Below are 57,671 nucleotides of genomic sequence, written 5' to 3' on the forward strand. Positions count from 1 at the left end.
CGCCAGCTTGATATCGTACTGACGGCCCGGCTGCAGCGGCTTCTCGTGCATCCAGACGACATCCGCTTCCAGTGCATTGGAGAGCGGCAGTTCAGCATCCGCCGCCACCAGCCAGTCGCCACGCGAGATGTCGATCTCATCGTCGAGCGTCAGGGTGATGGCCTGACCCGGGTAGGCGATCTCGAGATCACCATCGAAGGTGACGATGCGTTCGATGGTCGAGGTCTTGCCGGACGGCAGCACCTTGACGCTGTCTCCCGGACGCACGACACCGGCCGCCAGGGTGCCGCAGTAACCGCGGAAATCGAGGTTGGGACGATTGACGTACTGCACCGGGAAGCGCAGATCGCTGAGGTTCTGGTCGTGGGTCAGCTCGACGGTTTCCAGCACCTCCAGAAGTGACGGGCCCGCTTCGCCATCGACGGTGTACCAGTCCAGTGCCGGGCTGCGATTGACGACGTTGTCGCCCTTGAGCGCGGACATCGGCACGAAGCGGATGTCCGGCGCGTTCAGCTTGTTGGCGAATTCCTGATACTCGGCGACGATCTCGTTGAAGCGCGTCTCGGAGTAATCGACCAAGTCCATCTTGTTGACCGCGATCACCAGGTGTTGGATGCCCAGCAGGTCGGCGATGAAGCTGTGACGACGGGTCTGGGTCTGCACGCCGTAGCGCGCGTCGATCAGGATGATCGCCAGACTCGCGGACGAGGCGCCGGTGGCCATGTTGCGGGTGTACTGCTCATGCCCCGGCGTGTCGGCGATGATGAACTTGCGCTTGTCGGTCGAGAAGAAGCGATAGGCGACATCGATGGTGATGCCCTGCTCACGCTCGGACTGCAGGCCATCGACCAGCAGAGCCAGATCGACCTCGTCACCGGTGGTGCCGCTGGTCTTGGAGGCCTGGGTGATGGAGGCCAGTTGATCTTCATAGATCAGCTTGGAATCGAACAGCAGACGACCGATCAGGGTCGACTTGCCATCATCGACGCTACCGCAGGTGATGAAGCGCAGCAGGTCCTTGCGCTCGTGTTCTTGCAGGTAGGCTTCGATATCCGCGGAAATCTTGTCTGACGCGTGGGACACACTCTTCTCCTTGCCGCTGTCATGGGCCTGATGAGGTGGCGAGCCAGTGTCGCGAGCCAGTGTCTCGTGAGGCTGCGAGCCAACTCATCAGGCGAATTGTTCGTTCGGGTCATCAAGCGCCGCGTGGCGGCGCCTGCAGGCAATGTGCCAGGACGATCCTAGAAATAACCTTCGCGCTTCTTCTTCTCCATCGAGCCTGCCTGGTCGTGATCGATGGCACGCCCGGAGCGCTCGCTGGTACGCGTCAGCAGCATTTCCTGGATGATTTCCGGCAGGGTCGCGGCGGTGGATTCCACGGCGCCGGTCAGCGGGTAGCAACCCAGGGTACGGAAGCGCACGGACTTCATTTCCGGCACTTCGCCTCCCTTGAGCGGCAGACGGTCGTCGTCGACCATGATGTCGAGGCCGTCACGCTTCACCACCGGACGCACGGCGGAGTAGTACAGCGGCACGATCTTGATGGATTCAAGATAGATGTACTGCCAGATGTCCAGCTCGGTCCAGTTGGAGAGCGGGAAGACGCGGATGGACTCACCCTTGTTGATCTTGGAGTTGTAGATGTTCCACAGCTCCGGACGCTGGTTCTTGGGGTCCCAGCGATGGTACTGGTCACGGAAGGAGTAGACGCGCTCCTTGGCCCGCGAGGCTTCCTCGTCACGACGCGCGCCACCGAAGGCAGCATCGAAGCCGTGCTTGTCGAGTGCCTGCTTGAGACCGGCGGTCTTCATGATGTCGGTGTACTTGGCACTGCCGTGATCGAACGGGTTGATGCCCGCCGCGACGCCTTCCTGGTTGATGTGCTCGATCAACTCCATGCCGACTTCCGCGGCCATCTCGTCGCGAAACTTGATCATTTCCTGGAATTTCCAGGTGGTGTTGACGTGCATCAGCGGGAACGGCGGGACGCCCGGCGCAAAGGCCTTGCGCGCCAGGTGCAGCATGACGGCGGAATCCTTGCCGATGGAGTACAGCATGACCGGATTGGCAAATTCCGCTGCCACTTCACGGATGATGTGAATGGATTCGGCCTCAAGCTGCTTGAGGTGGGTCTGACGTTCGGGGGTAAGCATCGCGTGCGGCAACCTCGTGAGCGTTGGGACACGCCCCGAGAGGCGGCCCGTGAAGTCAGTGGCGCGCTCTGTCAGCGACAGATGGATGCCCCGAGGGAGCACGCCGAATGGTTACACGGTACTCGCCCCGCCTTGATAACGTCAAAGAATCAGAAACTATCTTTTAAGACCAAAAAGGCATACCTGATACCTGTGGGCCTTGCACCCCGCTGATGACACCGAGGGCATTCACGCTGACGCCCAGAACATTCATGCTGACGCTGTGGCAGCGCCAGCACATGGAGACGAGCTTGCCCGCCCTTCCTTGCGAGCCTGGCTAGAGCGTGACCCGCTCCACCCAGGTCTCGAGATGCTCGCCATCGAGATCCACCACGCGCAGGCCGGGGCGCGCCGCCTCATCCACGGCGAAATCATGGCTGAGCGGAGCGAACTGATCGGAGGTGGAGGGAACGCCATAGACGGCCACACTGCCCTGCCCACACGGCATGAGTTGCGTGAAGGCCTGATGGATATGCCCACACAGTACGGCCCGCACCTGCGGGTACGGGCGCAACGTTTCCCACAGCGCATCGCGGTCGGCAAGGCCCAGCGCATCCATCCAGTCCGAGCCGATCGGCAGCGGATGATGATGCATGGCCAGCAGGATCGGACGTGGGTCCAGCTCGACGGACAGCGCCAGTGACTGCGCAAGCTCGCTCAACTGCTCCTCGCCAAGCTCTCCCCCGGCCTGCCCGGTGACGCGCGAATCCAGACACAGCAGTCGCCAGTCGCCCAGATCCAGCTCGTGATGGAAGGGACGCAGCTCCTGCATGAATTCAGGGTGATCGTGGTTGCCCGCGAACCAGAACCAGGGACAGCCAAGGCCATCGAACAGCTCTGCCGCCATGCGATAGGAGGCAGGGCTCTCATCCTGGCTGACATCACCGGTCACCAGCAGGATATCGGGGCGCAGGCGCGAGGCATGCGCCATCACCGCCTCCAGCTGACGCCAGGGGAAGCCCAGCCGTGAACGCGCATCAGGGTCGGCGCGCAGATGGCAATCACTTATCTGAATCAGTCGCATCGGTCTCTCGAGCAGCAGGAAAATGAACAGAACCGCGACGGCCGGGCCATCGCGGTTCTGTCAATCAAGACGGGAAATCCATCGGGTGTCAGCGCCTGTGCGCCATGCCAGCCTTGAGCGTCACGGCAATTCCGGTACATCCGCCTGCCCGAAGGCGCGGGCATGGGTCAGCCATTCGCCGAGAAAGCGATTGAGCTGAAGCTTTTCGTCCGGCTGGTGCATGCGCGGATTCGGGTAACGATTGCGCCCTGAGAAGTGACGCTGGCGCTGAAAGTCGGTGACCTCCGCCATGCGCACGTCGTGGTACAGGTGCACGCTCATGCGCGGCGAATCGATGATGTGGTCCAGCACGCCGGTCTGGGCGACCGTGACCATGGTGGTATAGGGCGCGCATTCGACCACCTCGAGCAGCAGCGTGCCGAAGTGGCCCTGATTGCCCGCCAGCGGGAAGGCGAAGCTGTCACCGGCCTCGGCCTTGCCGAGGATGCGCGTGAGGCGCAGATAATTGGACCCGCACTCGGCATGGAGTGCTTTTAGGTCAGCCACATAGGCTTTCTTGACCTGCATGGGCGATCTCCTTGCGAATCTCAGAACATTGGCATGTTGTCTGTCAAAGCACGCCCGCTATCGTGCGTGGCAAGATGCGGGCGACGTGCGATAAATCAAGCGCTGCGCCAGCGCTCAGGCTGTCGGCGTTCGGCTATCAACTCTCGGCTACCGACTCTCGCTTCCAGCTCTCGGGACTGAAGCTGAGACGAAAACCGAGACCGATACGGACACTGGCGCAGACAGTGATCATTGCTGGCTGCCGGTTTTCAGCAAGCCTCTAGAATAGCAGCTCTGACGCGCAGGTTGAGGAAGCCTGCGTGAGACACGGGGGATTGCCAAGCTTCGCCTTCACTGCCTCAGGCATGCATGACGCGCAACGAGGCACGTTCACGCAGCAGCCATTGCATGGCCATGATGGCCATCGCATTGCCCAACCGCCCTTGTTCCAGCAGCGTGAGGGCCGCCTGGAAATCGAGCACATGCACGCGGATGTCTTCATTCTCCTCGGCCAGACCATGCACGCCGCCCAGCCCACTGCTGTCACACAGACCGATGAACAGCGTGACCTCCTCGGTGCAGGCGCCGGGGCTCGGGTAGTAGCGGTACAGTTCGATCAGGTCGGTCAGCTCACATCCGGCCTCCTCGACCGCCTCACGGCGCGCGACCTCATGAGCCTGTTCGTCCTTGTCCACCAGCCCCGCAATCGGCTCCAGGCTCCAGGGCGTGCGTGCGTCTTCCAGCATGCCGGCACGAATCTGCTCGACGAAGACCACGCGGTCGTTGACCGGGTCGTAGGGCAATACGCCTACCGCATCGTGACGGACATGCACCTCGCGATGGATCACATCGCTCCAGCCACCGTTGAAACGCTGGTGGCGGAATTCGCGCTGCTCGAGGCGAAAGAAGCCGTCCTGCAACACCCTGGCCTCGACCAGTTCGACATCATCATGTGCGAAGGCCTGTTGCCCTGCGACGTGCTCTTGTTGCTCGCTCATGCATCCTCCTTGGCTGAGCAGGCATTATCCTGTCCTGCCGCGAGACTGGCCAGCCCGTCACCTGCAAACTTGCATGCCGCGCCGTACCGAGTCAGTCATCAGCGCCATTCAAGGCGCTATCTGAAGGCACCTGGACGACTTCTCATCCACAGAGCGATAAACGACACGGCCCGAGCGGAATTTCCGCTCGGGCCGTGGGGCTCAAGGACTCAGTAATTCAGGGAATCGAGAATTCATTCGAGGCTGTTAGAACAGCGCCTGACGCCAGCGCTGCCGTTCACTTGCAGGGCTCACTGATGGTCGCTCCAGCCAGTCTCCGCTTCTGACAGCCATGCAAGCGATACGGGCGGCGGAGACTCACTGCAGGCGCTTGATCAGCGCGGCGATCTCTTTCTGCAATTCCTGATCGGCCAGCTCACGGTTGGGACGCGGCGGCCCGTCCTGTGCGAGACGCGCATGTTTGAGCGCTTCCTCATCACGGCCTTCGGAGGCCAGATAATCGGCGTAATAATAATTGGTATCCATGCCCGTCGGGTTGACCTCAAGCCCCTTGCGCAGCACTTCTCCCGCCTTCTCATCATCCCCGAAGCCCACCGGCCAGCCGGGCGCCTTGTCATAGAGCGCGCCAAGCGTCACATAGGCGGAGGCATTGTCGCCACTGGGGTCGAGCGAGATCGCCTTCTCGAGCGTGGCCTTGGCTTCCTTGGCCAGATCCAGTGCTCCCAGGCCACCGCGCGCCTTGGCCCATGAGGCCAGGATGATGCCTTCCCAGGTCAGCACATGGGCATTGTCCGGATACTGATCCGCCAGCGCCCGCACCTCCTTGCCCAGGGCTTCCATGCCCTTTTCCTGAGCATCACCGGAGACCTGATAATTGATCTGTGCCCAGCGCTTGGAGAGCGGGAAGACGTCATCATCGCCCGGGGCAGCATGGACTCCGGTCATGCCGGCCAGCGTGATGCCCAGCGCCATGCCCCCGGAGAGCAATACGCGACAGCAACGGGACATGACACGGCAAGACGGGTGTGAAGATGGCAGCATGGGCATGGACAGCTCCCTGATTTTCGTTATTGTTGGCAGATTCAGCATGGGTGACGCGCAAGTGCTCCGGCGAGCACACACTGACTGTAACGAACGTTTGAATCGGCCGCCAATCACCCTTGGTCGCAGGTCTCAACGCTAGCGAACATCGCACACGACGCCTTGAGCCTTACCCACAGAACCAGCGGAGCAGACCATGCAAGGTCGCAACATGACACGCTGGCGCGACCCCAAGACAGACCCGCGCCAGGAAAAGAAGAGCAACGTGATTACCCCGCAGGGCCACGCGAAGATGAAGGGGCTGGCCGACCACCTGAGGCGCGTGAGGCGCCCGGAGCTTTCACGCAAGACGGGCGAGGCCGCCGCCATGGGGGATCGCAGCGAGAATGCGGATTACACCTACAACAAGAAGGCGCTCAATCAGACCATCGCCAGGATTGCCTATCTGGAGAAACGCCTGGATGAACTGACGGTCGTCGATCGCCTGCCCGCGGATCTGGAGCGCGTCTATTTCGCGGCCTTCGTGACGCTGGAGGACGAGCAGGGAGAAGAGATGGAGATCCGCATCGTCGGCCCTGACGAGACCGACAATCCGCGCCGCTGGATCAGCGTCGATGCGCCCCTTGCCCAGGCATTGCTGGGCAAGGGGCTGGATGACGAGGTGAGCGTGGCCGCGCCGGGTGGCGAGACGACCTACATCATCACGGCCATCCGCTATCAGTCGCCGGAGGCGTAAGCGGCGAGCTGGGCATCAGGCCGCGGGGCATCAGGCCGCAGAGGCTCAGGTCGCAGGGAATCAGCGCGCCTTGCGTGCACGATAGACCTTGAACTGGCGCGTTTCCGCGAGCACTTCAAACTCGCCGAAGGCCGCTTGCAGCAGATCGGGATACGGCAGGAAGGCGTTGGCGACCAGCGTCAGGGTGCCGCCGGGCATCAGGTGATCCGGTGCCTGGCTGATCAGGCGCGCCGCCGGTCCGTAATCGATATCGCGCTCATGATGGAACGGCGGATTGGCCACGATGGCCTCGAACCGCTCCCCCTCGAACGCCGCGAAGACATCACTCAGGCGGACGTCCGCCTCAAGCCCGTTGAGCGCCAGGCTGCGACGGGTCGCCTCCACCGCGAAGGCACTGACGTCACCTGCCATCACGCGCGCACCGTGTCGCGCCAGCCAGCAGCTGATGATGCCGTCACCCGCCCCGATATCCAGCGCACGCTTGTAGCCACGGGTCGGCAGGTTCTCCAGCAGCAGCGCGGTCCCCGGGTCCAGCTTGGCATTGCCATACAGTCCCGGATGGCTGGTCAGTCGCATCTCCAGCGCCTCGAATTCGCCCCAGCCTTCTGTCCATTGTCCAGCCACTGCCAGTGGCGATTCACTGTTGGCGGCCTGTTCGGCCGTCAACTCACGCGTGGCAGATGACCATAACTGGCAACGGCGCGCGGTATCGTCCTTGCGCGCCGTCATTCCCAGCGCCTTGAGGATGCGCTCAGCGCGCTTGATGCCACCGTTGACCTCGCCCACCACCTTGATCGGCGTACCGGCCGGCAACACCTGACACAGCGCCACCAGCCACCATTCGCCCAGCGCGTGCGCCTTGGGCCAGAACACGATGGCGCCCACGGCTTGCGCGATGGTGTCGTCAGCTCGCGCATCGGCGAAGGACACCGCATGGCTGACCCGGTGCCCGGCTTCCCGCGCGGCATTCACGATACCGGTGTCATGCCCCCAGACACGCCGCTGACGGTCCGATGACAGCCACCAGTCATCACGCGGCGCAGCGACCCACAGCCAATCACGGAAATCACTGTCCTGACGCTCGAGCAGCTGACAGGCGGGGGTTTGAGCAGACATGAAGACTCCAACAGGGTAGGAAGATACGGACAACGGCGAGGGCGCCGGATATCGAAACAATGCGGTTGTGCGGGTGCCGCCTCAGGCCGGGCGCACCAGCTCATAGTGCAGATAGCGGCCCAGATAGACGAAGGGGGGCGTACGCCAGTGCTGACACTCGAGCGCCAGCAATTTCTGCATGTCAGCCTCGCTCAGCGGGTCGCGTGAGCGCAGATAATCGTGGAAGACGCGCAGCCCGGTCAGCTCACGCACCTCAAGCCCCGCCTCCGCGGCCCACTGACGTATCTCGCCATCGCGTAGCGGCGAGATGGGCGTCAAGCGCTTGCCGGTACCCCAGCCTGCCAGGCGCCCTTCCAGTACCTTGTCGAAATTGCCCTTGCTGACATTGGAAAACGCCAGCGCATCGCGATTGAAGACACTCAGCGACATGACGCCACCGGGCGCCAGCAACTTCGCGAGCAATGCAAAACCCTCCCGGGGATCGACCAGCCACTCCAGCACGGCGTGGCACACCACCACCGGCCACCGCTGATCAGTCTCGGCGGCGAAGCCCTGCAGATCACGCCCCTCCCAGACCAGTCGCCCAGCGAACGGCTCATCATTCGACAGCGCGTCGGTTTGACCAGGCACTTGCGGATCTGACGCCGCCTGAGCCGCCCGGGATGGATCAGCCGTCGTACCAGCGGACAACCCCTGGCCTTGCGGCGCGGCAGTGCTCAGGAAGCGTTTCGCGCGCTCACGCATCTCGCCAGAGGGTTCGACCAGCGTGAGGTGGTGCCCACGCGTGAGCCACCAGTGGGCGGTCTGCCCGAGCCCCGCACCAATTTCCAATACCGGGGAAGGCGGCAGGTGCGAGAAACGCTCATCCATCAGACGCTGGGTCAGCGCAAGACGAACACGGCCGCGCTCCGTGGTGTAGAAACCACGTTCGAACTTGTCGGCCAGACCGTCGAAATGACGATCAGCGGTGGCACGGCGAACGCGAGAAGCGCCAGCGCGGGACGAGGTTTTCGGCTCAGGCATGGAGAATATCTTGGCGAAGGAGAAAGAACTGACGAAGCGATGGTGCAGATAATGCCTCACTCACTCGCCAAAGGCACTTCTCAGCGCGGATGAACTGCGCACTGAGGCCGCTGACGGCCCGCCGCCACGCATTTCCTCCGCCAAATGGATCGGCGTAGAATGGCGCCTGCATCGAGGGGCCAAGGAACGGCACATGGCGAAGGAGGGAGGTCATGAGCCAACGCGTCCTGCTAATCGTCCGCAAGCTCAACATCGGCGGTATCCAACGCAATACCGTCAATCTCGCCAATGTCTTGCACCGCGAAGGGCATGAGGTTCATGTACTGGTATTGAAGGGCGAACTGGAGCTCGTCCCGGATGCCGGCGTGCACCTTCATCAGGTCGACTTCGACAAGGCATTTCGCAAGACGGGCATCGGCCTGTTCTACGACCTGTTCACCCGCCTGCTGCTGGCTCCATGGATCAAGGGCTCAGAATTCGTCTGGCGGGGCTATTACGGCGGCCGCTATCTGCGCCGTTTCATCGCACGTCTGGAGAAGGAACACGGCCCGATCGATCGAGTCATCACGCGCGGCCAGGGCGCCTTCGAGACCTTCTGGTCGTGGCGGGACTCTCGCCTGTGGCAGGTGGCGGTGTCATGGCCCGGCGACCTGAAAGAGGGCTGGCAACAACGCTTCCTGTTGAGCCGCCTGTATAGCCGCAAGCAGGTCGTGTGCAACACCGACAATGTGCGCCAGCAACTGGAACACCTGCTGGACCATCACGGGATCAAGGCGGCGAGACTCGCGACCATCGGCAATGTCTGTGATCTGGATGCCATCGCCGCCATGGCAGAGGAAGAGGTGGAACTGCCCTCCCGCCCCTACGTGGTGCAGGTGTGTCGCCTCTCGGACGTCAAGCGTCAGGATATGCTGATCAAGGCATACCTCGCCTCAGGCATCGAGGAAGACCTCGTCATCGTCGGCGATGGCCCCAAGCGGGAAGCCACTGAAGCGCTGATCCGCGAGCTGGGCGTCGGCGACAGGGTCCACCTGATCGGTAGCCGCCTGAACCCCTACCCGTGGATGAAGCACGCTCGCCTGTTCGTGCTCAGTTCACGCAGTGAGGCCTTCGGCATCGTGCTGGTGGAGAGCATGTGCTGTGGCACGCCGTGCGTGGCACCGGATGTCCCCGGCGGCATTCGCAATGTCTTGATCCATGATCAAGCGCGCCTGATCTCCGAAGACTCCATCGAGGCGCTGGCAGCCAAGATTCGTGAAGGTCTCGCCAACCCGCCGGCACTTGACTCGGATCCGGAGCTGATCGAACGCTTCCGCGATACCCGCATCATGCAGGAGTTTCTGTCCCTGCCCACTGATGCCGTGACATCAGACTCCCGCTGACACCCAAAGCCCTGCATTTATCGAGAGACTCTCTTGCAGGGCTTGTTCTTGCGCCCTCCCGCGACAATTGAGTGACAAGACGAATGACTGGCAAGACGATTGGCTGACAATCCGGTCGAGTGACAAAGCGATCGACAGACACGACGATGCGATGTCCAGACCAAGAGCCAGGGCATTGTTGATCGAGTATCGGATAGGGTAATCAAGTGCGGAAACCAAGCTCGGAAGTCGGGCCCGAAGTCAGGACAGACGCTGCTCACCGCAAGGGCCGAGCACGCAACGAACGGTACTGAGAAGCGATAAGACGATGACGCAGAAGGCAGAACAGACGACGTCGTCCAGAAGATGGGATCGCTGGCGCCCCCTGCAGGAGTCGAACCTGCGACCTGCCCCTTAGGAGGGGGCCGCTCTATCCAGCTGAGCTAAGGGGGCGTAGCGAGCGGAAGTATAAGCCATTGAAGTGGCGAGATAAACCCGACAATTGCTGCACCGTCAGCTTCACGCCCCTTCGTCGTCATCCACATGCTGGAGGCGCTGGAGCAATAACCTGAAGGCATGCTCCACGCCTGATTTCGGTGTCATGCTCCCTGGCTGGCTGAGACGGCCTCATGAACATGCCTCCTCTATCCTTTCGACAACCGGGCCTCCGCATCGCCAATCACCTCTGCCATCGGGCGCGGGCGCCCCAGCAGGTAGCCTTGGACTCGCGAGCAACCCATGCGCCGCAAGACTTCGAGTTGCTCCGTCTCTTCCACGCCTTCCGCCACGACATCAAGTGACAGGGCGCTCGCCATCATCAGCATGGCACGCACGATCTCATTGCCCGTGGTATGCGTGTCTGGCGCATCCTCGAGAGACAGGTCATTGATGAAGCTGCGATCTATCTTCAGCTCCTTGAGCGGCATACGACGCAAACGCGACAGATTCGAGTAGCCGATGCCGAAATCATCAATCGAGAAGCTCAGGCCCAAGGCTGCCAGCTGGTCAATCTTCTCGAGCATTGCCGCTTCATCATCCGTCGCCAGGCTCTCGGTAATTTCCATACGCAAGAGCTCAGGCGCGAAGTCATGTTGCGCCAACAGCCTGGTGACCTGCGGCACGAACTCGCTGCTACGGAACTGTACCTGACTGACATTGACCGCCATCGGTAGCGCATAGCCTCGGGCGGTCATGGCGGCAAGCTCGCGACAGACCTGCTCCAGCACCCAATGCCCCAGCTCGAGAATCAGTCCGGACTCCTCCGCGATGGGGATGAAAGTGGCTGGCGAGACCATCCCCAGCTGCGGGTCATGCCAACGCAGCAATGCCTCGGCGCCACACAATTGCGGCTCACCACTTTCGGGCAGGGAAAATTGCGGCTGGAGGTGGACGCTCAGCTGCTGGCGAGACACGGCCTCACGCAGCGCATGTTCCATCCGGGCGGCATCGATGATGCGCTGGCGCATCTCGGGCGCGAAGAAACACAGCCGTGCACGCCCGGCCCCCTTGCTCTCATAGAGCGCGATATCCGCTTGATGCAGGAGGTGACTCCAGGCATCGCCCTCTTCTCTATCGATCTCGGTGTGCTCCGCCTTGCCAGCCGGCAACACTTGCTGAGAGCAGGCGCCATAGCCTTCCTCGTGACGCGGATAGAGCGTGATGCCCAACGAGCCGGTCAACTGATGCGTTCGCCCTTCAAGCTCCAGCGGCTCCTGCAGTCGCTCCAGCATCTGCTCCGCCACCTGGCGCGCTCGGCTAGCCGCTTCGCGCGACCCACCGGCTCTCGGTGCCAGCAGCACGATGAACTCGTCTCCCCCATGGCGCGCGAGGAAGTCCTGCGGGCCCAGCATCTCTGCCAGACGCGAGGCGACCTGCTTGAGTGCCAGGTCACCGGCATCGTGTCCGAGGATATCGTTGAGACGCTTGAAGTGATCGAGATCCAGGAACATCAGCGCGCCCATCTCGCCGGGCTGGGCCTGCTCCGCCAGCTCACAGAGATGACGACGCACGAGGCGCCGATTGGGCAAGCCGGTCAACGAGTCGTGCAAGGCCTGATGCGTCAGTTGCTGGTCACGTCGATAGCGTTCAATCGCCAGTCTGGCCACCTTGACCGCCACTTCGAGCAAGCCATGGTGAGTCGCATCGAAGACCTCGCCTGTCTCGGCATAGAAGGCAAAGCTGCCCAGAGGGTGATCGTCGCCATCGAGAATCGGCATCGAGAGGCAGGCATCCAGTCCCAATGCATGCGGATGCTCACGGAAGCCCTCCCAGGCAGGTTCCTGCGCGATGGAAGGCGTCATGACCGGCTTGCGCCGCCACATCGCCGTCCCACAGGTGCCCACGCCTTCCCCGATCTTCAAGCCGCGGGTGAACAGCATGAAGCTTGCCGGCAGACTGGGCCCCTGACCTGCCACGATGGTGCGGCCCACATCATCCAGCAGCAACAACGAGGAGCGCACCTGAACCGCGGCGCCTTCGATGGTCAGGCACAGGTCTCGCAATGTCTTGTCCAGAGACTGGCCTGCCGCCACAGCTTCCAGCAGCTCAAGCTGGGAGTGGCTCAACATCAAGGCTCGGTGCATCTGGGTAATATCCGTCTGCAACCCCAGATACCCTTCCACCCGCCCCCTGGAATCCTTGAGCGGAATGCAGCGCAGCCGCAATCGCAGTGGTTGGCCATTGCTGTCGTAATGCACCAGCTCCTCATCGCTGGGTTCGCCGCGGCGGCGCTGTTCACGCAATCGGGTGATGACCAGCAGATCGGATGCCGGCCCCATCAAGAATTCACTGGGTACCTTGCCGATCACCTGCTGCTCTCGATAGCCGAGAAGCTGCTCAAAGGCGGGGTTGACCCAGCGAATGCGCCCTTCGAGGTCGTAGCAACAGACGCCGTTGCTGGTGTGATCCAGCAGCTGATTCAGCAAGCCTTCGGCTTCCTGGCCATTGGCGGGCCGGGAAGTGCTCGGCATGGTGCCAAACGATGTGGTGTCACTCACTGGCGTATCCTCAGCAGACTCCTCTGCGATCCTGGCTGGATGACATGCCGAGCCTTAGGACTCGGCGAATTACCAGCACCAGCGTGCCGGATCCTCGGCACCAGTATGCGGCCTATGTCTCAGTGATATTAACCCACTGCGATGCGTTGAATATGAGTCCAGCGTCATTCGATCGGCACTGGCGTCGATCATCATTCGGCTCTCGAGCGCCGCTCAGGCCTTTGAATCGAGCGCGTTCACTCCCACAACACTGATAGCACTCACATTTCAGATGCCCTGACAGCATGATCCACTCGGCTGCGTCGGGCGTAGTACACACATCACGCCATTCGCCACGGAGAGCCACTCCTTGAACGCTTTGCTGCCCTTTGTGTCAGTCACACTCTGCATGCTGCTCTCGGGATGCGGGCCGCACTACCTTGCGGCCAATGACATCCACCAGGCCCCTTACCTTGATGAATCCTCCGCCTCATCCCATCTCATGACCCGCGACGCCACGTCGCTGGCATGGGAGTCCTGGCACCCTGCGCAGGCAACCCCTCAACGCGCCATGCTGCTTGGCCTGCACAGCTACGGCGACTTCCGGCTGGCATATGCCGATCTGGGCCCGTGGCTGGCCGGACAAGGCATCGTGACATACGCCTATGACCAACGCGGTTTCGGGGAGTCCAGCCAGCAAGGGCGATGGCCGGAGTCCCCGTTGCTGGTCGAGGACCTGGTGGACGCCATCACAGTACTGCGCCAGCGCCACCCGAACCTCCCCTTGATCGTGGCGGGCGAAAGCATGGGCGGCTCGGTGATACTCAATGCCCTCGCCCAACATCCGGCGCTGTCGATCGATGGCAGCCTGCTCGCCGCCCCGGGCGTCCGCGGCGGCATCCGCTGGCGCTATCTGTACAACGCAGGGCTCTGGACGGCGGCGCACCTGATCCCCGCGACCAGCGTGGAGGTACCACGCAGGTACCCCGAAGGAGAACTCAAGCCCGCAGCCGCCAGGCGGTTGGCCGAGGATTCACGCGTCGTGCATTCCGTGCGCCTTGATGCCTATTACGGTCTGATTCGCTTCACGGATCACGCCAGCGATGACATCGCGGCGCTTTTTGCTGACACACGGCTGCCGCCCACCCTGCTGTTGCACGGTGATCGCGATGAGACCGTGCCCCGGGTGGCCATCGAGCGGCTGGTCAGCGACTGGCCGAGCGCCTCACGCGACACGCTCGAGATTCATTACCTGCCCGAGGCACCCCACCTGTTGCTGCAATGGCACGACAGTGAGCCGGTACGTGGGCGGATAGCACACTGGTTGGCCGAGATTCTGCCATCGCGTGCTTCACAAGAATGAAAGCAAGAGCGAGAGTAAGAACGAGGCGATGGACGTGACACGCCGCGTCGTGCCGATAGCACGTGCCCTACAAACAGCAACGCCCCGAACAGGGTTCGAGGCGTTGCTGTCTATCTAACTATCGCCCCTGCGAGGGGCATGCTGGCCGCTAACCAGTGATCACTGACGCGCGGTCTTCAGGGCGTCTGCCAGTTCACGGGTCAGGGCGTGCACGGCCTGAGTGCCCTGCTCCGGTGTCTCGGCATTGGCCTGCAGGTCGATCAAGGCAGAGCCGACCACCACACCGTCGGAGAAATGCCCGATCCGTGCCGCCTGTTCAGCGGTACGGATACCGAAGCCGACCGCGACCGGAATATCGGTATGTTCACGAATGCGACCGACCTCGGCCTCGACCTTCTCGGCAGTCGGTGCCGCGCCGCCGGTCACGCCATTGCTGGAGACGTAGTAGAGGAAGCCCGAGGTGTTGGCCAGTACACCCGGCAGACGCTCGCTGTCGGTGGTCGGCGTAGCGAGGCGAATGAAGCTGATGCCCGCTTCGCTGGCCGGGACGCACAGCTCGTCATCGTGCTCCGGCGGCAGATCGACGACGATCAGGCCGTCGACGCCTGCCTCGCTTGCCTGCTCGAGAAAACGGCTCACGCCACGACGATAGATCGGGTTGTAGTAGCCCATCAGCACGATGGGAGTGTCCTGATCGCGCTTGCGGAACTCGCTGACCATCGCCAGGGTGCGGTCCATGGTCTGGCCGGCCTTCAGGGCACGCTGGGTGGCATGCTGAATGGCCAGACCATCGGCCATCGGGTCCGTGAACGGCATGCCCAGCTCGATGACATCGGCGCCGGCGTCCGCCATGCCGAGGAAGGTCGCGAGGCTGGCATCGTAGCCGGGATCGCCCGCAGTGATGTAGGTCACCAGCGCAGCACGATTCTCGGCGCGCACGGCAGCGAAGCGACGGTCAAGACGGCTGCTGGCAGTAGTGTCGATAGCGGAAGTGCTCATCAATAGACTCCGAATTTGCTGGCCTGCAGGCATCGATTACACCTGCAGGCGAAGAAGGCATGGGGCGCTCAGACTCGATCAGCGACTGACGACTCTGACGCCGGGCAACACGTGACAGACCCGGGCTTACTCGCCGTCAGGGTTCAGGCCCAGTTCGTCGGCCAGGTGATGAGTCACGGTGGCCATGTCCTTGTCACCACGGCCGCTCAGGTTGACCACCATCAGGTGGTCCTTCGGCAGGCCCGGCGCACGCTTGATGACTTCCGCCAGCGCGTGGGAGGACTCCAGCGCCGGAATGATGCCTTCCAGACGGCACAGCATCTTGAAGGCATCCAGCGCTTCCTGGTCGGTCGCGGCGACATATTCGGCACGCTTGATGTCATGCAACCATGCGTGTTCCGGACCGATACCCGGATAGTCGAGCCCGGCGGAGATGGAGTGCGCATCGCCGATCTGTCCTTCTTCATCCTGCAGCAGGAAGGTGCGGTTGCCATGCAGTACGCCTGGCAGGCCGCCCTTGAGGCTGGCAGCATGACGCGGAGTCTCCAGGCCTTCACCAGCGGCTTCGACACCGATGATCTCGACGCTTTCCTCATCGAGGAACGGATGGAACAGGCCCATGGCGTTGGAACCGCCGCCGATGCAGGCGACCAACGAATCCGGCAGACGCCCTTCCTTCTCCTGCAGCTGCACGCGGGTTTCCTGACCGATGATGGACTGGAAGTCACGCACCAGCTGCGGGTACGGGTGCGGCCCGGCCACGGTACCGATGATGTAGAAGGTGTCATCGACGTTGGTGACCCAGTCACGCAGCGCCTCGTTCATGGCGTCCTTCAGCGTGCCATCACCGGCGGTGACAGGCACGACCTTGGCGCCCAGCAGCTGCATGCGCTGCACATTGGGCTGCTGACGATGGATATCGGTGGAGCCCATGTAGATCACGCAGTCCAGCCCGAAACGCGCCGCCACGGTGGCAGTCGCCACACCGTGCATGCCGGCACCGGTCTCGGCGATGATGCGCTGCTTGCCCATGCGGCGAGCGAGCAGTACCTGGCCCAGCGCGTTGTTGATCTTGTGAGCCCCGGTATGCATCAGGTCTTCACGCTTGAGATAGATCTTGGCGCCGCCCAGCTGCTCGGTCAGACGCTCGGCGAAATACAGCGGGCTCTGGCGGCCGACATAGTCCGCGGACAGACCAGCCAGCTCCTCGGCGAATGCCGGGTCCTGCTTGGCGGCTTCATACTCGCGCTGCAGGTGCAGAATCAACGGCATCAGCGTCTCGGCAACGAAGCGGCCGCCGAAATCACCGAAGAAACCCTTGGCATCAGGCCCTTGGCGCAGGCTGGGGGTAGCAGTCGTCTGGCTCATGCTGAACTCCTCGAATCGTGTCAGTGGCTGGTCTCACATACTGCGCAAGGCATCTGCGGGGCCAGCGATATGGTGATCATCCTAGCGCTGCAGGCACTGGAAGAAAAACGATAAATTCGCCAAGATGTGTGAGAAAATCTCACAGATGGTCGAGACGGTCATTGCCGCACAGCCACTCTTTCCATGCCAATGACACGTCCAGCACTTGCTCAGGAGACACACCATGGAGCGCACCGAGCTACTGCCTCCCCTCAATGCCCTGCGCACCTTCGATGTGGCAGCTCGCCATGAGAGCGCCTCGCGCGCCGCAGAGGAACTGCATGTGACCCACGGGGCCGTCAGCCGTCAGATCCGCCAGCTGGAAGACGCACTCGGCACACGCCTGTTCGATCGTGCCGGGCGTGGCCTGACGCTGACACAGGCCGGCCGTGAGCTGGCGACCGCGACCCGTCATCACCTTGGCGGTCTGGCACGCGTGTGCGGCGCACTGGCACGCAGTGATGCGCGGGCGCCCTTCGTGCTGAGCTGCCCGGGGTCGTTTCTGGCACGCTGGTTCATTCCGCGGCTGGGGGCACTCAAGGACGCCCTGCCGGAACTCGAGCTGCACCTGACCGCCAGTGATGACAACGAAGGGCTGCGCAATGGCGTGGACGGTGTCCTGCGCTTCCAGACGCCGCCCTTTGATGACGCCGAGCATCAGGAGACGCGCGTGCTGGGTACCGAGCGCATCGGGCCCGTCCTGCGGCCCGACAGCGAGTGGCTGAGCGAGGCATCCAGCCCCCCTTGCCCCGAGGTTCTGCTGGGCCTGCCCCTGCTGCATACCCGATCACGCCCGCAAGCCTGGCCGGATTGGTGCTCACGCCAGGGGCTGTCCAGTGAGGGGCTTGATTACGCGCAAGGTTTCGAGCACCTCAACTACCTGCTCGAGGCGACACTGGTCGGGCTGGGCGTCGGCATCGCGCCGGACTATCTGGTGGAGGAAGACCTGCGCAGCAAGCGCCTCGTGGCCCCCTGGGGCTTCGTCGAGACCGAGGCATGTCTGACGCTGACATTGCCGCAGGTCGGCCGCGCTCGTGCTCGCCATCCGCATGCCGAAGCGCTGGGCGAATGGCTCGCCCGGGAACTGGCGACGGCCCCGCCCCACTAGCCACACTTTGTGACAGGCATAAAAAAAGCCAGTCACAAGGACTGGCTTGCCCGGACATGTATCCAGAGGATAGCGCCGGAAAGATCGTGAATCCGCTCAAGGAACCATCGCAACCTGCAACGCAGGCTGGAAGCGAGGATGGGCGAACAACCCTGCGCATTGAACGACGCAGCCACCCTCGGCAGAAATGATCGAGGAGCCATGGCTGGCTCGACTCGAAGACTTCACGTCAGGTGGCCAGTCCTTATCCGAGATGGAGGACTCGAGATGAAGGGTGACGGCCTGACGCGTTTCAACTGTCAGCATCATATCTTTTAGTCCGCGAACAAAAAAGGGTCCAAACAGCAACAGACCTTTGCTGGAGAAGCACCATCAATCACTCGCATGGCCGACCGGTATCAGTGACAGCCAGGGGCTGCAGCGCCCTTGTCCGAGGCGAGGGCCCCCGAGGCGCGATTCGGCGGATTGTTGCTGCCGAGTAACAGGCGCTGAATGTCCGTGGCCGCCATCGGCTTGTAGAAGTAATAGCCCTGGATCAGGTCACAACGCATCTCGCGCAGCAACTCCAGCTGCTGTTCGTTCTCGACCCCTTCCGCGACCACCTCCAGCCCGAGGCGATGACCAAGGAAGACCGTGGCCTCCATGATGGCGCGGTCCTTGGGTTCCTGGGCGCACTCGATCACGAAGGAGCGATCTATCTTGAGCGCTGTCACGGGCAACAACTTGAGATAGCTCATCGAGGAATAGCCGGTGCCGAAGTCATCGATGGCGATCTTGTAGCCACGGTCGTAGAGCGCCCGCAGGCTGTCGCGCACCTTGATATCGGCATCGATCAACACGTTCTCGGTCAGCTCGATACCGATGTCCCGCGGTGTCAGCCCATATTCCTCGACGTAGGCCTCAAGGCGGGTGAAGACGTCCGAACTGATGGCCTGGCGTCCGGAGATGTTGATGTCGATCCGGTAGCCCTTCAGCCCCATGGCGCGCCATTCGGCCTGCTGACGACACGCCTGGCGGATGACCCAGTCTCCCAGACGCTCGATCAGATTGGTGCGCTCGGCGACCTTCACGAAGTCGGAGGGCGGAATATAACCCTCGGGAGAATGCCAGCGCAGCAGCGCCTCGAAGGATTCGATGCGCTCACTGCGCGCCGCCACCTGCGGCTGATAATGCAGCGACAATTCCCCACCGCCGTCCTGATTCAGCAGCGACTGCAGACGTCCGGCCAGATGGTGCTGGTGCAGCATCTCGTCTCGGACTTCTTGATTGAAGAACTGATAGCCATCGCGCCCGGCTTGCTTGGCACGATGCTTGGCGACATCGGCATTGCGTACCAGCTCGGCCGCTTCACTCCCATTCTCGGGATACAGGCTGATGCCGATGCTAAATCGCAGCAACAGCTGGCGCCCCTCGATCTCGAAGGGCCGCTGGAAGTCCTGACGAATGCGTTCGACCACCGACAGGGCATCGCTCTCGTAATCCAGACGTGGCATCGCCAGCACGAATTCATCGCCACCAAAGCGCGAGAGCAGATCCTGATTGCGCTGGAAGCCCTGGAGACGCTTGGCCACGCTACGGATGACGCGGTCACCCATCTCGTAACCGAGGGTGTCATTGATCTCTGTGAAATGATCGATATCGAGAAACAGCACCATCAGGGTGTCGTCATGACGCTGACATTCACTGAGCGCCTCGCCGAGTTCGCTCTCGAAGGTCTGCCGATTGGGCAGCTCCGTCAGGGGATCGAAACGCGTCATGTAATCCAGATCACGCTGGACCTTGCGCTCCCCCGCCAGATCGATGTCGATACAGAACATCAGCGGGTTGTCAGTGCGCTCTCCCAACATCACATGGTGGGAAAAGACAGGCACGGGAGCGCCTGACTTGTGCTTGAGCTCAAGTTCACTGGAGGGAATTTCGATACCTTGAGAGACCCAGGCATGGTGTGCGTCCACGACGACATCTGCCATCGTCTCCGGGATCACCAGAGTTTCCAGGCATCGCCCGCGAGCTTCCTGCTCGCTATAGCCGTATAACCGCTCGCTGGCCTCGTTCCAGTAGATGACGCGGCGCTGGCTGTCATAGCCCTGAACGGCGACGCGCGGCAGACTTTCCAACAGCTCTCGAAAGCGCTGATCACTGACGGGAAGTCCCTTGCTGGTCGAGAGGCCAACCATACTCGTCTGCATGACCGCCTCCTGCGTATGCTGATGATGTGACACCTGACGCTTGCGAGATAGCATGATGCCCGCAGTTGCGCCAAGAATCACCATCAGTAACGCGGTTGGCCATCGACCCAGCATGCTCTGGCCCGACATCACCACCACCATCAACGTCAATACCACGACAATGATGACGGGACGAGAGCACAGCATTCCGGCGGCCCTGCTGGCCTGGCGGAGCCCTTTAGCCATATTGAAGGATACCTCCGCTGCCGTCCTTCGCCTGTTCGCCGGACTTCGGCGGGGCAGATCAACTCGTGACGGGATGTCACTTCGAACGAGTTCTCACACACACAGAACGAGTCCTTATCGTCATGAGAGAAGTCTAAGGGCCTGCTGCGCGTAAACCCAGCGTCTTGCAGCGCCTCTCGAAAACTATCCTCAACGCTGCATGCAGTGTCAGACGACCTGAACCTGTGCTGCGCTGCTCGCCTGCAAAGGCGAAGAATAGCGTCAATGACTTACATAATGCCAGTCGATTAGATTACCCATGCCTTGATCTTGGCGATGCACCCATATTGATGATACTTGCGCAAGATTAGCGTGTTACCGCCATGGTACGGGTTTGACTATCTCGTGCACACCTTCCCATTCTCCTCGACGTTGCCAACGCAACACCTTCCATTTGCGCCCAAGCGCACAAAACGTCGAGGAATTTCATATGAACATCGCAAATCGTGGCGTACGTCAACTGGCCGACTCTTCCCGCAAGATCACCCTGGAACAGGGCGGCCTGGTGGAGCACTACCCGACCCCCAAGACGGACACCACCCCCTTGCGCCTGCCGCTTGCCTCGCAGTACTGGCCGGAGGCAGTCCACGAGGAGCTGGCACGCCAGCATTGGAGCAAGGCATCCATCACCTCCCAGATCGACCTCGAGGCCTGGCAGGGCTTCCTGAAGGACCTGCCGCGTGACCCCTACGTCAACACCCGCTGGAAGCGCATGTCCTGGCTGCACCTGAACGACCAGCATGAAGTCGAGACGCTGGGCGAATGTCCGATGGCCCAGGGCGGCAAGTTCAATGACGCCGCCAGCATGGCTGACCGTCTGCGCTATTACGCACCGCTGGAAGAGAGCTTCACCGAGCGCGAGGATGTGCGCGCCTTCGTGAAGGCCTGGGCCGACATGTGGGGTATCGGCCCGCGTGAACCTATCCTGATGCAGATCACCGGCGTGCGCGGTGATGGCACCATCGACCCTCTCCAGGGTCAGGGCATCCACGCCGATGGCTGCAAGTACCTGAGCATCCTGGTGCTCAATCGCGAGAATGTCAGCGGCGCCATCAACACCCTCTATCAGGACAAGGCAGGCAAAGAGCTGCTTACCACCACGGAGCTGGCACCGGGCGAGGTCCTGCATATCCACGATGACCAGCTGTTCCACAGTGTCAGCTCCATCACCCAGGAGAACGCCGGCGAGCACTTCGAGCGTTTCATCATCATCATCAACTGCTCGTTCATCGACGAGTTCCAGAACCGCATGCTGCGTCGTCATTTCCCGGACGCCGTCCTCAACGACTGCGAGTGAGCAACGGATTGCTCGCGAGCCATCGCAGCGAGACGCATCGCAGCTTGCGGCGTCGTCTCATCTGAAGTCCCGCCGCGCAGAAGCCACGATGCCGATGCCCCCCGATACGTGAAACCCTGTTCTGAGCGCCTGAGTCCCTGAGCGCCCAAGCGCCTGAGCACCTGAGTATCTAAGTGCCTAAGTGCCTCATGGCGTCAGACACAGGAAAGAAGAAGGAGAACCTGCCATCAGGTGACGCACTGTCACAAGATGCGCGCCGACGAAAACGTGCATGTGTAGCACCCAGCGCCAGCCGGGCCACCGGCTGGCGCTTTTTTATGCCACAGAGCGCCCGCTTCGCGCTTGTCTTGAATCATGCATCTGCCCTGTTACACGATTCTTCCTTCTTCTCTCTCTTCTCTCCTCTTCCTTCTGCTCTCTTCACTCTTTCCTTGTTCTCGCTTTCTCCTCCTTCATCCCCTCCTCTTGTTCTGCTCTCCCGCGCCGCCGCGCTTTGCATTACTCTGGTGTCTTGCGCTTGGCGCTCTCGCCTGTCGTCGAGACGCGCTTGATTGCATCGTCGCTGTGGCGGCGCTGCCCTCCCCTCTATGCATCAGGGACCTCTCATGACCTTTGAAAGCGGGCTGACCTTCTTCATTGCCATCTTCCTGTTTGGCATCACCCCCGGGCCTGGCATCCTGGCGCTGCTGGCGCGCGGCATGAGCCAGGGTGGCAACGCCTGCGTGCCGATGGCCGTGGGCATGAGTCTCAGTGATGTCTGCTACATGCTGGCGGCGGTGTTCGGCCTGTCGGCACTGGCCACGCATTGGGGCGAGGTCTTCGTGGTCATCCGTATCCTGGGCGCCGCCTACCTGCTCTATCTCGGCTACAAGTTATGGACGAGCTCACCGACGCTGGATGAGACTGATGTCCCCAGGCTACGTGGCAACTGGTGGAAAGGGTTTCTGCAGGGCTTTCTCATCTCGGCATCCAACCCCAAGGTCATCCTGTTCTATATCGCCTTCCTGCCCACCTTCATGGATATCACCCGGCTGTCCGGCAGCGATATCGTGATCGCCGCCGGACTCAACCTGAGCGCATTGCTGCTGGGCGTGGTGCCGGTGGGCTATCTCGCCGGGCGTGTCCGCCGCTATCTGCGTTCGGCGAAGGCGGTCAAACGCCTCAATCGCAGCGCCGGCGGCCTGATGATCGGGGCAGGCGGCTATCTGGCATTGCGCGGCTGACGCCTGAACGACGCTCCATGTGATGCGAGCGCCTTGCACAAACACAAACGCCCCTGCCGATTGGCAGGGGCGTTTGTGTCGAGAGGCATGGGGTCGGATTGCAGAGCGCTTGCGCTCAGCCCATAGCGTCAGTGCACACTGTCGGCGCTGACGTCAGCACCAGTGTCCTGCGCTTGCCGTCCTTACTGGCGGATACCTTCGATGACCAGGTACAGATCGACGGTGGCCGCATTCGGTCCAAGCTTGGATGTATCGATGCCGTAATCGGCGAGCTTCAGCGTGGTGGTGCCTTCAAAGCCCTGACGGTAGCCGCCCCACGGGTCTTCACCACCGCCGATATGATCCACATCCAGGGTCACGGGCTGCGTCTGGCCGTGCAGCGTCAGGTCACCCTTCAGCTTGCCGGAACCATCGCCGGTGGACTCGAAGCCGGTCGAGGTGAAGGTCGCCGTCGGATATTGGGAGACATCCAGGAAGTCGGCCGACTTGATGTGCTTGTCGCGTTCAGCGTGGGCGCTGTCCAGGCTATCGACATCGACCTCTACCGACACTTTCGCATCTTCCGGCTTGCCCTGGTCATAGGAGAAATCACCACTGAACTCCTTGAACTGCCCCAGCACGTATGAATAGCCCAGATGGCTGATCTTGAACTGGATGAAGGCGTGCTGGCCATCGGTATCGATCGTGTAATCGGAGGCCTGTGCCTGCCCCGCCATCAGCGGCAGCGACGCCGCCATGAGACCTGCCACCAGTGACTTGCCGAGGAAGGATGTCTTGTTCATGTTAGTGCTCCTTGAGAGGTTTCGTCACATCTGGCGTTCGAGCGTACCCAACGCCTTCCTTTTCGTCAGCGCAGCGGCCGAATCATGCGCCGCAACGTGTCCTGCCCATCCAGCAGGTGATGCTTGAATGCCGCCGCCGCATGCCCCAGCGACAGGATGATCAGCACACAGGCAGCATACCAATGCACCTCACCTGCCAGCGATGCCTGATCCTTCAGTCCCGAGATCACTGCCGGCACCTCGAAGAGATCGAATACCTTGATGCCTCGCCCGTCAGCGGTGGAAATGAGGTAACCCGAGATCATCACCACCAGCATCAGCACGTAAAGCAGCACATGCCCAACCAGCGCCGCGCGCTGTTCATTGCGCGTGCCGTGCGCCTGCGGGGTCGTCTGGCTCCAGCGCCAGGCGAGCCGCACCAGCGTCAGCACCAGCAATATCACCCCGACCGAGCGATGCCACCACGGACCGAGCTGGTACCAGGTATCGTAATAGCCAAGCGACGTCATCCACCAGCCCAGCGCGAAGAGCCCGACGATGGCCAGCGCCGACAGCCAATGCATCACGATGACAGGCCAGCCCCAGCCCCGTCGAGAATTACGCCACATGAGGTGCTCCTGATGACAGTCTTCACCTGACCATCGAGCTGACAGGTTCTTTGAGCAAGAGCTTAACCAGTGCCCGAACGGACGCCAACCCTTGCGGGCAACACCAGCGAAATTGTCCAGAGACACCAACGCCCGGCAGAACCGGGCGTTGGTGTGCAAAGGCAGGCGTTACGGGACTCAGCTCGCGAGGCGATCAAGTCCGCGCGCCAGATCACGCTTGATGTCGTCGAGGTCTTCCAGGCCGACGGCAATACGCAGCAGGCCCTCTTCGATGCCGGCGGCCGCTTTCTGTTCATCGCTGAGGCGACCGTGAGTCGTGGTGGCCGGGTGCGTGATGGTGGTCTTCACGTCGCCCAGGTTGCCGGTGATCGACAGGATGCGCGTCGCATCGACCACCGACCAGGCCGCCTCGCGGCCGCCCTTGACCACCACCCCCAGCACCGCACCGAAGGCCTTCTGCTGGGCCTTGGCCAGTTCATGCTGCGGATGGCTCTCAAGTCCGGAGTAATGCACCCGCTCGATGGCCGGATGCGATTCCAGCCAATGTGCCAGCGTCAGCGCGCGTGCACAGTGGGCTTCCATGCGAATGTTCAGCGTCTCCAGGCCCTTGAGGAAGACCCAGGCGTTGAAGGGGCTCAGGCACGGCCCGCAGGTACGCACCACGCCATAGACCTCCTCCATCAACGAGGAGCTTCCCACCACGGCACCACCCAGCGTCCGGCCCTGACCATCGAGATACTTGGTGGCGGAGTGGATGACGATATCGGCGCCCAGCGTCAGCGGGCGCTGCAGGGCCGGCGTACAGAAGCAGTTGTCGATGGCGAGCCAGGCGTCGTTCTCATGGGCCAGCGCCGCCAATGCCTGGATATCGCCAAGCTCGGACAGCGGATTGGACGGCGTCTCGGCGAACAACAGCTTGGTGGCCGGCGTGATCGCGTCGCGCCAGGCGTCCAGATCCTTCAGTTCGACGAAGCGCGTGGTGATGCCCAGCTTGCCGAAGTACTTGGTGAACAGGCTGACGCTCGAACCGAAGATGGAACGCGACGCGACGATTTCATCGCCGGATTCCAGCAACGCCAGCACGGTGGACATGATCGCGGCCATGCCGGAACTGGTCGCCACGCAACGCTCACCGCCTTCCATCGCCGCCAGGCGCTCCTCGAAGAAGCGTACCGTCGGATTGGTGAAGCGCGAGTAGATGTTGCCGGCTTCATCGCCCCCGAACTTGGCTGCGGCCTCAGCGGCGCTGCCATAGACGAAGCTTGAGGTGGTGTAGATGGGCTCGCCGTGTTCCTGCTCGGCACCGCGCAGGTGACCGGCACGGATGGCGAGCGTCTCGAGGCCCAGCTCATCGCGGGAAAGACCGGCGCGGGAAAGATTGTCGTCGTGCATGGTGTCCAATACCTCTACTGATGGAATCTACTGCCCTGTGAATCACGATCCAGCGTCACGCGCCGCTGTGACATGTCGCGTCTTCAGCATTTCGGGTCGCGTCGACAGCAAGAAGAAGGAAAAGCGATGCGCCAATGTTACCGGTTTTGAACGCGCAACGGGCCCCGGATTTCTCCGGAGCCCGTTGCGGTTCGCTCATCGCGCGATTGCCTGCCGAGGATGGCAGGCAGCCGGATCAGTCGAGATCTTCCGAATCGTTGTGCAGATCCACCACCGCGTGGGTCTCGCCGGCGCTCTTGGCGCCATCATTGCGCGAGGCACGCAGGTCGTTCAGATAGGCTTCGTCGATATCGCCGGTCACGTAGACACCGTCGAACACGGAGCAATCGAACTCATCCAGCGCCGGATTGACTTCACGACAGGCGTCCTTCAGGTCGTCGAGGTCCTGATAGAACAGACGGTCAGCGCCGATCAGGTCCGCGATTTCCTTCTCGGTACGGTCATGGGCGATCAGCTCTTCTGCTGCCGGCATGTCGATGCCATAGACGTTGGGATAGCGAACCGCCGGGGCTGCCGAGGCAAAGTAGACGTTCTTGGCGCCTGCTTCGCGCGCCATCTGGATGATCTCGTTGCAGGTGGTGCCGCGCACGATGGAATCATCCACCAGCAGCACGTTCTTGCCGGCAAACTCGATATCGATGGCGTTTAGCTTCTGACGCACGGACTTCTTGCGCAGTGTCTGACCCGGCATGATGAAGGTACGGCCGATATAGCGGTTCTTCATGAAGCCTTCGCGGTAAGTCACTCCCAGATGCTGGGCCAGCTCGAGGGCGGAGGTACGCGAGGTATCGGGGATCGGAATCACGACATCGATGTCCTGCTCCGGCCATTCCCGCACGATCTTGTCGGCCAGCTTCTCGCCCATGCGCATGCGGGTGCCGTAGACATAGGCACCGTCGAGCAGGGAGTCCGGACGCGCCAGGTAGACGTGTTCGAAGATGCACGGCTTGAGAACCGGGTCATCCGCGCACTGCAGGGTGTGCAGCTCACGCTCCATGTCGATGAATACCGCTTCACCCGGGGCCAGGTCACGGATCAGCTCGAAGCCGGCGACGTCGAGCGCCACGGATTCGGAGGCGATCATGTACTCGACGCCTTCGGCGGAGTCACGCTTGCCGAAACACGCCGGACGGATGCCGTGCGGATCGCGGAAAGCGACCAGGCCAGTGCCGTTGATGATCGAGACGGCCGCGTAGCCGCCCTTGCAGCGACGATGCACACGACGCACGGCATCGAACACATCACCGGCACCCAGACGCATGCCCTGCTTGCCCAGCTCGTGAGCGAAGACGTTGAGCAGCACCTCGGAATCGGAGCTGGTGTTGATGTGACGCAGATCAGAGGAGAACAACTCCTGCTTGAGCTGGTCGGAGTTGGTCAGGTTGCCGTTGTGCGCCAGCGTGATGCCGTAAGGCGAGTTGACATAGAACGGCTGTGATTCCGCCTCGCTGGAGGAACCGGCGGTCGGGTAGCGAACATGGCCGATCCCCATGTTGCCCTTGAGACGCTGCATGTGACGAGTGCGGAAGACATCACGCACCAGACCATTGCTCTTGCGCAGCAGGAAACGACCTTCGTGCCAGGTCATCATGCCCGCGGCATCCTGCCCGCGGTGCTGCAATACGGTCAGCGCGTCATACAGCGCCTGGTTGACCGAGGCGTTGGCCATCAAACCTACAATCCCGCACATCCCGTCATTACCTCACTAATACACACTTGGATAGGGAAGCGCACGCTGGCGACTGCCGGCGCCCGTCCATATGGCAATATGAGTGCTCACACGGCGCAATTGTCAGGCCTGACCCCCATGCAGGCAACACCTGACCGATGGGTCAACCCCTTCGACTACCCCGCATGAGGCTTCAGCAACGCGTGCCGAATGCGGAAAACGACAACGCCGGGCCACGATGCCCGGCGCTGAAAATCCTGCCTGTCACTGCTCACCACCCGCATTGCGGCTTGTGGCCTCGCCAGCGGTGTTGCCTCTGAGCAACGTCTCCAGCGAGGGCTGGTCCTGCGTGGCATCCTGGCGCGAGAGCGACTGCAGCGCCTGCTGGCTGAGGCTGTCGCTCAACGCACGCCCTTCTCGCTGGGCGCTGTCGATCAGACCGCTGGCCTGCTGCTTGAGCCGGGAGCCGCTGGCGGAATCCGGCAGCGACACGCTCTGGCCCCAGTCACCGCCCGTATCCCACTCACGATAGCGAGCCAACGACCAGTCGCGCAGCTGCTCAAGCGTCGGCCGCAGCTGGGCGGCCTGCCAGTCGGCGCTGTCACGCAGGGGCGTCAGCCCCACCACGGCGGTGATGAGCACCAGTATGACCGCCGCGCGCAAGGCGCCGAATACACCGCCGAGCAGACGATTGAAGCCGCCCATGCCGACCGCATGAATCAAGCGTTCCAGCAGGCGCAACATCAGCCCCCAGATCAGCACGCTCGCGATCACCACCAGCACGAAGCCGACCGCGGTGCGAATGCCCGGCGAAACGATCATCTCTTCGAGCAGGCCACCCACCTCGGCGCCGAACTGGCGTGCCGCGACCAGTGCCACCAGCCAGCCCGCCAGGCCCAGGGCCTCGCTGAGCAGGCCCCGCATCAGCCCCAGCAGTACCGAGATCCCGATCAGGCCCAGACATAGCCAATCGATCCAGACCAGCTCGTTCACTCACCCTCCTTGCGTCGTACCAGCAGGCCCTTGATATTGACCTGCTGCTGCAAGCGCGAGCGTGCGGACTCACCGATCTCGGAGGACTTGTACGGGCCGACGAAGACAACGGTCAACTTGCTGCCACGCGGGATCCGGTATGCCGCGAAGCCCTTGCCCTGCAGCTCCTTCTGGAGACGCTCGGCGTTGGCCGGGTCACCGAAGCTGCCAACCTGCACGGCCCAGCCACCGGCGGAAGACGACGGCGCATTCGAGGCAACCGCAGGCTTCGGCTCAGGCTTGGGCGCGGGCTTGGGTTCAGCCTTGGGAGCAGGCTTGGGCTCCAGCTTGGCAGCGGGTTCCGGCTCCGGCTTTGGCTTTGACTGCGGCTCGCTGCTGACCACAGAGCGGGTCGGCGACAACTGCTCGGCCTCGGCGACACGGCTTTGGGACTCGGAACCGCTGTCACTGCCAGCACCGGGGTCACTGTCACGCACCTTGCCGTTGCTGTCGACGAAGGTGATCGGCACATCCGTGCCAATCTTCAGCTCGCTGGGCGGCTGCGGATCATCGACGTTGGAGCGATCGATATCCACCGGTTTGCCAAGCGTCATCACCGGACTCGGGCGCTCATCACGGGCCGGCGGCTCATCGAAGAGCATCGGGATGAAGATCACCCCCAACGCCAGCAGGATGACCGCACCGCTGATTCGCTCGCGTTTGCCATATTTCATTGTGACATCTCCCTTGCACCCGAAATCCCGGACCCGCCGCCGGCCTGCATCAGGCCTGGGCGTCGAGCCACATCAATGCTTCACCGACCGTGAAGAAGGAACCACAGACCAATACTTCTCCAGCGCTCGTCTCGCGTGCCAACCATTCGGCTGCAGCGGTGACCGTCTCGCACTCCGCCAGTACCTCACCGCCACAGTGGCGGACCACGGCGGCAAGCTCACTGGCCTGGCGGCTACGCTCGCCATCCAGGGTGGCGACGACGAAGCCGTCCACCACCGGTGCCAGCGCCTGAATCACGCCAGCGGCATCCTTGTCGCCCAGCATGGCGAGCAACGCCCGCCGCGGACGGGTGGCAGGATCCCGCGCGCAACGCAGGTCATGAGCGGCAAGACGACTGGCCAGATAACTCGCGGCATGCGGGTTATGGCCGACATCCAGACACCAGTCACGCCCGTGACGACTCAGCCACTGCATGCGCCCCTTGAGCTTGACGCTCGCCATGGCCTGCTGCACGCATTCGGCGTTGAGCTCGATACCTGCCTCGACCAGAGCATTCAGCGCACTGGCCGCATTGTCCCGCGGCAAGCCCGGGTCTGGCAGCGCATCGAACGTCAGCGCCGGTGCCGACAGGCGCTGCCATTGCCATTGCGAGGCAGCCGAATGGTCCGTGCTGCCACCCACACTGCTATTCCCACCGCTATTCACAAGGTCAGCCGCGACCTGCCAGCGAAAGTCCTGCCACAGCACCTGCGGCGTGACACCCAGCGAGCGAGCATGCGCCGCGCAACTGGACGGCAGCACATCCGAGCCGAACACGGCCGGCTTGCCGGCGCGCAGAATCCCGGCCTTCTCGAAGCCGATGTTCTCGAGGTCGGTGCCAAGAAACGCGGCATGATCCTGCGCGACCGTGATGATCATCGCGACATCACAGTCGATGATGTTGACGGCGTCCAGACGCCCGCCCAGGCCGACTTCCAGAATCGCGAGTTGCGGTTGCTGCTGAGCGATCAGCCACAGCCCGGCCAACGTGCCGGCCTCGAAGTAGGTCAGGCTGACCACACCCTCGTCATCCACCGGCTCACCACTGGCCGACAGCCCGGAGTGGCGCGCGGAATCGACCTGCTCGAAGGCCGTGACCAATGCCGCATCACTGACGTCGTGGCCATTGAAGCTCAGACGCTCGTTGTAATGCAGCAGATGCGGAGAGGTATAGGTGGCGGTGCTCAGCCCGTGGGCACGCCCCAGCGCCTCGAGCATGGCAACCGTCGAGCCCTTGCCGTTGGTGCCCGCCACGGTAATGATGCGGCCACCGAGCCGACGCGCGCCCGCCCCGACCAGACCGAGGCGCCTGGCCACACACAGCACTCGGGCAAGGCCCATATCGATACTGACGGGGTGCTGATGCTCGAGACGCGTCAGCCACTCATCCAGCGAGAGGCCATGCGGCACGGCATCATGCAGGGGGGAAAGCTGCCACGAAGCGGCATCCAGCGGAGGGAGTGAGGAAGACTGCAGCACCTTATCGGTGCTGCAGCTTGCCGGGGCGGAGCCCTGCTCAGCCATCGCGACGTTCGCCTTGCGGCTTCTCGCTGGTGAAGGTCTCGTCGAGCACGCTGTCCACGGCGGAGCGCGGCTCGGCCGGTGCTTCGACAGTCGCATCCGCCTCGACGGGTACTTCTTCGACGACCGCATCCGCGACCGGCAGATTGGCGGCGTTGACCGGCATGCCCTGCAGCTTGAGCAGGATGCTGGACAGGCGCTCACGCATCTCGCGGCGGTGGATGATCATGTCGACGGCGCCATGCTCGAGCAGGAACTCGGAGCGCTGGAAGCCTTCCGGCAGCTTCTCACGCACGGTCTGCTCGATGACACGCGGACCGGCAAAGCCGATCAGGGCGTTCGGCTCGGCGACATTCAGGTCGCCCAGCATCGCCAGCGACGCAGAGACGCCACCGAAGACCGGATCGGTCAACACGCTGATGTACGGCACGCCAGCCTGCTTGAGCTTTTCAAGCGCCGCGGAGGTCTTGGCCATCTGCATCAGGGAGAACAAGGCTTCCTGCATACGAGCACCACCGGAGGCGGCGAAGCAGACCAGCGGGATGTTCTCGGCCAGCGCAAGCTCTGCTGCACGCACGAACTTCTCGCCGACGATGGCACCCATGGAGCCACCCATGAAGCTGAACTCGAAGGCCACGGCCACGACCGGCTGACCGGAGAGAGCACCGCGCATGGCGACCAGCGCATCCTTCTCGGAGGTCTGCTTCTGGGCAGCGCTCAGGCGATCCTTGTACTTCTTGGAGTCGCGGAACTTGAGGCGATCGACCGGCTCGAGATCCGCCGCGATTTCCTCGCGGCCTTCACTGTCGAGGAACCAGGACAGACGCGCACGCGCAGTGAGACGCAGGTGGTGGTCACACTTCGGGCAGACGTTGTCGTGCTTGGTCAGCTCCGGAAGGTACAGGACTGCTTCGCACTTGGGGCATTTACGCCACAGGCCGTCAGGAATGGAGGTACGCCGATCCTTGCGTTGGATACGGCTCATTGACGGCACAATCTTGTCAAGCCAGCTCATGGTGGGGAGGCTTCCGTTTTGCTGCTGTTCTGGGCACCGCTCGACGACTGTCGGCGGCCATGCGAGTTGGCGCATATTCCAGGGCGTTCACGCCCCCGGCAATATGGCGGGCAGCTACCATCACAGGGCAGTGCCAATGGAAAAGACCGTGCAACCCATTGGTCGTACGGCCACTTTTCCGAATTCTGGGGGTCATTGTAGCGGCTTCGCCCCCCTTGCGGGTAGTGCGAGATGCCAATTGAGCGTTGCGGCCCTCGCCGCTTGGGGCGAAAGCAGCGCAAGGGTCGCAACGCTTGCCGGCAAATCAGCGCTGCTGGCGGACTGCCTGACAGAATGCCTGCATGCGCTCGGCACTCTTCTCGCCGGGCGCGGCTTCCACACCACCGGAGACATCGACCGCGTAAGGGGCGACCTGCGCCACCGCTGCGGCGACATTGCCTGACTCGAGACCCCCGGCCAGGATGACCGGCAGCGGCAGATCGGCGGGGATGCGCGACCAGTCGAAGGTCTCGCCGGTGCCACCGGGCACGCCGGGACGATAGGCATCCAGCAGCAAGCCACGCGCATCGTGATAGCGCGCCGCCTGCGCGGCGAGATCGATCCCGTCACGCATGCGCAACGCCTTGATATAGGGCCGCCCAGCCGCCCGACACTGCTCCGGCGTCTCATTGCCATGCAACTGGAGCAGATCGAGATGCGGTGCCGCTGCGGCAATCTCTTCGGCGCTGGCATCCACGAACAAGCCGACCCGCGTCACGAAGGCCGGCACGCATGCGGCAAGCTCGGCCAATCGCGCCACACCGACCGCACGCTTGCTGCCCGGCCACAGCACGAAGCCCAGCGCATCGGCCCCTGCTGCCACGGCGTCGCGGATATCCTGCTCACGCGTCAAACCACAGATCTTGATCCGGGTACGCTGGCTCGCTCGAGCGCTCATCTCGGTCATGGGATCACTCCGTTCAACGTGAGGATTCATTCTGGGTGGCAGCCGTCAGCGTGTCATCCTCGGCGCCTGCCGCAGGGTCGCCTGCCGCAGGATCGCCTGCCGCAGGGTCGCCTGCCGCAGGAATCGCTTGCTCATGCTCGCGACTGAGGCGCTCGGCTTCACGGGCCACGTTGGCCAGTCGGATGGCCTCCTGCTCACTGAGCTTGCCTGCCGCGCGCGCCTCTTCGGCACCCTCGGCCTCGGCACGCGCCATGCGTGAGCGCACCATCGGGCAGTCCGGCAACGGGCGCTCGCCCGTCCACTCGCCAAGATGTGCGACCAGACCAGGGCCCAGGGGTTCCTTGGGCAGCGCATAGCGCGGCGGATAGATGACATCGACGAAGTGAAGCCCTGTCGCCGCTGCCGTCGCGCTCGAGCGCGTGCGATCTCCTCCGCGCATCAGCTCGACGATCCACTCGACAGGCTTCTCGCCACGCCCGATGGCCATCAAGGTGCCCGCGATATTGCGCACCATGTGATGCAGGAAGGCATTGGCCTGGATATCGATCATGACGATATGGCCATGGCGACTGACTTCAATGAAGTGCACGTGGCGGCGTGGCGAACGCGACTGACAGCCTGCGGCGCGGAACGCCGAGAAATCCAGCTCGCCCACCAGATGTGCCGCCGCGGCCTGCATGTCGGCGACATTGAGCGGCTCGCGACACCAGGTGACATTGTTGCGCTCCATCACCGGCCGAAACGGCTGGTTGATGATCATGTAGCGATAGCGGCGGGCGATGGCGCTGAAACGCGCGTGGAAATCATCAGGCACCGGCACGGCCCAATGAATCCCGATATCGGGGGGAAGGTTGACGTTACCGCCCATGCGCCAGGCCTTGCGACTGCGGCCCACGGGAGTATCGAAATGCACGACCTGACGCACGGCATGCACACCGGAATCGGTGCGGCCACTGCAATGCACGGCAATCGGCGTGGAGGCGACCTTGGACAAGGCCTTCTCGAGCGCTTCCTGCACGGAGGGGGCGTGGCTCAGACGCTGCCAGCCACAATAGCGGGTGCCATCATATTCAACGCCCAGAGCAATGCGCCCCGGGCGTCTCTCGTTATCATCCAGCGGTGTAAAAAAGGGCATCAGGTCAGACCAAAGCGCTCCATCAACGCCAGCGCCTCTTCACGGACCATGTCATCACTGGCAGTAGCGAGCGGCTCAAGCAGCGCAGCCGCCTGATCATCATCGCCATCCACCAACAACTGACGGGCTTCCTCGAGCTGTTGGAATGCCACGGTATCCTGGGCGCCAGCCCCAAACCCTGCCGACTCGACAGAGGGATAGGCATTATCCTGATCCCCAGACTCGAACGCCACTTCCTCGACCTCGAATTCCGAGATATCACGCCGCGGCACGTCCACCTCTTCCAGCGTCATGCTATCCAGTGACGGCAACTCGTCCATGCCATCAACTGCGACTGACGGCTTGCTGGACGCCTCATAGGGCTTCTGGCTCGCTGCGCTGCTCTCGCTCGCGGCACCGCTCTCGACCGCAGAGTGGTCATCCAGCTCTTCACGCAGTGAGGTGAACTCGACGGACTCCCCCTTGAGCGCGCTATCCGCCGCCTTGGATGCCATGGCATCAGCCCCCTTCTCACCATCAGCGTAGCCAGCATCCCCCAGCGTCAATTCCGGCGCCTGGTAGTCAATCACATTGTCGCTATTGAAGTGGGGCTCACGTGTGGTCGACTTCTCGATATTCTCACCCTTGAGACCCGGTTCGAACGCGACGCCTTGATCGACAGCAGGTTCGACCGCCGGCTCGCCCATTCTGTCGCCAGCAAGCGGTTCAGCATCAGACAGCGGCTCTGGTGTGTTGGATATCTCTTGATCATCAGAGGAAGCGCCAGAGCCGATGGTGGGCGCATCCGCAACACCGTGAGCACCATCATCGGCCTTGTCTCGACCTTCAAGCGGCGTGCGAGGCGCTACCACCTGCTGACTTGACACACCCGACAGGTAGGAAACCTTGCGCCCCACTTGACTCGTGACACCACCGGCGACTGCGCGCAGGGCACTGCTTGCGACGCTATAGCGATCCAGCAGTGCCTGAGCCTCGAAGCGCTCTTCCTCACTGCCGGCTGCCAGCACCTGCTCGCCTTCATGATGCAGGGCTGCGGCATTGCCAAGCTCACCATGGACCCCCATCAATTTGAGACGCAGATCCTGGCGTGCGGGATCTTCCACCAGACCGGCTTCCAGCAGGGCCTGCGCCTGATCGAAGCGGCCGTAGGCGATGAAGATGTCCGCCTCGCTGATCGCAGCCGCTTCCGGCTGTGAGAGCGGCTCGAGACTGCCGGAACCCCGGCGCGCCGCCACATTGGCATCTTCAGACGCGGATGACTTGTGACCCGCGGCAGCAGCGGCAGTCGAGGCCGCAAAGGTATCCGGGAAGACGCGTGGCTTGTCCTGGTCGGGCTCTTCATTGCCGCGGACCGCATCGGCAAAGCTCATGTTTTCATCGCCCCCGGAACTGGAGCGGCGGCGCATCAACAACAGCAACAGAAGCAGTAGTGCACCGGCTGCACCGCCGACGATGGCCAGGTTGTCCTGCACCCATTTCCAGGTTGCCTGGGGCCACGGCTGCTTGGGCAATACCAGGTTGCCCTCGCCGTCGCGCGGCTGACCGAGGTCCACGCCAGCCGTGATCAGGCTTTCCGGCAACGCCAACGGCGAGATACCGCTGTTGACGAGCAGACGATTCTGTTTGGCGAGCAGTACCTTGGCCGTCTCGAGCTGCTCGGTACGCTCTGCCAGCGACGCTCGCAGCTCGCCGACTTCGTTGCGCAGGGAGGCCACTTCGCTACGCAGGTCATCACGCTCCTGCTCCAGCTGATCGAGGCGCTGCTGATTGGTCAGCAGCTGGTCTTCCAGCGACTCGAGGCGATCGGACAGTTCATCGATTGCCTGCTGGCTACCCGCCGTGATCTGACCACTGGCTGCTACCGCCTTGGGCTTGCTGCCATCTTCATCCAGCAGCGTCAGACGCGGCTTGCCGTCGGCGCCCGCGCTGGCGGGCCCGCTCGGTGCGGCCGTGGCCGCAGGCACAGCACTGGCGGAGGTCTCGCTCGACGTGCTGGCCGACGCTTTCTTGCTGGCCGGAGCCGGCACGGTCTTGCCCTGCGCGCCCGCGACCCACTGCTGATACTGCTGACGCACTTCCTTGTCAGCCTCGGTACGCGAACGTCCCAACATGGTGCTGCGGTCCGGCACGCTCAGCACCACTCCCGCACGCAGCTTGTTGATGTTGCCGCCCGGGAAGGCCCTGGGGTTGGCTTCCTGGATCGCCAGCATCGCCTGACGGATGCTGACACTGGCATCCGGACGCACGCGACGCGCAATCGTCCACAGCGAATCACCGTTGCGCACCTTGATGCTGGACGGCGGCGTGCTGGATGACGCACTGCGCGAGGCAGCCTGGCTGGGCTGGGCATTGTCGCGGAACACCACGGAACGCGTCGGCGAGGAATCATTGGTGGCCAGCGGGCGCGAGCGCGCGCCGGCAGGTGTCACCAATGACGGCTGACTCGAATATCCCGCCGGATCGAACAACAGGGTCACCTGACGCTGCAGCTTGCCATTGGGCCATTCGACATCCAACAGCAGGTCCACATAGGGCTCACGTACCGCGCCGCTGGTGGACAGCTGAAGGTAGTAGCGCCCACCCTGCTGCTTGACGGCAACCTTGATGTCATCGCTGACATAGCTGCGATCGACGCCCGCTCGCGTAAAGGCGGCAGAATCGGCAACGCCGGCCTTGATGAGGCTGGCATCGAGGCCCGAGGTATCCGTGAGGCCGATGCGCGCGTCCAGTGGCTGATTCAGATTCGAGCGCAACCGCGGCGATTCCATGCCGACTGCCAAGGCCTGAGCACTGTAGACGGCGAACGACACCGCCAGTGCGAGAGGAAGCTTGCGTCCCATTGAGTGTCCCTTCGTATGCGGCCGAATCATTGCCCGGCCTGCGCATTATGTTACGTATACTTACACAAGATACCAGAGAGTCCGCCCCAAGAGTGCGGGAAGCCATTGGCAAAGTGGAAATAGTTTCAACGATAGAGTGACGGCCCACGATCGATAAAGGCCGCAGAGGCGTCATATCGCGAGTGACCAGCTCGTCGATATTCCCTTTACGATACCCGCAAAAAACACCTCCCTGCCATCATGCATCAAAAGCGTCAGTCAAAATCGCAAAAAATGCGCAGGAAAGGCTGAGACGTCTGGTACTTCCCTTGGCATCAGTGACCTATCTCTTACCTGAAATCACCGACCTTCCAAGACGTAACGTGCAAAAGAGAAACGCCCTCGACTCCAGAGAGCCGAGGGCGCTTTCAGGTCAGGCTCGCAATGAACCCGACGACATGCCGCTACACCGTGCGATCAGGCCGCGCGATGTTCACGCAGGATGGTCAGCATGCGCTTGAGCGGCTCCGCGGCCCCCCACAGCAGCTGGTCACCGACACTGAAGGCGGACAGGTATTCGCCACCCATCGCCAGCTTGCGCAGACGGCCGACCGGCACGGTCAGGGTGCCGGTCGCGGCGGCCGGTGTCAGGTGCTTGAGGCTGTCTTCCTTGGTGTTGGCGACGACCTTGACCCAGTCATTGTGCTTGGCCAGGCGGTCTTCGATCTCGTCCAGCGGCACGTCCTGCTTGAGCTTGACGGTGAAGGCCTGGGAGTGGGAACGCATCGCACCGATACGCACGCACAGCCCATCGATCATGATCGGATTGCCCTGGCTGTCGAGAATCTTGTTGGCCTCGACACCGGCCTTCCACTCCTCGCGGGTCTGACCAGATTCCATCGCGGAATCGATCCACGGCAGCAGCGAGCCGGCCAGCGGCGCACCGAACTGCTGAGTCGCGAAGTCATCGCCACGCATGGTGGCGGTCACCTTGCGGTCGATGTCGAGGATGGCGCTGGCCGGGGCAGCAAGCTCGGAGGCCACGCTGCCATTGAGCTGGCCCATCTGGGTCAGCAGCTCACGCATGTGGCGCGCCCCGCTGCCGGACGCCGCCTGGTAACTCATGGAGGTCATCCACTCGACCATGCCGGCTTCGAACAGGCCGCCCAGGCCCATCAGCATCAGACTGACGGTGCAGTTGCCGCCGACGAAGGTGTTGGCACCGGCGCCGATCTTCTGGTCGATCACGTGACGGTTGACCGGGTCCAGCACCAGCACGGCGTCCTTGTCCATGCGCAGGGTGGAGGCCGCATCGATCCAGTCGCCTTTCCAGCCGGCTTCGCGCAGCGGGCCGAACACCTGCTTGGTGTAGTCGCCGCCCTGACAGGTGACGATGACATCCAGCGCCTTCAGCTCATTGATGTCATTGGCATCCTTGAGCGCCGGCACCGGCGTGCCCACGTCAGGACCGGCCTGACCGACCTGGGAGGTGGAGAAGAATACCGGCTCGATACCGGCGAAATCGTTGTCAGCACGCATGCGCTGCATCAGCACGGAACCGACCATGCCACGCCAACCGACAAATCCGACTTTCAACATGCTTGTTCTCCTTGTTCATGCACGGCCGGGAGCATGGAAGACACCACCGCTCCCGACACAGGAATGACCCGCAGCGAGCACAGGCAACTCACACGAAGCGAGCCTTGCCCAACGCTCCAGCCGCAGGTCCTGACATGAGAACCCGGCGACGCACGCCGAGCTCCCCCATGATCATCGCGTGAACGCCGCTGGCTTGCGGCGCTCACGCGGGTCTTGCCTTACGCCTGGGCCTTGAAGGCGGCCAGCACGGCATCGCCCATCTCGGAGGTGGAGACCTTGCGCGTCCCGGCGTAGGCAATATCGGCAGTGCGCAGACCTTCATCCAGCACCACGCCGACCGCCTTCTCGATGCGCTCGGCCCAGGCGGCTTCATTGAGCGAGTAGCGCAGCATCATGGCCACCGACAGGATGGTCGCCAGCGGGTTGGCGATGCCCTGGCCCGCGATGTCCGGCGCGCTGCCGTGGCACGGCTCGTACATGCCCTGACCACCCGCATTCAGCGAGGCGGACGGCAGCATGCCGATGGAGCCGGTCAACATCGCGGCTTCATCCGACAGGATGTCGCCGAACATGTTGCCGGTGACCACCACGTCGAACTGCTTGGGGGCACGCACCAGCTGCATGGCGGCGTTGTCGACGTACATGTGCGACAGCTCGACATCCGGGTAGTCGGCGGAGATGCGCTCCATCACGTCACGCCACAGCATGGTGACTTCCAGCACGTTGGCCTTGTCGACGCTGCACAGCTTCTTGTTGCGCTTCTGCGCCATCTCGAAGGCGGTGCGACCGATACGCTCGATCTCGGACTCGGAGTAGACGTAGGTGTTGTAACCGACCTGCTGGCCGTCACGCGTCTCGATGCCACGCGGCTGACCGAAGTAGATGCCGCCGGTCAGCTCACGCACGATCATGATGTCCAGACCGGACACCACTTCCGGCTTGAGGCTGGAGGCCTCGGCCAGCTGCGGGTAGAGAATCGCCGGACGCAGATTGGCGAACAGCTCGAGCTCCTTGCGCAGCCCCAGCAGGCCGCGTTCCGGACGCAGCGAGATGTCTTCGAGCTTGTCCCACTGCGGGCCGCCGACTGCGCCGAGCAGAATGGCGTCCGCCGCCTTGGCCGCCTCCAGCGTTTCCGCCGGCAGCGGGTGACCGGCCGCGTCATACCCTGCACCACCGACCTTACCTTCGCTCAGCGTGATGTCCAGACCTTCGCTGCGGGCGGCTTCAAGGATCTTCACGGCTTCGGCAGTGATTTCCGGGCCAATGCCATCACCGGGCAGAATCAGGATATTGCGGCTCATCTGGAACTCTCCTTGGGCCGGAAGTCTTCCGGCGAGACCGACGGTTCACCGTCGGTGCTGAGACTGGGCTCGCCGCCATTCTGGACGGCGAGCCATGACGAATATGTTGCGATGTCAGGCGCTGACTGACGCGACGCTGGCCAGATCAGGCCGTCTTGCCGTCGCGGAACAGCCACGGACGCTCGGTGCGATGGCGCTTCTCGAAGCTGTCGATGGCGTCCTGGTCCTTGAGGGTCAGACCGATATCGTCCAAGCCTTCCATCAGGCAATGCTTGCGGAAGCTGTCGACCTCGAAGGGAATCGACTCACCGGACGGCGTGATGACCGCCTGTGCCTCGAGGTCGATATCCAGACGATACCCTTCCACCGCCTCGGCTTCCTTGAACAGACGGTCCACCGTGTCCTCGTCGAGGGTAATCAACAACAGACCGTTCTTGAACGAGTTGTTGTAGAAGATATCGGCGAAGCTCGGCGCGATGACCACGCGGAAGCCGAAGTCGGTCAGTGCCCAGGGCGCGTGTTCCCGCGAGGAACCACAACCGAAGTTGCGACGCGCCAGCAATACGCTGGCACCCGCGTAACGCGGCTGGTTGAGCACGAAGTCCGGATTCAGCGGACGCTTGCTGATGTCCTGACCGATATAGCCCTCGTCGAGATAGCGAAGCTCATCGAAGAGGTTCGGCCCGAAGCCGGTACGCTTGATCGACTTCAGAAACTGCTTCGGGATGATCAGGTCAGTATCGACGTTGGCGCGATCAAGCGGTGCCACGAGGCCCTGCTGGCGAATGAACTTTTCCATGTCGGGCCTCCTCAGGCGACTTGAGTGTTGTTGGTAGGGATGGGGGCAAAGTCACGAACATCAACGAAGTGACCCGCAATCGCGGCAGCGGCGGCCATGGCCGGGCTGACGAGGTGCGTACGCCCACCGAAGCCCTGACGGCCTTCGAAGTTGCGGTTGGAGGTGGAAGCACAGTGCTCACCGGCGCCCAGCTTGTCGGCGTTCATCGCCAGACACATGGAGCAGCCCGGCTCACGCCATTCAAAGCCCGCCGCGAGGAAGATCTCGTGCAGCCCTTCCGCTTCCGCCTGCGCCTTCACCAGGCCAGAGCCCGGCACCACCATCGCCTGCTTGAGGCTCTTGGCGACCGTGCGGCCTTCGGCCACGCGCGCCGCTTCACGCAAGTCCTCGATACGCGAGTTGGTGCAGGAACCGATGAACACGCGGTCCAGCTTGATGTCGGTGATCTTCTGCTGAGCGCTGAGGCCCATGTACTCGAGCGCACGCGTGATGCCACGCGCTTCGGTGTCATCGCTGGCTGCGGCCGGGTCCGGCACCACGCCATTGACGCTGGTGACCTGCTCCGGGCTGGTGCCCCAGGTGACCTGCGGCGCGATGTCTTCGGCCTTGAGCACGACAACCTTGTCGAATTCGGCGTCCGCATCGGAGACCAGATTGCGCCAGTCGGCGACGGCCGCTTCCCACTGCTGGGCGTTCGGCGCATAGGGGCGCTCGTAGAGATAGTCGATGGTGATGTCATCGACACCGACCAGACCCACCCGCGCACCGGCTTCGATCGCCATGTTGCAGATGGTCATGCGGCCTTCCATGGAGATGTCCTGGATGGCAGAGCCGCCGAATTCGATGGCATAGCCGGTACCGCCGGCAGTGCCGATCTCACCGATGATGGCGAGCACGACATCCTTGGCGGTGACACCAGTGCCGAGACGACCATCGACGCGCACCAGCATGTTCTTCATCTTGCGCTGGATCAGGCACTGGGTGGCGAGCACGTGCTCGACCTCGGAGGTGCCGATCCCGTGGGCCAGTGCCGCGAAGGCACCGTGGGTCGCGGTGTGGGAATCGCCACACACCACGGTCATGCCCGGCAGAGTCGCGCCCTGCTCCGGCCCGACCACGTGCACGATGCCCTGACGCGCATCATTGATGGTGAACTGCTCGATGTTGAAGCTGTTGCAGTTGTCGTCGAGGGTCTGCACCTGGATGCGTGAGGTCTCGTCCTCGATGCCCGCGATACCCGCAGCACGCTCCTTGAGAGACGTCGGCACGTTGTGGTCCGGCGTTGCCAGGTTGGCATCCAGACGCCACGGCTTGCGACCGGCCAGACGCAGCCCTTCGAATGCCTGCGGCGACGTGACTTCGTGCAGCAGGTGACGGTCGATGTAGATGAGTGCAGTACCGTCTTCGCGTTGCTTGACCAGGTGCTGATCCCACAACTTGTCATAAAGGGTCTGGCTAGCCATGTCGTGTCTCCTCGTGGCGCCTTACGGTAAGAGCGCGCTTGCTGCCTCGGGGCTCGTAACGGCCCCTTGATGAGGGTGTGTCGTCCAGTGTTGATGGCGGGGCGGTCGTGCGAGCCCGTGGATAGTGACCACTTGCTTGCAGGCTCCAGCATCGCCGCCGCGTCCTGTGCCATCAAGAGTACTCGGCGACAATGAATAAAAGCAATTCATGTTTTTCATGCTTTTGATTCCCAAAAGGAATACCATTACTCATCAGGTCTTGATCAGGAGTGCATCCACCTGCGGCGGCATCGATCGCCCCGCTTGACGCTCCCCTGAATGTCTCTCTGAATGCCCTCATGACAGGATAGCTGCCCCACATGGACACACCCTCTCTGCAGGCCTTCGTCGCCGTCGCCGAAACCGCCTCCTTCTCGCTTGCCGCCGAGCAGCTGCACCTCACCCAGCCGGCCGTTTCCAAGCGCATTGCCCAGCTGGAGCAACTGCATGGCGCACGGCTGTTCGATCGCATCGGACGGCGTGTCTCGCTGACCGAGGCCGGCAATATCCTGCTGCCCCGCGCCCGCGCCATCCTGGTGATGCACGATGACACCCGGCGTGCGCTGCGCAATCTTTCCGGCGAGGTAAAAGGCAGCCTGACGATGGCCACCAGCCACCATGTGGGCCTGCATCGGCTGCCGCCACTGCTCAAGGCCTTTACCATGGCCCACCCCGAGGTGCGCATGGACATGCGTTTTCTGGATTCGGAACAGGCCTATCAGGGCGTACTGGATGGGGAGCTGGAACTGGCCGTCGTCACCCTGGCACCGCATCGCGATCCCAATCTGACGGTGGTGCCGGTGTGGCTGGATGAGATGCGCTTCGTATGCGGACGTGATCACCCGCTGGCAGGCCATAAAGCGTTGCCGCTGGCCGCCCTCTCACAGCACGATGCCGTGCTGCCGGGCCACCTGACCTTCACGCGTGGCATCGTCATCGACACCTTCGCGCGTGACGGCCTCTCGGTGGAAGTCTCGATGTCCACCAACTACCTCGAGACCCTCAAGATGATGGTCGCCATCGGCCTGGGCTGGAGCGTACTGCCGGAAAGCATGATCGACGACGAGATCGAGATCCTGCCCATCGACCACCGCCCCATCGAACGCCAGCTTGGCTACCTCTATCACAACAACCGCACCCTCTCGAACGCCGCCAGCGCCATGATCGAACTGTTGGAAGGCGCAAGGGATGCGGCGTCGAGAAACCTCTAGCGCACTCGAAAGCCCCGCTTGGAAATACAGCCTGAACGCGCAACGCCAGCCCCGAAGGGCTGGCGTTGCGGTTCTGACTCACTGCTTGTGGCGCCGCGGATCAACTCTTGTCGCTATCCTTGGCATTGCCAGACGCGCCATCCGTCTTGCTTGCCGCAGGCTTGGCATCGTCCTTCTTGGCCTCTTCCGCTGCCTTGGCGGCGGCCGCCTTGCTGGCATTGGAGGGACGGCCACGGCGCGGCTTGGGCGCTTCGCTGCCGGTGTCACTCTTGGCGGTGGTAGTGGAAGCACCAGAACTTGAAGTGCTCGAGCGGGAAGCCCCCTGATTGGAAGCCCCGGTGCTGCTAGCCGTCTTGGCAGTGCTCGCGCTTCCCGTCGAGCTGGCGGTGCTCTTGCTCGCCATAGTCTTGCTGGCAGTGCTCTTGCTGGCAGTGCTCTTGCGTGTCGTCGCGGGCTTCGTAGCGCTGGAGCCTGCCGCGCTGGAACCCGAAGCCGTGGAAGAAGTTCTGCTGCTCGAGGTGCCGGATGCAGACGGCTTGCTGTCAGAGTCTGACTTGCTCGCAGTCGTCTTGCTTGCAGTCGTCTTGGCCGCCGTTGACTTGTTGGCAGTGGTCGTCTTGCTGGCAGCCGTCTTGCGCGGCGTGGAGGTCTTTCTCGCCGTGGTGGTCTTGGTCGCTGAGCTACCGGTGCTGCTGGCAGCCGTACTCGCAGTGCTCGGTTTTGCCGTGCTCTGTTTTGTAGTGCTGTCGCTGGCCGTGCTGCTGGTGGTCGTTGCGCTCTTGGCAGCAGTGCTCCTGGAGGCTGTGCTCTTGGGTGCAGCACGCTTGCGCGCGGCAGGCTTGCTTGCCGGCGTTGCCGACTCAGCGGCTGGCGATCCAGCGGCTGACGCCCCAGTGGCTGACGGCTCAGCGGCTGGCGATCCAGCAGCCGATGCGGCCTTCGAAGCGGCAGGTCTGGTGCTCGCACCTTGCGCCCTGGAGGCACTGGATGAGCTATTGCCCGCCGTGTCGCCGGCATCATTGGCGGCCTTGCCGGTGACGGCTTCGGTCATCGCGGTCATGGCCTCTTCCAGCGGCAGCGTCACCTGCTTGAGCGCTTCATTCACGCTCTTCTCGACCGTCTGTTGGACATCACGCACGGCCTTGAGCTGCGCATCCGCCACGCTGGTGATCTCTTCCGGCACGCTCTGCCCCAGCACTTCGGGAATGGTCTGGCGCGCATAACGCCCCGGCGCCGCCTCGATCACGTCGAGTTTGCCCTCACCCGGTGTGCGCGCAGAGACCTCCGGTTCCGGCTCCACGAAGCCATTGCCGGTCATCCACGCCTGCCAGTCATTCCACCAGGAACCTTCGTGCTGCTCGGTGCCCTCGAGCCACTCATCCGGCGTTGCCGGCAGGCTGTCGTTGGTGACGTAGCCGTACTTGTTCTTGTGCGGCGGATTGACGATACCCGCGATATGACCAGAGCCACCGAGCACGAAGCGCTTGATGGAGGCCTTGGGCAGCTGAGTGCCGTTGTAGGTGGTCTGCCACTTGGCGATGTGGTCCTCGCGCGCGGAGACCCAGTAACTCGGCGTCTCGATCTGGGAGAGATCGATCGGTACGCCGTCCAGCTCGATGCCGCCGGGCTGCACCAGGCGGTTCTCCAGATACATGTGACGCAAGTACCAGGCATGGGTACCGGCCGGCAGGTTGGTGCCGTCGGTGTTCCAATACAGCAGGTCGAACGCGGTCGGCGCTTCGCCCTTGAGATAGTTGGAGACGTAGAACGACCAGAACAGGTCATTCTCGCGCAGCAGATTGAAGGAGAACGCCATCACGCGGCCATCCAGATAGCCGTCCTGCACCATCTGCTTCTCGAGGCCCTGCAGCACCGGCTCGTTGAGGAAGACACCGATCTCACCGGGATCGGAGAAGTCCTGCAGCGTCGCCATGTAGCTGACCGAGCGCACGCGGTCGGACTGCTTCTCGGCCGCCAGATAGGCCATGGTGCTGGCCGTCAGCGTGCCGCCGATGCAGTAGGACAGGATGTTGACCTGCTTCTCGCCGGTGGCCTGCTCGATGGCATCCATCGCGGCCAGCGGGCCCATCTGCATGTAATCGGCCCAGGTGAGATCACTCTGCTCGGGCCCCGGATTGCGCCAGGAGATCAGGAACACGGTATGCCCCTGCTCCACCAGCCAGCGCATCATCGAATTGTCCTGACGCAGATCGAGAATGTAGTACTTGTTGATCCACGGCGGCACGACCAGCAACGGCGTGCTGAAGGCCTTCTCGGTGGCCGGACGATACTGGATCAGCTGGATCAGCTCGTTCTCGAAGACCACGTCACCCGGCGTGACGGCGATGTTGTCGCCGAGACGGAAGGCTTCGGTGTCGGTCATCGCGACATTGATGCCTTCGGCGGAGTTGGCCAGGTCATCGCGCAGACGCTTCAGGCCGTCGAGCAGGTTCTGGCCACCGGTCTCGCGGGTCACGCGCTGCACTTCCGGGTTGGTGGAGGCGAAGTTGGAGGGCGAGAAGGCGCTGACGTACTGGCGCGCGTAGAACTCGAGATTGCGCTTCTGGCTCTCCGGCAGGCCTTGAATGCCGGCCAGCATGTCGTCCACGGCGCGCGAGAACAGCAGGTATTGCTGCACGAGGAAGTGGTAATAGGGCTCGCTCTGCCAGGCCTCATCGCGGAAGCGGCGGTCAGAGCGCGCGGGCGTGATCACCGGCTCGACGCTCTCGCCATTCAGCTCGCGCAACGTGCCCTGCAACAGGGCCATCTGGTCCTGGAATAGGCGCGTCTGGGTCGACATCAACAGTTGCGGGTCACGTGCCAGGGCCTCGGCCCCCGCCTGGAAGCAACGACCCATCTCGTCATAGATGGTGGAAGCGGCGGCGCTGGGCCATAGGCGCTCCAGCATGTCACTCATCAAGGCTTGATACTGGGCGCTGGCCTGCTGCATCACGCTGGCCCACTCCGTGCCTTCAGCACCGTCGGGGAACAGACTGGTAAAGGCCTGAGAGAATGTCTGCGAGAACGCCTGCTGCTGGGCTGAGTCCATATCGCCCTTCCTCCTTGTCATTGACCATCACGTCATTGGCTATCGAAGCTTGGCTGCCGAGCATCTGCCGGCGGCACGGTTTCATCGAATCGAATCCTTCCTGACCACTGAGCAGTGCCATGCCGTCTCTCGTGAGACGGGCGCCTTCACTGGCGACGGACACTGCTTTTCAGACTGTTTTGAAGACCGTTTCACGGCTGATTTCAGAGGCGCCGTAGTCGAACATGCCAGGGCGTCAAGGCAAGCGCAGTGCCCTGTCAGCTGCAACATCCTGCCACCTGCAGGTCTGCTTTCCGTCGGATTCGCGCGCGGCAAATACGAGAGCAAAACAGCCTGTGCGCCAGCGTGCTCATCTCCAGCATGCGCCTTCCAGCACGGCAGGGGCAATGCCTGAAAACGGCAAAAAAAAGGCTGGCGCAAGCGCCAGCCTTTTCGGGGTATACCTTAGTTCTGCTTGGCGCGGCTTGTCGCGGCAGCCGGCTTGTTGCTGGCAGCGGAGGATGCCTTGTCCTCTGCTGCTGAAGCGGCTTTCTCTGTGGCAGCGGACGCCTTGTCGGTGGCTTCCTTGCCAGCGTCGGAGTAGGCCTGTTCGAGCTGGGCGCGCATTTCGTTGCCCATCTCGGCCAGCTTCAGGGAATCATCCATCATCTGCTGAGACAGCTCGGTCGCCACTTCCAGCTGGCGGTTGCTGAACTCGCTGAACTCTTCCATACCCTTGATTTCAGTGGCAGCACGCGCACGCTCGAGACCAGTCTCGGTATAGCGCTTGGCAGCGTCCATCTGATAATCGGCAATCTTGCCCATATGGTCGAGCATCAGAGTGTTGAGCTTGCGCATCGGCTGGTAGAAGCTGCGGGCTTGCTCGGCAAAGGCGTTGAACATCTGATCCTGCTGCATGACGGTTCCTCCCATGGATTCCGTACCGGGACAGCGCGCAGAAGTCTCTGCGCCACCTGTGGAGCACAGCAATATGCTGCACTGCACAAAGACTAGTCTGCTCCTCAGGTGGTTGCAATCCCATGACAGAAAACTGTCAAAGGACATTTTCTGTCATGGGATTGGCCGGGCATGCCTCACGCCCCTGTCAGCCAAGAGCGTTCTTCGCGCCTGCCGGCCATCAACTGCGCTTGGCGCGTGAGCGCGCACTGGCCGCAGAGGCCGGTTTCGCATCATCCGCCCGGCTGGCGCTTTGTTCTGCCTTCTGATCCGCGCCTTGATCACCACTGCGCTCCGAACTCCTGCGCGTGGCAGACTCCGGCTTGTCAGCCTCCTTGCCTTCCGCGCCGCCCTGACCGAACTGCTGCAGGGTATCCAGCATCATCTTCTGATACTGATTGAAGGCGGCCATGCCCTGGGCCATGCTCTCGCCCATGTCGCCGGGCATGCCGCCCGCTGCGCCCTGCCCGGCATTGCCAGCGCCAGACGCGCCACCCATCATCCCCTCGGCCATGCCCGGCGGCATGAACTTGGCAAACGGCGTGCCCGCGCCCGGTGCCATCAATGGCTTGAGCAGACTCATGGGGTCGTAGCCTTCAACACCCGCCTCCATCTGGCGACGAAAGCGCTCCATCAATTCCTGCTGGAAGGCTTCCACGTCCGGCAGGCCCATCGCCTGGCGAAATTCCTGCGGCGTGAGGTCGAATTCGACATTGATCTTCATGGCAGATTCCTTGTGTTGTCTGCCCGCGTACGGCGTGGTGCGCGAGTCCGCTGGCATGCATGCCATTCGAGTCTAGCAGCGAGAATGACACGGGGGCAGCCTGCTAATTACGTCTTTTCTTATTTACTTTCCGCAAGCCAGCCCACAACGCAAGACGCCCCAGCCACGAAGGATGCAGGGCATCACTCCACGACTGGGGCGTGTCTTTCACCACGTTCAGCAGCTTGGCAGCGTTACAAGTTCAACAGCTGGGCAGCGCCAGCAGTTCAGCCGCGCCGCAAGCGGCTTACACCTCGCGCAGCACCGGCGTGTCGACCTGGACGTCGGCGTTCTGGCCGCGATGGCGCAGCAGGTGGTCCATCAGCGTCAGCGCGACCATCGCCTCGGCGATCGGCGTGGCACGGATGCCGACACACGGGTCATGACGGCCGGTGGTGATCACCTCGACCGCCTCGCCGTTGACGTCGATGCTGCGACCCGGCAGCCGCAGGCTGGAGGTCGGCTTGAGGGCGATGCTGGCACGGATGGTCTGGCCGCTGGTGATACCGCCCAGAATGCCGCCGGCATGATTGGAGAGGAAACCTTCCGGCGTCATCTCGTCACGGTGCTCGGTGCCCTTCTGGCTGACCACGGCGAAACCGTCACCGATCTCGACGCCCTTGACGGCATTGATGCTCATCAGGCCATGCGCGAGTTCGGCATCGATGCGATCGAAGATCGGCTCACCCAGGCCGACCGGCACGCCAGTCGCCTCGACGGTGACCTTGGCACCCACGGAATCACCTTCCTTGCGCAGGGCGTCCATGTACTGCTCCAGCTCTTCGAGGCGATCGGCATCGCCACAGAAGAACGGATTGGTGTCGACCAGCGACCAGTCCTTGACCTCAAGCTCGATGGGGCCGAGCTGGGACAGGTAGCCACGCACCTGCACGCCCAGGCCCGCCAGATACTTCTTGGCGATGGCCCCGGCGGCGACGCGCATCGCGGTCTCGCGGGCCGAGCTGCGGCCGCCGCCACGGTAGTCACGCTCACCGTACTTGTGGTGATAGGTGTAGTCGGCGTGGGCCGGACGGAACTGGTCCTTGATCTTGCCGTAGTCCTTGGAGCGCTGATCGGTGTTCTCGATCATCAAGCCGATGGCCGTGCCGGTGGTGCGGCCCTCGAACACGCCCGAGAGAATGCGCACCTGGTCCGGCTCGCGACGCTGGGTAGTGTGGCGCGAGGTGCCGGGACGGCGGCGGTCCAGATCGATCTGCAGATCCGCTTCGCTGATCTCGATGCCCGGCGGGCAACCATCGATGATGGCGCCCAGTGCCGGGCCGTGGCTTTCGCCGAAGGTGGTGACGGTGAACAGCTTGCCGAAGGTATTTCCGGACATTCAGGGGGTCCTCAGGCGATGCCGCCGGTCATGGCCGACGGCGTTCTGATAATAGTTGTCGTAAGCGTTGCAGAGCCTGGCGGCCTGCGCCCGTGCTTCTGGCAAACCCCGCCAGCTCAGGCACCCGCCAGCTCAAGCGAAATCCGCCGGGTCAGGCGCCCGCCAGCTCAAGCGAATTCGGGTGCGCAGACTTCCAGCGTCTGGGCATCGATGGCGAAGACGCCGTTGCCGCCGCGCTCGAACTCCAGCCACATGAAGGGCACTTCCGGGAAGGCTTCCATCAGGTGACGTTCGGAGTTGCCGACCTCGACGATCAAGACGCCGTCGTCGGTCAGGTAGTCACGCGCCTCGCGCAGGATACGGCGCACGATATCCAGGCCGTCGTCACCGGCGCCCAGCGCCAGCGCCGGCTCATGGCCGAATTCCTGCGGCATGTTGGAGAGATCGAAGGTATCCACGTAGGGCGGATTGGAGACGATCAGGTCATAGCGCTTGCCCGCCACGCCCGCGAACAGGTCCGACTGCACGGCGATGACACGCCCTGCCACGTCGTGACGTTCGATGTTGCGACGCGCGACTTCCAGCGCCTCGCTGCTGATATCGACCAGGTCGACCTCGGCGGTCGGCATCACCAGCGCGGTGGCGATACCGATGCAGCCGGAACCGGTGCACATGTCCAGCACGCGGGTCGGCGGCAACTCCGGGAACCAGGCCGAGAAGCCGCTCTCGATCAGCTCGGCGATCGGCGAGCGCGGAATCAGCACACGCTCATCGACATCGAAGGGCACGCCGGTGAAGAAGGCTTCGCCGAGCAGATACGGCAGCGGCTTGCGGGTGGTGATGCGCTCACGCACCAGCGCCACGATGCGCGCACGCTCCATGGTCAGAAGGCGCGCGTCGATCACGGCGGGGTCCGTGTCCCACGGCAGATGCAGCGCACCCAGCACCAGCGCCACCGCTTCGTCCCAGGCAGAATCGGTGCCATGGGCGAAGTGCAGGCGATGCGCGTGGAACTCACTGGTCGCCCAGCGGATCAGGTCGCGCAGGGTCACCAGCTCCTCGACGAGACGGGAGTCCGGCTCACTGAGGCTGGAAGGATGGCGCAGGTCGGACGCGGAAGATGTGGACACGGTGATTCCTGTAAGCGGACAGATGGACAACGAGCGCCGCCAGTCGTGAGGGGTCGGTGGCGTCTCGCGCAGGCATTGTAGCGTTCACGAGGCGTGGCGGCGACCCTTGGCATGCCTTGATGGCGCGCCTGCCGCTTTTGTCTTCGCAAGCGACAATCGTTTGTCTTCGACAGTGACAACCGCCTGTCTTCGACAGCGACAACAGCCGCGCTATACTGCGCGACTTGCCATTTTATTGCCCGCGGAGCCCGGCCATGCCACCCAACCACGACGACAGCTCGGATACCGGCGACGACTTCAACGCCTTCCGTGCCGCCCTCAAGCAGGCCGGCGTACGCAAGATCACCACCAACCGCGCCGACCCCGGCCGCAAGCCCGTCGACCAGGAAGAGCAGGCGCGTCTGGCGGCGCGCCGCGCTGCCGCCAGCGAAACCTCGACCGACACGCTCGGCACGCCATCGCGCACCACCGATGGTCAGGTCGAGCCGGTCACGCCCAGCCAGCTGCTCGACTTCGCGGTGCCCGATCTCCCCTACCGCCAGCGTCAGCGCCTCAAGCGCGGCGAGATCGCCTGGGAGGCGGGTCTCGATCTGCACGGCTATACGCTGGAGCAGGCCCGCATCGAGCTCGAGTCCTTCATCGACGATGCCATCGCCCGTCGCTCACGCTGCGTGCTGGTGGTGCATGGCAAGGCATGGACCGGCATGGCCGATCACCCCATCATCAAGAGCCACGTCAATGCCTGGCTGCGCCAATGGCCTGACGTGCTGGCCTTCACCTCGTCACTGGAGCTGGATGGCGGCAGCGGCGCAGTCTATGTCCTGCTGCGCAGCAAGGGCCGTGACCCGCTGCTCGATTGAGCGAATCCCGCGCTCGCCACACCGCCGAGAACTTGACGATCCGAGCATCTGAATCGCTGAGCACCTGAATAGCCGAGCACTTGAATAGCGAGCACCTGAATAGCCGAGTACTTGAATAACCGAGTGCTTGAATAGCCGAGCACTCGAGTAGCAGAGGCAGGCCTCACGCCGAGCCTGCCGCCATAACGACAAGGGAACACCCTGATGACACCCAACGCTGAACAGCCCATGCACACCTCTTCACGCCGCGCCCTTTCCGCTGCCATCCTCGGCGGCGCGACCGCCGCTGGCCTGTCGCTGGCCTTCGCCATGCCGGCCGCCGCCAGCGATGCACTGTCCGACAGCACTCTTTCGCGTGTGCAACAAGGCCAGGTGCTGAAGGTCTGCACCACCGGTGACTACGCGCCCTTCAGCCACCGTGAAGACAATGGCGACTTCGAAGGCATCGACATCGACATGGCCGCCTCACTGGCCAAGAGCCTGGGCGCCACGGTACAGACCGTGCCGACCAGCTGGCCGACGCTGATGGAAGACTTCACCTCCGGCAAGTGCGACATCGCCATGTCCGGCATCTCGGTCAAGCTGGACCGTCAGGCTCAGGCCTACTTCAGCCAGCCGTACCAGACCGGCGGCAAGACGCCCATCGTGCGCTGCGAGGACGTCGACAAGTACCAGACCGTCGCGCAGATCAATCAGCCCAGCGTGCGCATCACCGTCAACCCGGGCGGCACCAACGAGCGCTTCGCCAATGAATTCCTGAGCGATGCCACACGCGTCGCGCATAACGACAACCGCACCATCTTCAACAACATCATCGAAGACCGTGCCGATGTGATGGTCACCGACGCCATCGAGACCCAGCTGCAGGCCAGCCGTCATCCGGAGCTGTGCAGCGTGCATCCTGATGCGCCGTTCACCTTCTCCCAGAAGGGCTATCTGCTGCCGCTGGGTGACAATATCTGGAAGGCCTACGTCGATCAGTGGCTGACCCAGATGCAGGGCACCGGCGAGCAGGCCGCCATCTTCGACAAATGGATCAACGGCTGAGGCGACGCTTCGCTCAGGCTCCGGTCACACGCTCTGCAATGAAGCGCTCTGTATTGAATAGCACTGTATTGAAGAGCACTGCAACGAAAAGCCCCCGCCGATTGGCGGGGGCTTTTTCATTAAAGGGCAACTCACGACAGCCTAGCCGTCGCTGCCCTTCTCGTAGCGATCCAGCGCTTCGGCGGCCAGGTGCCGGCCCAGCTTGATCAGGCCCGCGGCGCGGTGGAATTCATAGGCGCCACACACCGTCTTGGGAATCTCGACCAGGATATCCGGTGGATAGCCGGCGATCTTGTACTTGGCCAGCGTCGCCTGAGTGATATCGAAGGAGCGCATCATCATGTCCAGCTTGCCCCAGGCAAGCTCCGGCGCGTTCTCATCGACCCGCTCAGGCTCGGCTGCGGATGGCGGCTGCTTGCCTTGGGTGACAGCGCCGGTCTCTGCCTGCGGCTCTGTCAACGCTTCTAACCCCGGCGCTGGCTCGGCATCGCTGCTTTTCAGTGCCTCGAACTTCAGGCGCGAGGCATCGCCCGGCGGCAGCGGGACACCGCCGACCGGACTGGCAAATGCCATGCCTTGCTGGTCCTCCAGCGCCTGCTCCTTCTCGGCAGAGAAGATGCGCTCGGCCCCGCGACGCACTCCCCGCAGCCAGTCACTGAAACCACCGCCGCGCGCCTCCAGGGCGGCTTCGCGCGCCTCTTCCTCGGCGGCATCGGCCGGTGGCAGCATCTGCTCCAGTGTCTGGTTGCGCGGCGAATGCGCCGTGGCGTTGACCGCCAGCACCAGGTCAACGTGGGCGGCGACCAGCGGCGTGATCGGCAAGGGATTCATCAGGCCGCCATCCACCAGCACCTTGCGGTCGCGTTGCACCGGCGTGATCACCCCGGGCACCGCGATGGAGGCCCGAATCGCCTCGAGCAGATTGCCGCTCTGGAACCAGACCTCCTTCTGGGCGATCAGGTCGGTGGCGACGGTGGTGACCGCAATCGGCAGATCCTCGATGCGCGTGTCACCGATCAGGGCTTCCAGCTCATCCATGATGCGACGCGCGCGAATGGCGCCCATCGGGCTCCAGGTGACATCCACCAGCCGCAGCACGTCAAAGTAATCCAGCTCACAGACCCAGTCGCGATAGGCATCCAGCTTGCCGGCGGCATGAATGCCCCCGACCAGTGCGCCCATCGAGCAGCCCGAAATGGCGCGAATGTCGTAACCGCGCGCCAGCACTTCCTCGATGACGCCGATATGGGCATAGCCTCGGGCCCCGCCACTCCCCAGTGCCAGGGCGATGGTCTTGCGCTTGGCCATGGCATGTCTCCCGCTGCAGATGATGAAAGATGAACGGACGCGGCACGCGGTGCATCGCTCAGTGCGAGCTGATCCACTCGACGATGGCATCGGCGACCGCCGCCACGTGGGGCGGCTCCAGATGCAGGTGGTGGCCACCCGGCAAGACGCGACGCTCGAGCCTCTTCACGGCATCACGTGCCTGCTGTGCCTCGTGCCTTATGGTCAGGATACCCTGCTCGCCCTCGATCAGCAGTACCGGTTGGGTCAACGCCGCCAATAACGCCAGCACCTGCTCCGGGGTGTAGCGCATCAGTGAAGGCCGCAGCAGGCGGCGGTCACTTCTCAGCCGCAGGCCACCGTCTTCCAGTACTTCGAGGTTGCGCTCGACGATCGGCCGCGCCGTGTCGGCATCAATCGGCGTGACACCTCCCGCGACCCGCGCCGTCACGGCGTCCTCGACATGACGATAATGGGCACGTCGCGTGGCGGCGCGTCTGACCGGCTGCGCGTGGCGTGCCAGCAACCCGCGGCGCAGCTGATCGACCACCTCCGAGGCTGGCGTGGCAAGTGCGCCGATGCCATCGATCAGCACCAGTCGCGCGATATATTCCGGCAGCGCCGCAGCCACCTGCCCCGACACCGCCGCCCCCAGCGAGTGCGCCATCACCGTGACCGGCGCGCGCGGCAGCCCCTCGTCATACAGGCCTTCCAGCGCCTCGATCACATCGTGACAGTAATCCCACACCGCATAATCACCGTGCTCACCCAGCGGACTCGAGCGCCCGTGACCGACCATGTCGATGGCGACGAGACGAATGCCGAGCCGTTCACACAACAGCGGCGCCAGGCGGCTGAAGCTGGCGGCATTGTCGAGCCAGCCATGCAGCGCCAGCCACGTCGGTGCCTGCTCGGCGTGCTCGGCAGGCGCCCACTCCAGGGCCGCCAGCTCTCCTCCCGTGCGCCGTGGGAAGCGACGCTCACGCAGCGTAACGTTGGCGCTCTGGGGAGCCTCTGCGATGTCCTGAATGGATTGATCAATGCTCATGCTTGCCTCCCGGCCAGCAGGCCTGGCGGCAGTACATCCGGCGGCGCGAGGTCGGCGATGGCCGCCAGCAGCGCGGCACGCGTCTCTTGCGGGTATTCAAAGGGGTACATATGTCCTCCCCGGACATGCTCCACCGTCAGCCCGGCGCGGCGCAGGCGTGCCTGACGCGCCGGCGTGAGCAGATCAGACTGGGCGCCGGCCAGAATCCTGACCGGCACCGCCAGCTTCGCCGGCGAGCCTGACAGGTGATCGCTGAGGTGGCGGAAGATCTCGACCTCGTGACGGGTATCGAAGCTCAATGACAGGCTGCCATCTGCGTGACGATGGGTGGCGTTGTCGACGTAGTCGTCCAGCGCCTCTGGCGTGAAGTTGGCGAACAGCGAACGACGGCGTAGGTAATCCTGCATGGCCTGACGGGAGTCCCAGCGCGCGCGACGCCCGCGGGTGCGGCCTGCCGGCGTGACACGATCAATGAAGCCGAAGCGCTTGGCGACCTTCATGCCCAGCGCATCACGGCCCAGCATCAACGGCGGGTCGAGCAGCACGAGGCAGTGGAAGCGTTCCGGCTGCTTGAGCGCCGCCATGTAATTGACGATGCCTCCCAGCGAATGCCCGACTCCGATCACCTTGCGTCCGGTGCCGCCCGCCGCGGGCAACGGCCCCAGCGCGGCGTCCAGACACGCCAGCCACTCATCACGCAGCGAGATCAGATTGTTGCCGACCGGATAGGCAGGGTCGTGCGCCAGTCGGTCCACCGGTAGCAGATTGAAGTGCTCGGCCAGCGGCGCCAGCAGGCTCTTGTAGCAGGCACCGGTGAAGCCATTGGCATGCGCGAAGGCCAGCACCGGGCGCTCGGTGTCGGTATTCAGGCCGGCCGGGGCAGCGTCGTCCTGCTTGGACAAGGCCTGTTCGGACAAGGCCTGTTCGGACAAGGCCTGTTCGGACAAGGCCTGTTCGGACAAGGCACGTTCGGACAAGTCCTGCCCGGGCCGGGGTTGCCGTGAGGTGGCATTCATCGCAAGGTCTCCTTACCACGGGCCGTCGTCCCTGACGCGCCCAGACAAACGGTTGTTTAAATATAGTCAACAGCATGCCAGCCCCGCCCCATGGGCGCTACTCCTCCCTTTGGCCCATGGAGCACCTCACTCTCCTTCCATGCCCGCCGGCACCAGCGCAGCGGCTGTTTCCGTGCTGGGCTCGGCTGCTTCCGCCTCAGGCAACGCCAAGGCACGACTGACCGCCAGCGCCGCCTGAACCGCGACAGCCGTGAGCTCAACAGGCTCGTCTTGCAACGCCCTCGCGCCCAGTGCCAGCAGATGATCGCGCAGCGCGCCATTGACCTGTATCTCGACGGCATTCAAGCGCGCGACCAGTTCAGGTGGCCACCCCTTGCCGGAGAGCGTCAGCCGCGCCCAGGGCTTGCTGCCCGCGGCGATGGCCAGCACCAGCTGGGTGCGATCATTGAGCTGCTCATGCTGACGGTAATAGAGCGAGGGGCGCGACCAGTTGAGGGTCAGCGTCACGGCGGGCTGCCAGGCGTCTGGCTGGGCTGCGCCGCTTTCTATCGTGGAGGCACGGGGGCGCAGGTCATTCTGCGTCAGCGGCGACAGCGCAGCGAGAATCTGATGGGCAGCGTCGCTGTCAGGTGCCAGGCCTCGCACCAGCGGCCCTTGCCGTGCTGAGGCGTCTTGAGCAGACGCCGCCAGCGAGATGTCCATCCGACTCAGCGGCTTGTACACCGCGGCGTCACTGCGCAGCTGAATGACATCCAGCACCTCGCTGGGCGCCATGCCGCCGCGCCAATCCGGCAACCCGATATCGCGCGTCAGCTCCCAGATCGGCGCGCCATTCGCGCCATTCGCGCCAGCCAAAGCGTGGGAGCCTTTCACGTTCGCATCCGAGGGTGACGGCACCCACCGCACGTAGCGACCCGCCAATTCAGCACTGCCCGCACCGCTCAGCTGCGTTGCCGCCGCGGGCCTGGCGCCCAGTTGCAGACTCACCTGAGCGCCATTGCCCTTTACGCTCAGCAGCGGTGACTGCGCGCTGAAACCCAGCGCCTCAAGTGCCTTATCCGTGGCCGACTTGCGCGTGCGCAATTGTGCCTCGCCCAGCTGACTCACAAGCGCCTCCACCTTGCCCTGGCGGGCAGGCCAGCCGGCCAATGAGGTGATCTGCCAGTCGCCTGCGGGCCCACGCGCCAGACTCAACCAGTCCTGGCTGGCCTCTGCGCCACGTCGAATGCCGATGCGCTGCGCCGAGGCGGCCACCTGCGAGAGCAGCGGCAAGGGCTGCAAGATGCCTGACTGACCCGCGGCCACTGTCGTCAGTGCCTGGCTCATCAGCGATTCACTTTGCCACTGCGCAGGGTCCGCCCCATCCGTGACGGCGCCTGAGCGCAGCGATTCCACCAGTGACGGCCCTGCGGTGAGCGCCGTCACCGCGGCCACGGAGACCAGCGCCGTCAGTGCCCATCCCGTCCGATTGAAGCGCCCCATCAATCACCTCCCGACTGGGTAGTATCGCTCGGTCTTGTCTTGCCTGAAGCCGCCTTGCCTGAATCTGTCTTGCCTGAAACTGACTTGCCCGAGCCTGTCGAAGCGCTTGTGGCGGCGTCACTCGCGGAACAGGCGCTGTGCTGTGCACTGCGCTGCTCATTGCGCTGCTCATTGCGCTGTTCATTGCGCTGTTCATTTCGTTCTGCGCTGCGCTTCCCGCTGGGCTGACCGTGGCCCGACAGACGCCCTGTCGACTGATAGCCCGCGCGACGGCTGGCGCGATAGCGGCGCCAGCAGATCAGCTCGCCGAGCAGGCTCAATGCCACCGGCAAGGCCAGCAGCGTCCACAGGCGCAGCTCGCGGCGCAGGGCATCACGCTCGGCATTCGCCTCACGCTGCTGACGTGACAACGCGTCCTCGAAGTCCTGCTGCATCGCCGCCAGGGCGTCGCTTTGCTGCGCGGCTTCGGCCTTGTTGGACACCGGCGTCGCGCCGAGCGCACTCAGACGCGTCTGCCAGTCATTGCGCAGCCGGGTCTCCTCGGCGGCCTGATGATCGGCCAGTTGATGCAGGCGCGTCAGCTCGCGCACCTGATGGGCACGCGCGCGCAGGGCGACCAGCTCGGGGCTGCCTGCCAGCAGGTCCACGGCATTTTCCAGCCAGCGCGCATTGGCATTGAGGGCCTGCTCGCTGCCATCCGCTGCCGTGCGCCGCCACAGACGGTCACTGGCCATGTCGACATCGCTG

At 63.2% G+C, this 57,671-nt stretch carries 46 protein-coding genes, 1 tRNA gene and 1 pseudogene (2 of these 48 only partly in view); 9 read left to right on the top strand and 39 right to left on the bottom strand.

Going from position 1 to position 57,671, the window contains the following annotated elements:
• The 6 genes from cysN to ACJJV2_RS11955 all read right to left on the bottom strand — a co-directional run.
• Nucleotides 1–1,083, bottom strand: the 5' portion of a protein-coding gene (cysN, locus tag ACJJV2_RS11930) for a sulfate adenylyltransferase subunit CysN (protein WP_213113883.1). The gene continues 369 nt to the left of window position 1, outside the view; only the first 1,083 of its 1,452 coding nucleotides appear in the window; its start codon is at nt 1,081–1,083; the stop codon falls past the left edge of the window.
• A 158-nt stretch (nt 1,084–1,241) separates the two neighbouring features.
• The gene (cysD, locus tag ACJJV2_RS11935; protein ID WP_405281111.1) at nt 1,242–2,153 is read right to left on the bottom strand and encodes a sulfate adenylyltransferase subunit CysD; all 912 of its coding nucleotides are present in this window, start codon (nt 2,151–2,153) and stop codon (nt 1,242–1,244) included.
• A 316-nt stretch (nt 2,154–2,469) separates the two neighbouring features.
• Nucleotides 2,470–3,216 (bottom strand): metallophosphoesterase, encoded by a 747-nt coding sequence (locus tag ACJJV2_RS11940; RefSeq protein ID WP_192838500.1) that lies wholly within the window; start codon nt 3,214–3,216, stop codon nt 2,470–2,472.
• Between the two features lie 120 nt (nt 3,217–3,336).
• Nucleotides 3,337–3,783 carry a DUF1249 domain-containing protein gene (locus ACJJV2_RS11945; RefSeq protein WP_043337025.1) on the bottom strand — a complete coding sequence of 149 codons (447 nt, stop codon included), beginning with the start codon at nt 3,781–3,783 and terminating at the stop codon, nt 3,337–3,339.
• A gap of 338 nt (nt 3,784–4,121) precedes the next feature.
• Entirely contained in the window at nt 4,122–4,760 is a 639-nt protein-coding gene (locus ACJJV2_RS11950) for an NUDIX domain-containing protein (RefSeq protein ID WP_107335242.1), read from the bottom strand.
• Between the two features lie 357 nt (nt 4,761–5,117).
• The gene (locus ACJJV2_RS11955; RefSeq protein ID WP_405281116.1) at nt 5,118–5,801 is read right to left on the bottom strand and encodes a tetratricopeptide repeat protein; all 684 of its coding nucleotides are present in this window, start codon (nt 5,799–5,801) and stop codon (nt 5,118–5,120) included.
• Nucleotides 5,802–5,997: 196 nt separating this feature from the next.
• Between ACJJV2_RS11955 and ACJJV2_RS11960 the strand changes: the two genes are divergently transcribed.
• Nucleotides 5,998–6,537, top strand: a complete 540-nt coding sequence (locus tag ACJJV2_RS11960) for a GreA/GreB family elongation factor (RefSeq protein ID WP_175088083.1) — start codon at nt 5,998–6,000, stop codon at nt 6,535–6,537.
• A 60-nt stretch (nt 6,538–6,597) separates the two neighbouring features.
• Here the strand turns inward: ACJJV2_RS11960 and ACJJV2_RS11965 are convergent, their stop codons facing one another.
• Both ACJJV2_RS11965 and ACJJV2_RS11970 read right to left on the bottom strand, forming a co-directional pair.
• Nucleotides 6,598–7,653 (bottom strand): methyltransferase, encoded by a 1,056-nt coding sequence (locus tag ACJJV2_RS11965; RefSeq protein ID WP_405281120.1) that lies wholly within the window; start codon nt 7,651–7,653, stop codon nt 6,598–6,600.
• An 81-nt stretch (nt 7,654–7,734) separates the two neighbouring features.
• Complete coding sequence (locus tag ACJJV2_RS11970; RefSeq protein ID WP_405281123.1) at nt 7,735–8,676, bottom strand: methyltransferase domain-containing protein; 942 nt, start codon at nt 8,674–8,676, stop codon at nt 7,735–7,737.
• A gap of 212 nt (nt 8,677–8,888) precedes the next feature.
• Here ACJJV2_RS11970 and ACJJV2_RS11975 point away from each other — a divergent pair, with 212 nt between their 5' ends.
• Nucleotides 8,889–10,058, top strand: coding sequence for a glycosyltransferase (locus tag ACJJV2_RS11975; protein ID WP_405281126.1), 1,170 nt, complete (start codon nt 8,889–8,891; stop codon nt 10,056–10,058).
• A gap of 355 nt (nt 10,059–10,413) precedes the next feature.
• On the opposite strand, the gene ACJJV2_RS11980 is transcribed toward ACJJV2_RS11975, so the two are convergent.
• Nucleotides 10,414–10,490 (bottom strand) — tRNA-Arg (locus tag ACJJV2_RS11980).
• 191 nt (nt 10,491–10,681) lie between these two features.
• A complete protein-coding gene (locus ACJJV2_RS11985; protein ID WP_405281129.1) occupies nt 10,682–13,033 on the bottom strand; it encodes an EAL domain-containing protein in 2,352 nt (783 codons plus the stop codon).
• 481 nt (nt 13,034–13,514) lie between these two features.
• Between ACJJV2_RS11985 and ACJJV2_RS11990 the strand changes: the two genes are divergently transcribed.
• Nucleotides 13,515–14,375: an alpha/beta fold hydrolase gene (locus tag ACJJV2_RS11990; RefSeq protein ID WP_405281132.1), complete on the top strand. Its 861-nt coding sequence runs from the start codon at nt 13,515–13,517 to the stop codon at nt 14,373–14,375.
• Between the two features lie 159 nt (nt 14,376–14,534).
• On the opposite strand, the gene trpA is transcribed toward ACJJV2_RS11990, so the two are convergent.
• Together trpA and trpB are read right to left on the bottom strand one after the other, a co-directional pair.
• Nucleotides 14,535–15,374: a tryptophan synthase subunit alpha gene (gene trpA / locus ACJJV2_RS11995; RefSeq protein ID WP_405281135.1), complete on the bottom strand. Its 840-nt coding sequence runs from the start codon at nt 15,372–15,374 to the stop codon at nt 14,535–14,537.
• Nucleotides 15,375–15,500: 126 nt separating this feature from the next.
• On the bottom strand, nt 15,501–16,742 hold the full coding sequence (gene trpB, locus ACJJV2_RS12000; protein ID WP_054554923.1) for a tryptophan synthase subunit beta: 1,242 nt from the start codon (nt 16,740–16,742) through the stop codon (nt 15,501–15,503).
• A 223-nt stretch (nt 16,743–16,965) separates the two neighbouring features.
• On the opposite strand from trpB, the gene ACJJV2_RS12005 reads away from it, so the two are divergent.
• On the top strand, nt 16,966–17,889 hold the full coding sequence (locus ACJJV2_RS12005; protein ID WP_405281139.1) for a LysR family transcriptional regulator: 924 nt from the start codon (nt 16,966–16,968) through the stop codon (nt 17,887–17,889).
• 398 nt (nt 17,890–18,287) lie between these two features.
• Here the strand turns inward: ACJJV2_RS12005 and ACJJV2_RS12010 are convergent, their stop codons facing one another.
• Nucleotides 18,288–20,078 carry a putative bifunctional diguanylate cyclase/phosphodiesterase gene (locus tag ACJJV2_RS12010; RefSeq protein ID WP_405281142.1) on the bottom strand — a complete coding sequence of 597 codons (1,791 nt, stop codon included), beginning with the start codon at nt 20,076–20,078 and terminating at the stop codon, nt 18,288–18,290.
• 694 nt (nt 20,079–20,772) lie between these two features.
• Between ACJJV2_RS12010 and ACJJV2_RS12015 the strand changes: the two genes are divergently transcribed.
• Nucleotides 20,773–21,639 (top strand): 2OG-Fe dioxygenase family protein, encoded by an 867-nt coding sequence (locus tag ACJJV2_RS12015; RefSeq protein WP_084589647.1) that lies wholly within the window; start codon nt 20,773–20,775, stop codon nt 21,637–21,639.
• A 605-nt stretch (nt 21,640–22,244) separates the two neighbouring features.
• Entirely contained in the window at nt 22,245–22,862 is a 618-nt protein-coding gene (locus ACJJV2_RS12020) for a LysE family translocator (protein ID WP_054554925.1), read from the top strand.
• A 182-nt stretch (nt 22,863–23,044) separates the two neighbouring features.
• Here ACJJV2_RS12020 and ACJJV2_RS12025 read toward each other — a convergent pair whose 3' ends face one another.
• The 16 genes from ACJJV2_RS12025 to ACJJV2_RS12100 form a co-directional block, all read right to left on the bottom strand.
• Nucleotides 23,045–23,644 carry a YceI family protein gene (locus ACJJV2_RS12025; protein WP_043336921.1) on the bottom strand — a complete coding sequence of 200 codons (600 nt, stop codon included), beginning with the start codon at nt 23,642–23,644 and terminating at the stop codon, nt 23,045–23,047.
• Between the two features lie 65 nt (nt 23,645–23,709).
• Nucleotides 23,710–24,252, bottom strand: a complete 543-nt coding sequence (locus tag ACJJV2_RS12030; RefSeq protein ID WP_405281147.1) for a cytochrome b — start codon at nt 24,250–24,252, stop codon at nt 23,710–23,712.
• Between the two features lie 177 nt (nt 24,253–24,429).
• Nucleotides 24,430–25,644, bottom strand: coding sequence for an O-succinylhomoserine sulfhydrylase (locus ACJJV2_RS12035; protein ID WP_405281150.1), 1,215 nt, complete (start codon nt 25,642–25,644; stop codon nt 24,430–24,432).
• Nucleotides 25,645–25,879: 235 nt separating this feature from the next.
• Entirely contained in the window at nt 25,880–27,394 is a 1,515-nt protein-coding gene (purF, locus tag ACJJV2_RS12040; RefSeq protein WP_043336916.1) for an amidophosphoribosyltransferase, read from the bottom strand.
• A gap of 243 nt (nt 27,395–27,637) precedes the next feature.
• Entirely contained in the window at nt 27,638–28,366 is a 729-nt protein-coding gene (locus ACJJV2_RS12045) for a CvpA family protein (RefSeq protein WP_405281155.1), read from the bottom strand.
• Nucleotides 28,363–29,079 carry an SPOR domain-containing protein gene (locus ACJJV2_RS12050; protein ID WP_405281158.1) on the bottom strand — a complete coding sequence of 239 codons (717 nt, stop codon included), beginning with the start codon at nt 29,077–29,079 and terminating at the stop codon, nt 28,363–28,365. Before ACJJV2_RS12050 ends, ACJJV2_RS12045 begins: the two co-directional genes overlap by 4 nt.
• A gap of 49 nt (nt 29,080–29,128) precedes the next feature.
• On the bottom strand, nt 29,129–30,643 hold the full coding sequence (locus ACJJV2_RS12055) for a bifunctional folylpolyglutamate synthase/dihydrofolate synthase (protein ID WP_405281161.1): 1,515 nt from the start codon (nt 30,641–30,643) through the stop codon (nt 29,129–29,131).
• Nucleotides 30,636–31,655 (bottom strand): acetyl-CoA carboxylase, carboxyltransferase subunit beta, encoded by a 1,020-nt coding sequence (gene accD, locus ACJJV2_RS12060; protein ID WP_107335253.1) that lies wholly within the window; start codon nt 31,653–31,655, stop codon nt 30,636–30,638. Before accD ends, ACJJV2_RS12055 begins: the two co-directional genes overlap by 8 nt.
• A gap of 304 nt (nt 31,656–31,959) precedes the next feature.
• Nucleotides 31,960–32,592, bottom strand: coding sequence for a phosphoribosylanthranilate isomerase (locus tag ACJJV2_RS12065; protein WP_405282220.1), 633 nt, complete (start codon nt 32,590–32,592; stop codon nt 31,960–31,962).
• Between the two features lie 22 nt (nt 32,593–32,614).
• Nucleotides 32,615–33,736 (bottom strand): tRNA pseudouridine(38-40) synthase TruA, encoded by a 1,122-nt coding sequence (gene truA, locus ACJJV2_RS12070; protein WP_405281165.1) that lies wholly within the window; start codon nt 33,734–33,736, stop codon nt 32,615–32,617.
• Nucleotides 33,736–36,576 (bottom strand): FimV family protein, encoded by a 2,841-nt coding sequence (locus ACJJV2_RS12075; protein ID WP_405281169.1) that lies wholly within the window; start codon nt 36,574–36,576, stop codon nt 33,736–33,738. The genes truA and ACJJV2_RS12075 overlap by 1 nt, the downstream gene beginning before the upstream one ends.
• A gap of 456 nt (nt 36,577–37,032) precedes the next feature.
• A complete protein-coding gene (gene asd, locus ACJJV2_RS12080; protein ID WP_405281172.1) occupies nt 37,033–38,154 on the bottom strand; it encodes an aspartate-semialdehyde dehydrogenase in 1,122 nt (373 codons plus the stop codon).
• A 218-nt stretch (nt 38,155–38,372) separates the two neighbouring features.
• Complete coding sequence (gene leuB / locus ACJJV2_RS12085) at nt 38,373–39,455, bottom strand: 3-isopropylmalate dehydrogenase (protein WP_043335563.1); 1,083 nt, start codon at nt 39,453–39,455, stop codon at nt 38,373–38,375.
• 145 nt (nt 39,456–39,600) lie between these two features.
• The gene (leuD, locus tag ACJJV2_RS12090) at nt 39,601–40,254 is read right to left on the bottom strand and encodes a 3-isopropylmalate dehydratase small subunit (RefSeq protein ID WP_107335256.1); all 654 of its coding nucleotides are present in this window, start codon (nt 40,252–40,254) and stop codon (nt 39,601–39,603) included.
• 11 nt (nt 40,255–40,265) lie between these two features.
• A complete protein-coding gene (gene leuC / locus ACJJV2_RS12095; RefSeq protein ID WP_043335560.1) occupies nt 40,266–41,717 on the bottom strand; it encodes a 3-isopropylmalate dehydratase large subunit in 1,452 nt (483 codons plus the stop codon).
• A gap of 172 nt (nt 41,718–41,889) precedes the next feature.
• A complete protein-coding gene (locus ACJJV2_RS12100) occupies nt 41,890–42,078 on the bottom strand; it encodes a hypothetical protein (RefSeq protein WP_405281177.1) in 189 nt (62 codons plus the stop codon).
• Between ACJJV2_RS12100 and ACJJV2_RS12105 the strand changes: the two genes are divergently transcribed.
• Nucleotides 42,077–42,967, top strand: a complete 891-nt coding sequence (locus ACJJV2_RS12105) for a LysR family transcriptional regulator (protein ID WP_054554935.1) — start codon at nt 42,077–42,079, stop codon at nt 42,965–42,967. The genes ACJJV2_RS12100 and ACJJV2_RS12105 overlap by 2 nt on opposite strands.
• A gap of 1,186 nt (nt 42,968–44,153) precedes the next feature.
• On the opposite strand, the pseudogene phaC reads toward ACJJV2_RS12105, so the two are convergent.
• The 5 genes and pseudogenes from phaC to prmB form a co-directional block, all read right to left on the bottom strand.
• Nucleotides 44,154–45,917, bottom strand: a pseudogene (gene phaC / locus ACJJV2_RS12110) (class I poly(R)-hydroxyalkanoic acid synthase); the annotation flags it as partial.
• A gap of 543 nt (nt 45,918–46,460) precedes the next feature.
• Nucleotides 46,461–46,913: a phasin family protein gene (locus ACJJV2_RS12115; protein WP_043335557.1), complete on the bottom strand. Its 453-nt coding sequence runs from the start codon at nt 46,911–46,913 to the stop codon at nt 46,461–46,463.
• 220 nt (nt 46,914–47,133) lie between these two features.
• Nucleotides 47,134–47,676, bottom strand: a complete 543-nt coding sequence (locus ACJJV2_RS12120; RefSeq protein ID WP_404326279.1) for a DUF6489 family protein — start codon at nt 47,674–47,676, stop codon at nt 47,134–47,136.
• A gap of 286 nt (nt 47,677–47,962) precedes the next feature.
• The gene (aroC, locus tag ACJJV2_RS12125; RefSeq protein ID WP_405281182.1) at nt 47,963–49,054 is read right to left on the bottom strand and encodes a chorismate synthase; all 1,092 of its coding nucleotides are present in this window, start codon (nt 49,052–49,054) and stop codon (nt 47,963–47,965) included.
• A 167-nt stretch (nt 49,055–49,221) separates the two neighbouring features.
• Nucleotides 49,222–50,184, bottom strand: coding sequence for a 50S ribosomal protein L3 N(5)-glutamine methyltransferase (gene prmB / locus ACJJV2_RS12130; RefSeq protein WP_043335549.1), 963 nt, complete (start codon nt 50,182–50,184; stop codon nt 49,222–49,224).
• 254 nt (nt 50,185–50,438) lie between these two features.
• Here prmB and ACJJV2_RS12135 point away from each other — a divergent pair, with 254 nt between their 5' ends.
• Nucleotides 50,439–51,044 carry a Smr/MutS family protein gene (locus tag ACJJV2_RS12135; protein WP_284726267.1) on the top strand — a complete coding sequence of 202 codons (606 nt, stop codon included), beginning with the start codon at nt 50,439–50,441 and terminating at the stop codon, nt 51,042–51,044.
• 204 nt (nt 51,045–51,248) lie between these two features.
• Nucleotides 51,249–52,091 carry a transporter substrate-binding domain-containing protein gene (locus ACJJV2_RS12140; protein ID WP_405281187.1) on the top strand — a complete coding sequence of 281 codons (843 nt, stop codon included), beginning with the start codon at nt 51,249–51,251 and terminating at the stop codon, nt 52,089–52,091.
• A gap of 141 nt (nt 52,092–52,232) precedes the next feature.
• Here the strand turns inward: ACJJV2_RS12140 and ACJJV2_RS12145 are convergent, their stop codons facing one another.
• The 5 genes from ACJJV2_RS12145 to ACJJV2_RS12165 form a co-directional block, all read right to left on the bottom strand.
• Entirely contained in the window at nt 52,233–53,399 is a 1,167-nt protein-coding gene (locus ACJJV2_RS12145) for a patatin-like phospholipase family protein (protein ID WP_405281189.1), read from the bottom strand.
• Between the two features lie 58 nt (nt 53,400–53,457).
• A complete protein-coding gene (locus ACJJV2_RS12150) occupies nt 53,458–54,426 on the bottom strand; it encodes an alpha/beta fold hydrolase (RefSeq protein ID WP_405281192.1) in 969 nt (322 codons plus the stop codon).
• A complete protein-coding gene (locus ACJJV2_RS12155) occupies nt 54,423–55,442 on the bottom strand; it encodes an alpha/beta fold hydrolase (protein WP_405281195.1) in 1,020 nt (339 codons plus the stop codon). The genes ACJJV2_RS12150 and ACJJV2_RS12155 overlap by 4 nt, the downstream gene beginning before the upstream one ends.
• A 126-nt stretch (nt 55,443–55,568) precedes the next feature.
• Nucleotides 55,569–56,924: a hypothetical protein gene (locus ACJJV2_RS12160; RefSeq protein ID WP_405281198.1), complete on the bottom strand. Its 1,356-nt coding sequence runs from the start codon at nt 56,922–56,924 to the stop codon at nt 55,569–55,571.
• A protein-coding gene (locus ACJJV2_RS12165) for a Gldg family protein (RefSeq protein WP_405281201.1) crosses the window boundary here: on the bottom strand, nt 56,924–57,671 show its 3' portion. It continues 2,030 nt past the right edge of the window; the window shows 748 of its 2,778 coding nt (coding positions 2,031–2,778); the start codon falls outside the window, past its right edge; it ends in the stop codon at nt 56,924–56,926. The genes ACJJV2_RS12160 and ACJJV2_RS12165 overlap by 1 nt, the downstream gene beginning before the upstream one ends.

Origin of the sequence: Cobetia sp. Ld8, assembly GCF_045066615.1 — a bacterium.
In the GTDB taxonomy this organism is placed as follows: Bacteria; Pseudomonadota; Gammaproteobacteria; order Pseudomonadales; family Halomonadaceae; genus Cobetia; species Cobetia amphilecti.

What these genes read in the sequence shown, in the direction of transcription:
- cysD (WP_405281111.1), bottom strand. Translation starts at nt 2,153, where the DNA reads ATGCTTACCCCCGAACGTCAGACCCACCTCAAGCAGCTTGAGGCCGAA.
- ACJJV2_RS11940 (WP_192838500.1), bottom strand. Translation starts at nt 3,216, where the DNA reads ATGCGACTGATTCAGATAAGTGATTGCCATCTGCGCGCCGACCCTGAT.
- ACJJV2_RS11945 (WP_043337025.1), bottom strand. Translation starts at nt 3,783, where the DNA reads ATGCAGGTCAAGAAAGCCTATGTGGCTGACCTAAAAGCACTCCATGCC.
- ACJJV2_RS11950 (WP_107335242.1), bottom strand. Translation starts at nt 4,760, where the DNA reads ATGAGCGAGCAACAAGAGCACGTCGCAGGGCAACAGGCCTTCGCACAT.
- ACJJV2_RS11955 (WP_405281116.1), bottom strand. Translation starts at nt 5,801, where the DNA reads ATGCTGCCATCTTCACACCCGTCTTGCCGTGTCATGTCCCGTTGCTGT.
- ACJJV2_RS11960 (WP_175088083.1), top strand. Translation starts at nt 5,998, where the DNA reads ATGCAAGGTCGCAACATGACACGCTGGCGCGACCCCAAGACAGACCCG.
- ACJJV2_RS11965 (WP_405281120.1), bottom strand. Translation starts at nt 7,653, where the DNA reads ATGTCTGCTCAAACCCCCGCCTGTCAGCTGCTCGAGCGTCAGGACAGT.
- ACJJV2_RS11970 (WP_405281123.1), bottom strand. Translation starts at nt 8,676, where the DNA reads ATGCCTGAGCCGAAAACCTCGTCCCGCGCTGGCGCTTCTCGCGTTCGC.
- ACJJV2_RS11975 (WP_405281126.1), top strand. Translation starts at nt 8,889, where the DNA reads ATGAGCCAACGCGTCCTGCTAATCGTCCGCAAGCTCAACATCGGCGGT.
- ACJJV2_RS11990 (WP_405281132.1), top strand. Translation starts at nt 13,515, where the DNA reads ATGACCCGCGACGCCACGTCGCTGGCATGGGAGTCCTGGCACCCTGCG.
- trpA (WP_405281135.1), bottom strand. Translation starts at nt 15,374, where the DNA reads ATGAGCACTTCCGCTATCGACACTACTGCCAGCAGCCGTCTTGACCGT.
- trpB (WP_054554923.1), bottom strand. Translation starts at nt 16,742, where the DNA reads ATGAGCCAGACGACTGCTACCCCCAGCCTGCGCCAAGGGCCTGATGCC.
- ACJJV2_RS12005 (WP_405281139.1), top strand. Translation starts at nt 16,966, where the DNA reads ATGGAGCGCACCGAGCTACTGCCTCCCCTCAATGCCCTGCGCACCTTC.
- ACJJV2_RS12010 (WP_405281142.1), bottom strand. Translation starts at nt 20,078, where the DNA reads ATGCAGACGAGTATGGTTGGCCTCTCGACCAGCAAGGGACTTCCCGTC.
- ACJJV2_RS12015 (WP_084589647.1), top strand. Translation starts at nt 20,773, where the DNA reads ATGAACATCGCAAATCGTGGCGTACGTCAACTGGCCGACTCTTCCCGC.
- ACJJV2_RS12020 (WP_054554925.1), top strand. Translation starts at nt 22,245, where the DNA reads ATGACCTTTGAAAGCGGGCTGACCTTCTTCATTGCCATCTTCCTGTTT.
- ACJJV2_RS12025 (WP_043336921.1), bottom strand. Translation starts at nt 23,644, where the DNA reads ATGAACAAGACATCCTTCCTCGGCAAGTCACTGGTGGCAGGTCTCATG.
- ACJJV2_RS12030 (WP_405281147.1), bottom strand. Translation starts at nt 24,252, where the DNA reads ATGTGGCGTAATTCTCGACGGGGCTGGGGCTGGCCTGTCATCGTGATG.
- ACJJV2_RS12035 (WP_405281150.1), bottom strand. Translation starts at nt 25,644, where the DNA reads ATGCACGACGACAATCTTTCCCGCGCCGGTCTTTCCCGCGATGAGCTG.
- purF (WP_043336916.1), bottom strand. Translation starts at nt 27,394, where the DNA reads ATGTGCGGGATTGTAGGTTTGATGGCCAACGCCTCGGTCAACCAGGCG.
- ACJJV2_RS12050 (WP_405281158.1), bottom strand. Translation starts at nt 29,079, where the DNA reads ATGAAATATGGCAAACGCGAGCGAATCAGCGGTGCGGTCATCCTGCTG.
- ACJJV2_RS12055 (WP_405281161.1), bottom strand. Translation starts at nt 30,643, where the DNA reads ATGGCTGAGCAGGGCTCCGCCCCGGCAAGCTGCAGCACCGATAAGGTG.
- accD (WP_107335253.1), bottom strand. Translation starts at nt 31,655, where the DNA reads ATGAGCTGGCTTGACAAGATTGTGCCGTCAATGAGCCGTATCCAACGC.
- ACJJV2_RS12065 (WP_405282220.1), bottom strand. Translation starts at nt 32,592, where the DNA reads ATGAGCGCTCGAGCGAGCCAGCGTACCCGGATCAAGATCTGTGGTTTG.
- truA (WP_405281165.1), bottom strand. Translation starts at nt 33,736, where the DNA reads ATGCCCTTTTTTACACCGCTGGATGATAACGAGAGACGCCCGGGGCGC.
- ACJJV2_RS12075 (WP_405281169.1), bottom strand. Translation starts at nt 36,576, where the DNA reads ATGGGACGCAAGCTTCCTCTCGCACTGGCGGTGTCGTTCGCCGTCTAC.
- asd (WP_405281172.1), bottom strand. Translation starts at nt 38,154, where the DNA reads ATGTTGAAAGTCGGATTTGTCGGTTGGCGTGGCATGGTCGGTTCCGTG.
- leuB (WP_043335563.1), bottom strand. Translation starts at nt 39,455, where the DNA reads ATGAGCCGCAATATCCTGATTCTGCCCGGTGATGGCATTGGCCCGGAA.
- leuD (WP_107335256.1), bottom strand. Translation starts at nt 40,254, where the DNA reads ATGGAAAAGTTCATTCGCCAGCAGGGCCTCGTGGCACCGCTTGATCGC.
- leuC (WP_043335560.1), bottom strand. Translation starts at nt 41,717, where the DNA reads ATGGCTAGCCAGACCCTTTATGACAAGTTGTGGGATCAGCACCTGGTC.
- ACJJV2_RS12105 (WP_054554935.1), top strand. Translation starts at nt 42,077, where the DNA reads ATGGACACACCCTCTCTGCAGGCCTTCGTCGCCGTCGCCGAAACCGCC.
- ACJJV2_RS12100 (WP_405281177.1), bottom strand. Translation starts at nt 42,078, where the DNA reads ATGTGGGGCAGCTATCCTGTCATGAGGGCATTCAGAGAGACATTCAGG.
- ACJJV2_RS12115 (WP_043335557.1), bottom strand. Translation starts at nt 46,913, where the DNA reads ATGCAGCAGGATCAGATGTTCAACGCCTTTGCCGAGCAAGCCCGCAGC.
- ACJJV2_RS12120 (WP_404326279.1), bottom strand. Translation starts at nt 47,676, where the DNA reads ATGAAGATCAATGTCGAATTCGACCTCACGCCGCAGGAATTTCGCCAG.
- aroC (WP_405281182.1), bottom strand. Translation starts at nt 49,054, where the DNA reads ATGTCCGGAAATACCTTCGGCAAGCTGTTCACCGTCACCACCTTCGGC.
- ACJJV2_RS12135 (WP_284726267.1), top strand. Translation starts at nt 50,439, where the DNA reads ATGCCACCCAACCACGACGACAGCTCGGATACCGGCGACGACTTCAAC.
- ACJJV2_RS12140 (WP_405281187.1), top strand. Translation starts at nt 51,249, where the DNA reads ATGACACCCAACGCTGAACAGCCCATGCACACCTCTTCACGCCGCGCC.
- ACJJV2_RS12145 (WP_405281189.1), bottom strand. Translation starts at nt 53,399, where the DNA reads ATGGCCAAGCGCAAGACCATCGCCCTGGCACTGGGGAGTGGCGGGGCC.
- ACJJV2_RS12150 (WP_405281192.1), bottom strand. Translation starts at nt 54,426, where the DNA reads ATGAGCATTGATCAATCCATTCAGGACATCGCAGAGGCTCCCCAGAGC.
- ACJJV2_RS12155 (WP_405281195.1), bottom strand. Translation starts at nt 55,442, where the DNA reads ATGAATGCCACCTCACGGCAACCCCGGCCCGGGCAGGACTTGTCCGAA.
- ACJJV2_RS12160 (WP_405281198.1), bottom strand. Translation starts at nt 56,924, where the DNA reads ATGGGGCGCTTCAATCGGACGGGATGGGCACTGACGGCGCTGGTCTCC.